A 57671-nucleotide genomic window follows, 5' to 3' on the forward strand; every position below is an offset into this window, starting at 1 on the left:
ATCCGGCCTCGATCAAGGACTGGGCCTCGCTCACGGCGGCGCTGAAGAAGGTCAAGTCGGCGGGCAAGAAGGGCATCACGTTCTCCGCGATCAACACGGAGGAGGGCAGCTTCCAGTTCCTGCCGTGGTTCTGGGGCGCGGGCGGCGACCTGACCAAGCTCAACTCGGCGAAGGGCGTGGCCGCGCTGTCGCTGTGGAAGCAGTGGGTCGACGGGGGATACGCGCCGAAGGACGTGCTCCAGAACACCCAGACCACCAGCTGGCAGGAGTTCGCCACCGGCGACTACGCGTTCAGCGAGAACGGCACCTGGCAGCTCGGCAACGCGGACAAGGCCGGCTTCGGCTACGGCGTGATCAGCATCCCGGGGCAGAACGGCGGTTCGGCGCCGGTGCCGACGGGCGGCGAGTTCGTGACCGTGCCGGTGCAGAAGGACACCGCGCGCTACGACGTCAGCAAGAAGATCGTCACGTGTCTGACCAGCGACGCGAACCTGCTGCCCACCGACACCACGCTGCAGTACGTCGCTCCCACGGCAGCCGTGCAGGCCGAGCAGGTCAAGCAGAACCCCGAACTCAAGCCGTGGGTGGCCGCGGTGGCGGCGGCGCGTGGCCGTACCAGTGGCGGTCTGGGCACCAAGTACCCGACGATCTCCCAGCCGATGTGGACCGCCGTGCAGGACGCCCTGTCGGGCGGCAAGAGCCCGCAGGCGGCCCTCGACACCGCGCAGACGGCCGCCGCCAAGGGCAACGGCTGACCTTCGGCCGACGACCACGCGGTTCGTCGTACCGCAGCAGCCCAGGGGATCGGCGAGGCGGCGGGCCGGGGCACGACCGTCAGGGATCATGCCCCGTCCGCCGCCGGATCCCCGGCCCCGCCGCCCGAGCCGCGCCCGCCCCGGGCATCTCGATCCGCATCCAGGAGTTCGCATGACCATCGCCCACCACGACCGCCGTTCGCGGTGGTCCCCGGCCAGCCCCGGGGGGCCCGGCCCCGAGGAGCGGAAGGGCATGTCGGCGCCCCGGCGTCGCCAGAGCCGCAGAAACCTGCTGACCGCGCTGGCCTTCGTCGGCCCGCTCGTCGGCTACCTCGCCGTGTTCTACGTCTATCCGCTCTACCGCAACCTGGACCTGAGCCTGCGGGACTACACCGTCCGGTCGTTCGTGCAGGGGGACGCGCCGTTCTCCGGCCTGGACAACTTCCGTACGGTGCTGGACGACCCGACCTTCGGGCCGGCGATGCGCCACACCATGGTCTTCACCTTCGTGTCGATCGCGTTCCAGTACGTGGCGGGACTCGCCCTCGCGGTCTTCTTCAACCGCCACTTCCGCCTGGCGCCCACGCTGCGGGCGCTCTTCCTGATCCCGTGGCTGCTGCCGCTGATCGTGTCGGCGTCGACCTGGTCGTGGATGCTCAACAGCGAGTCGGGGGTCGTCAACTACGGCCTTCACCTGGTCGGGGCCCCATCGGTCGACTGGCTCACCTCCCCCCAGTGGGCGCTCACCTCGGTGATCATCGCGAACGTCTGGATCGGCATCCCGTTCAACCTGGTCATCCTCTACAGCGGGCTCCAGAACATCCCCGCCGAGCTGTACGAGGCGGCCTCGCTGGACGGCGCGGGTGCCTGGCAGCAGTTCCGCCGGATCACCTTCCCGCTGCTGCGCCCGGTGTCGGCGATCACCCTGCTCCTCGGACTCGTCTACACGCTCAAGGTGTTCGACCTCATCTGGATCATGACCAAGGGCGGCCCCGGCGACGCCTCCTCCACCCTCGCCACCTGGTCGTACCAGCTCGGCTTCGGCACGCTGCTGCCGAAGTTCGGCCCCGGCGCGGCCGTCGGCAACATCCTCATCCTCATCGCGCTCGCCTTCGGCCTGCTCTACATCCGCGTCCAGAGGAGGCAGGAAGCATGAAGTCCCCTACTGGCTACCGCCGTTACACCGTCATCGGCATTCTGCTGACCGCCGTGATGCTGTTCCCGGTGTACTGGATGCTCAACGTGTCCCTCACCCCGCAGCAGGACATGCGCAAGACCCCACCCGACCTGCTGCCCCTGCACCCCACCTTCGAGGGCTACCGCGCCGTCCTCGACGACCAGATGCCCTACCTCGGCACCAGCCTGCTCATCGGCCTCGGCACGGTCGCCCTCACCCTGGTCCTCGCCGCCCCGGCCGGCTTCGCCCTGGCCAAACTGCGACCACGCGGCGGCGGCCTGCTGAGCCTGCTCCTCCTGGTCGCCCAGATGATCCCCGGGATCGTGATGGCGATGGGCTTCTACGGCATCTTCCTCGACGCCGGCCTGCTCAACTCCTGGTGGGGACTGATCATCGCGGACTCGACCATCGCCGTGCCGTTCGGCGTGATGATCTTCACCGCGTTCATGTCGGGCATCCCCGGCGAACTCATCTCCGCGGCCCGCATCGACGGCGCCGGCACCTTCCGCACCTTCTGGTCGATCGTCCTGCCGGTGAGCCGCAATGCCCTGGTCACCGTGTCGCTGTTCAGCTTCCTGTGGGCCTGGTCCGACTTCGTCTTCGCCAACACCCTTGACGGCGGCGGCGATCTGCGGCCGATCACCCTCGGCATCTACAAGTACATCGGCAACAACAACCAGGAGTGGAACGCGATCATGGCCACCGCCGTCGTCGCGTCGATCCCGGCAGCCGTACTTCTCGTCCTCGCCCAGCGCTACGTCGCCGCGGGCGTGACCGCCGGCGCGGTCAAGGACTGACCCGAGGTGCCCACTGTCCGGGGGGCGCCGAACGGACGGAGCCGGGCTCCTCCCGACGCGCCCCTCGACCCCGTCGCACGACACCACGCACGCAACCGACCGGAGGGCCGCCGGTCCGGTGCCGCGCGCCTCCCGCCTACCGCTCCGCCGCATCACCTCCCCACCCGTCCTTCAGGAGAGCCGCTGATGTCATACCTGAGCCACCGTCAGACATCCCTCGCCCGCAGAGGCAGGCCCCACGGCCGGGCCGTCGCCGCCGTTCTGGCCACGGCGCTGACCGCCACCACCGCCGTGTTCCTCGCGGGCGCACCCGCCCAGGCCACCCCCACCTCGTCCACGACCCTCGTCGTGAACGCCGACCAGACGCTGCGCTCCGTCACGCACGTCGCGACCGGCAGTCTCTACGGCCTCGCCTCGGACAGCACTCCCGCCGACAGCCTGGTCAACGCGCTGAAGCCCAACACCTTCGTGCAGATGGCCCCGGGCGGTTCCCAGCTCCCCAACGGCGAGCCCAGCCCGGCCGGTGACGCCCTGGTCGTCGCCGCGAAGGCGGCCCGCGCGGGCGCCAAGGTCGTCGTCCGCATGCCGGACTGGTACCCCGACTTCCCCTACAAGTGGGTGAGCTGGAGCGACTGGCTGTCAGCCGTGGACAAGCAGGTGGCGTCCGTGCAGTCCTCCGGCGCCGGCAACATCGCCGCCTACGAACTGTGGAACGAGCCAGACTGGACCTGGGACACCACCGACGCGGGCGCCTTCGACGCCGGTTGGGCGAGGACGTACAAGGAGGTCCGCGCCAAGGACGCCAACACCCCGATCCAGGGCCCGAGTTACTCGGCGTGGAACCTCAGCTGGATGACCACCTTCCTCACCGACGCCAAGGCCAGCGGCACCGTCCCCGACGTCATCGCCTGGCACGAGCTGCAGGGCTCGCAGAACATCGCCGCCGACGTCGCCGCATACCGGTCGCTGGAGTCGAGCCTCGGCATCAGCCCGCGGCCGATCTCCATCGAGGAGTACGGCACGCCCAGCGAGATGGGCAACTCGGGCGCTCTCATCGGCTACGCCGCCAAGTTCGAGCGCGCGGGCGTCCACGACGCCGAACTGGCCTTCTGGAACCACTACGGCACCCTCGGCGACACCCTGACCGACACCGGCGGCTCGCCCAACGGCTCGTACTGGACGTACAAGTGGTACGGCGAGATGTCCGGGAACATGCTGGTCACCACACCGCCCGCGCAGACCGGCATCGACGGGCTCGCCTCCCTCAACGGCTCGGGCAACCAGATCAGGGTCGTCGCGGGCGGCTGCACCGGCTCCTGCGCGGTGAAGGTCAACGGCCTGTCCTCGCTGTCCGCGTTCGGCAGCACGGTCCACGTCAAGCTGGAGTACAGCCCCGACACCGGCCGGACGACGGCCTCCTCCGGCCCGATCACCGTCTCCGACGCCGACTACACGGTCTCCGGCGGCTCCATCACCGTGCCGGTGACGATGAACGCCTCCGACGGCTACCACCTGGTGATCACCCCGAGCGGTACCTCCACGTCCCTGGCCGGGCGCTACCAGATCACCAACAAGAACAGTGGCCTGGCCCTGGACACCAGCGGCGCGGGCACGGCCGCGGGCACCTCGGTAGTCCAGTCCGCCTCCACCACGGGCACCGACCAGAACTGGACACTGGTGTCGGCGGGCTCGGGCCTGTACAAGATCGTCAATCAGAAGAGCGGGCTGCTCCTCGGCATCCAGAACATGAGTACCAGCGACGGCGGTACGGCCCTGATCTGGGGTGACAACGGAACCGCCGACCACCTCTGGCAGGTCTTCCCGGCCGCCGGCGGCTACTACAAGATCGCCAACTACAACAGCGGACTGCTGCTGGGCGTGAACGGCATGAGCACCTCCTCGGGTGCCCAGGTCCTTCAGTGGTCCGACAACGGCACCGCCGACCACCTGTGGACACTCACCGCGAGGTAGCCCGCGTCGCTCCGTCCCATGGCCCCGCGCCCGCCGCCCATGGCGGGCGCGGGGCCGCCTCGCCGGTCAACCCAGTCGGGGACTGTGATCTTCCTTCTCCACTCGGGCCCGCCCGGGATGCCTGCCGTGCCTGAGGTACCGGCGGCCGTCCGCGCGGGCCTTCGTCCGTGTTCGCGTGTCGGAGACCGCCCATGCGATGAGCACCACGATCAGGCAGAGCGTCCCGGACATGAACAACGCGCTGCGGGCGCCCGCCCTGGTGGCGAGCCAGCCGGTGAGCAGCGCGCCGAAGGGCGTGGTGCCCTGGAACAGGAGGGTGTAAAGGGCCATGACCCGGCCGCGGTAGGCCGGATCCGTGCCGAGCTGGACGCGGTGGTTGGCCGATTGAGCGAAGGCCACCATGGCGCAGCCCGTGAGGCTCAGACAGAGAAGCGCCGTGGTGAACGTGGGCGCCAGCCCGGACAGCGCGGTGAGAACGGCGAAGGCCGCCGCCGTGACGAGGACCGTCCGCTCGCCCGGTCGGCCGCGTCGCAAGGTGGTGGCCAGGGCGGCCAGCAGCGAGCCCGTCGCCATGCCGGCGGTCAGCAGCCCGAAGGACGAGGCGTCCGTGTGGAACACCGTGCGGGCCAGCAACGGCAGGGTTACCTGGAAGTTGAAGCCGACCAGGCTGACGGCCGCCGTCAGGGTGAGCGGCAGAAGCAGATCCCCGCGGGCGGCCACGTACCGCAGACCGTCCTTCACCCCGCCGCCTGCCCGCGGGGTGTCGGTCCGGCGCAGTTCCGCCGGGCGAATGCGGCACAGTCCGGTCACCGTGGTCAGATAGCTGGCGGCGTTGAGCAGCATGACGCCGCCGACGCCCACGGAAGTGATGAGCAGGCCAGCCGTAGCGGGTCCGAGCACGCGGGCGACGTTGAAGTAGGCGGCGCTCAGGGCCGAGGCGTTCGGCACCAGGTCCGTGTCCACGAGTTCGCTGATGAAGGACATCCGGGCCGGAATCTCGACGGCGTTCACGAGTCCGGCGGCGGACGCGCAGACGACGATGTGCCACAGCTCGGCACGGCCGGACAGGACGGCGGCCCCCAGAGCCAGCGCGAGCAGCCCGGAGACGGTGTTCGCCGCGATCAGCAGCCGTCGTTTGTCCAGCCGGTCGGCCAGGCGGCCGCCCGCGAGCGACAGCAGCAGGACCGGTGTGAACTGGGCCGCCGTGATCGCGCCGAGCGCGGTCGCGGAGTTGCCCGACATGCGGAGTACCAGCCAGTCCTGGGCGGTGAACATCATCCAGGTTCCGGTCACCGAGGCCAGCTGGCCCAGGGCGAAGATCCGGAAGTTGCGGACCCACAGGGAGGCCGCCATGTCGCGCAGAAACTTCCCGCTCCTCACGGCGCGCCAGTGTCTGCGAGGGTGATGCATTCCTCCAGGAAGGCGAGGACCCGGAGATGGTACGCGCGGGCCGTCCTGCCGAGGCTGATGTTGTGTCCCGCGCTCGCGAGGTGCTCGCTTCGCGCCAGTGGCGAGCCCAGCCGGCCCAACATGGCCCGCACCGTGTGGGGATCGCTGCACCACCACTGTTCGTGCTCGGCGAAGGTGAACCGCACCGGTACCCGGATGTCCCTGGCCACCTCGGGGTACGCCTTCGGCCAGTCCGGGATCTCGCGGGCCTCCTCCTCCGGTACGGGGGTGATCAGCGCGTCGGCCAGCCGGAAGGTGCCGGGCGGATAGAGGGCCAGCGGTCCCCAGTGCATCCGGTGCGACAGGCGGCCGGCCCGGCCGTTCACTCGTTGCGCGGTAGCCGACCACTTGTTCCCGACACCCGAGACATCCACGCCCAGCAGGCCACCGTCCGTCCAGCCGGACGCGACCCGCAACGCGGCCTTCCCGCCCATCGAATGCCCGACAAGGAAGACTCCCGCACCGCAGGAACGGCTCAGCCGGTAGGCGCGCGCGGCCGCGCGCAGTCGGTCCGCCTGATCCGACAGGCCCATGCCTGTGGGCAGTTGGGCGGCAGAGTGGCCGTAGCCGGGGCGGTCGAGGGCGAGGGCGGCGTACCCGCAGGACGCGGCGAGGGCGAGCAGTGAGGTGGCCGGATCGGCCCGGCCGTGGAAGTACCCGGCCCTCATGCCTCCGCCGTGCAGGGCGATCAGAAGGGCGCGAGGCGGGGTCGTCGGCTGTGCGAGCAGTCCGGAGAGGGCGATGCCGCCGGCGTCCACAGTGATCTCGCGGACCGGATCGTGATCACCGTCGTTCAGCGGGGCGGCAGCACAAGGGTGGGACAGGGACATGGCGACGAGTTCCTTCCGGGGTCAGTCGAGGCCCCGGACGATGTGTGGTTCGAAGGCGAAGTCGTCCTCGTCGTCCGGGGTGTTGGGGAGAGGAGCCTGAGGGATGGTGCCGCCGGGCAGATCGACGGCGGCCGCCACGGCTGTCGTGTCCCTCGTGTTCGTCCTGTCTTCCGTCTGGTTCGTCATTCGCCCGTTCACCAGTCCCTTCACCCGTCTCGTGTTGTGTACCTGTGGCAACTACGCAGGGCCCGGCCGCACAACGACCGCGACCGCCGACGCGTCGGACGCGTCAGCGGTCGCGGGACTCTGGTTGTACGGGGACGCCCTGCCCTACATGTGCACGGCGGTGCCCTCCCCGGGTGCGTTCTCACTCTGGTCCGGCTTGGGCAGATTGCTGGTGAACAGGATCACCAGGCCGGCCAGCACCAGGATGCCGACCGTCCACCACACGGCGGCGGCGTAGCCGTGCACGGCCGCACGGTTCTCCAGGTCGGCTCCGCCGCTGTGCGAGGCCAGCCAGGTGGCGGTGGTGCTCGCCGCGATGGTGTTGAGCAGGGCCGTACCGATCGAGCCCCCCAGCTGCTGGGAGGCGTTGATCATCGCCGAGGCGACGCCCGTCTCGTTGTCGTCGACGCCATGGGTGGCCAGGCTCATCGCCGGGGTGAAGGCGAGGCCGAGGCCGATGCCGAACAGCAGTTGGCCGGGGAGGACCAGCAGCGGGTAGGAGGAGTTCACGTCCAGCTGGGTCAGCAGGAGCATGCCGAGGGCGGCGACGAAGAAGCCGGGGCCCATGATCCAGCGCGGCGCCATCTTCGGCATCATGCGGCTGGCGAACTGCCCCGCACCGATCAGCATGCCGGCGACCATGGGCAGGAACGCCACACCTGTCATGAGAGGGCTGTAGCCGCGGACTTCCTGGAAGTAGTAGGTGAGGAAGAGCAACAGACCGAACATCGTGATCACGGCGAGAGCCTGAGAGGCGAACACGCCCGCCCGGTTGCGTTCGGTCACGATCCGCAGGGGCAGCAACGGCGCGGCGCTCCGCTTCTCGACGACGACGAAGAGCGCGAGCAGGACCACGCAGGCGGCGAAGAGGGCCAGTGTGGGCGTCGCGGTCCAGCCTTCGGTGTCGGCGAGCGTGAACCCATAGACGAGGGCCACGACGCCGGCGACGGACAGCAGTGTGCCGGTGATGTCGAGTTTCGTCCGCTCCGTCTCACCTTCCTCGCTCCGTACGAAGGCGAGGGCGCCGGCCACCACGACCAGCGCGAAGCCCACGTTGACGAAGAGGGACCAGCGCCAGTTGAGGTACTCGGTCAGGACGCCGCCGAGGATGAGGCCCACGGCAGAGCCGCTGCCGGCGATCGCGCTGAACACGCCGAATGCCTTGGCGCGTTCGCCCGGTTCGGTGAAGGTGACGGCCAGCAAGGAGAGGCCCGCCGGTGCGAGCAGGGCACCGAACGCGCCTTGCAGGGCGCGGGCCGTCAGCAGCATGCCGGTGTCCATCGCCACACCGCCGAGGGCCGAGGCCAGGCCGAAGCCGATCACACCGATGAGGAAGGCGCGCTTGCGGCCGATCATGTCGGAGATACGGCCCCCGAGCAGCAGTAGCCCGCCGAAGGCGAGCATGTAGGCGGTGACGACCCACTGCCGGTTGCTGTCGGAGATGTGGAGCGCCCGCTGGGCGGACGGCAGGGCGATGTTCACGATGGTGGAGTCCACCGAGACCATCAGCTGGGCGACGGCGATGTAGACCAGAGCCTGCCAGCGCCGCGCGTCCGGGGCGGCGGCACCGGCTGGGGGCGCGGCGGTTTGAGCTTCAGCCATGAGAGTTCTCGCTTCTGGGACGGCAGGATGCGGCGGCCCTGGCATCTCTGATGCATCGTCAAGTCACCGCAGGTGAGGGGAGATTGGCATTGCGGAGCTCGACCGACGGTGATCATTGTGCGGACCAATGTTGTCTCGCATAACGATAGGGGGCAATCGTTGGTCGGTGCAACACTGTCCCGTAGACTTGCTTCCATGACCGTGTACGGACGCCTGGGTGAACTGGATGTGTGGTTGCTGTCCGGCGCCGCCTTGCGTGCGCAGCGACTGCTCTGCGACTACCTCGATACGACCGGCCTGCGGATGCAGCACTACCGGGTCATGGCCGGACTGGCCGAACTCGGTGAGTGCACGCAGATCGAGCTGGGGCGGGCGCTCGGACTGGACGCCGGGAACCTTGTCGTGCTCCTGAGCGACCTGGAGGAGCGCAAAGCCGTCTCCCGGAAGCAGGATCCGGCCAACCGCCGCCGGAACCTCGTCAAGTGCACCGAGCGAGGGCGCCGACTGTTCAAGGAGATGGACAAGGTGGTCGAGCAGGCGAACGAGGCGATGTTCGGAGGGTTCACCGGGGCCGAGCGCGAGCAGTTCCACAAGGTTCTGGTCCGCCTCGCGCAGGGAACCCAGTGAGTCGGGTGACCATGGATCCGCAGCAGAACGAACTGACGGTCGGGGAGCTGGCGCGGCGCAGTGGAGTGCCTGCCTCGACGGTCCGGTTCTACGAGCGCCAGGGACTGATCCACAGTCGTCGTACGGGTGGCAACCAGCGCCGTTATGCCCGGGACACGCTCCGGAGGGTTGCCTTCGTCCGGGCCTCGCAGCGCCTGGGCATCCGGCTCGCGGAGATCCGTGAGGCATTGAGTCTGCTGCCGCTGGGGCGCACGCCCACGCAGGAGGACTGGGCCAGGGTCTCGGGCGGGTGGCACGGTGAACTGACCCTGCGCATCGAGCTGTTGCTGAAACTGAGGGACAAACTCACCGACTGCATCGGCTGTGGCTGTCTTTCCCTCGACGGCTGTGCCCTGATCAACCCGTGCGACGTCCTCGGTGATGCCGGACCTGGGGCCTGTGGACTGAGTGCCGCCCCGGGTGGGGTGTCCTACGAGGCGTCCACCGTCAGTAACGCCTCGTAGGACGGTCCAGGATCACGAGGAGTAGGGGCGCTTCTCCCGGGCCTCGCGAAGAGACAGACCCCACCAGACCAGCTGGTCGAGGAGGGTCTTGGCGGCGGTACTGGCGGCGGTGGGGTCGGTGAGGGTGCCCGTCTCGTCGAACTGGCCCCATACATTGTGGAAGCTCACGCAGTCCCGCACGGTCACCGCGTGCAACTCGGCGAAGACGGGGCGCAGTTGCTCCACCGAACGCAGACCGCCGGCCAGTCCGCCGTAGGAGACGAAGCCGACCGGCTTGGCCTGCCACTGTGTGTAGTGCCAGTCGATGAGGTTCTTGAGCGAGGCCGGGAAGCTGTGGTTGTACTCCGGTGTCACCACTACGAATGCCTCGGCCTCGGCCAGGCGCGGGGACACCCCGCCGAGCAGCGCGGTCACCTCCTTGCCGGGGGAGTGGGACAGCTGGTGCGGCAGCGCGTGGTCGGCGAGATCGATCAGGTCGACCTCCATGTCGGCGCGTTCCTCGGCCTGCGTGACGAACCAGCGGGCGACGGTCGGGCCGAACCGGCCCTCCCTGACACTGCTGTTGATCACGGCAAGGCGCAGGGGTGCGGCAGGCATACGTCGTCTCCTCGGGTTCGTGACGTGCTTGAGCGAGCGGAGGGCTCTGTCACCGAGTCTGAAAGTTGAACCAAGGTTGAAGTCAAGGCCGTGCCGAGGCGCCGGCCGTCGACGGCCGGCGTACCTGACCGTGTTCCCGGCCCCAGCCCCGGGCGCCGCTGTGGCGCAGCGCGCGTTCCAGCCGGTGCCAGTTGGGCGCGCGGTGGCGACGGGGCGGTTCCTCAGCACCGCCGCCGCCCCACCCGAGACGACCGTCTGGCCCGGTTCGTTGAGGTTGGCGATCTCGACAACCTGCCAGGCGGTCTGTGCGACCGCGTCCGCAAGCATCGGCGCGACCATGGTCGACCGCAGCTGGGCCGAGCATCCCGGCTGCTGGGTGATCATGCGCGATCCGTCCGGCCAGGATTTCTGCGTCGTCCACGCCCTCAACGAACTGCGCCCCCAGGCCGACCGCGACGACTTCGAACGTCGGGCGAAGCAGGTGGGATGAGCGGCGGCCCCGGCCCTCCGGTCCCGCTCCGGGCGGTGATCGTGCCGGCGGTCCGGGGTGGTCCGGCCCGGTCACCTTATGGTGGGACCGTGAAGAATCCAGAGGTGGGTGCCATACGTGATCGGGGGCCCGGAGCCCGGCGTGAACAGGTTCGGGCGCAGGTCCTGGCGCAGGGGTCTGCCCGGTTGGACGAGTTGGCGGCGCGGTTCGACGTCAGTCTGATGACCATGCACCGTGACGTGGACGCTCTGGAGGCGGAGGGCTGGCTGATCAAGACGCGTGGAGCCGCGACCGCCAATCCGTCCGCTCTCGCCGAGGCGGGGGTCCGTGACCGGATGTCGGCGATGTCGGCGGAGAAGGCGGCGATCACGGCAGAGGCGTCTCGGTTGATCACCCGTGGGCAGACGGTCTTTCTCGACGACAGCACCACGGCGCTCGGGCTCGTCCCCTCGCTGGTGTCCCATCCGCCCATGACCATAGCGACGAACTTCCTGCCGGTGATCGCCGAGATCGGCGAGGTCCCGGGCGTTCAGATCCAGCTCCTGGGGGGCGAGTACCACGCGCGGCAGGAGGCGTGTTTCGGGCGCCAGGCGATCGAGGCGATCGCGCTGCTGAGCGCGGACGTCTTCTTCATGTCGACCACCGCCGTTCGCGACGGCAAGTGCCTGCACCGTTCGGAGGCCACGGTGATGGTGCGTCAGGCGTTCATGGCGCACGCCTCACGTCGTGTCCTGCTCGTCGACCACGCCAAGTTCGGCCGGCGCGCGGCTCATGTGCTCTGTGATGTCTCGGAGTTCGACATCGTGGTCACGGACGACGGCATCGATGCGGAGACTCTGGCCGACCTGCGTGCCAGTTGCGCCGATGTCCGCGTCGCCTCGGTCGGGGACTGACGCCGACGGCCCAGCGGTTCCCGAGTGCCCCCTGCGCAGCCCGCGCCGCGCAGGGGGCACTCGCATGTGAGCCCGCGGGCTGACGATCACTTTCCGTAACACTTGGCAGGAGTTTCGATCTGGGGTCATGCTAAATTTCACACGCTTAGCGTTAAATCTCACTCGCCGCATCTCAGGTTACCGAGATGTGTCAGCGCGTCCTCGCAGCGTGTGGAGGTTTTCCCGGATGACATCACCGTGCAGCGTTCGTGAGATAACGGCGTACTGCGGTATCGACGTGGGCACACAGGGTGTGCGCGCCGTTCTCCTCGGACCGGACGGTGAGCACCTCGGGTCGGGCGCAGCCGGCGTCCCCGACGGCCGTCGCGAAGGCGGCCGTCACGAGCAGGACCCCGCCCAGTGGTGGACGGCCCTGGTCACCGCTGTCCGGTCGGCCGTCGACCAGGCCGGCCCGCACGTCGTGGTCGAGGCGCTCTCGCTGGACGCGACCTCAGGGACCGTGCTGGTTCAGGGCTCCGACGGACTGGCCCGCGGACCGGCGCTCATGTACGACGACGCCCGGGCGTCGTCGCAGGCCGAGCGGGCGCGGACGGCCGGTGCCGCCCTCTGGGACGTGCTCGGCTACCGGATGCAGGAGTCGTGGGCGCTGCCCAAGCTCATGTGGCTGTCCGAGCACGGAGCCGTGGGTACCGGAGACCGTCTCGTCCACCAGTCCGACCACTTGGTGGGCCGCCTGGTCGGCGCCGCTGTGGCGACCGACACCTCCCACGCCCTGAAGAGCGGGGTCGACCTGCGGTCCGGCGAGTGGCCGGTGGACATCCTCGCGGACCTGGGGCTCGACGCCGCCGCACTGCCTCAGGTCGTGCTGCCCGGCACGGTCATCGGCACCGTGGGAACGGAAGCCGCGCAGGCCACCGGACTGACCCCCGGTACCCCGGTGCGCGCCGGGATGACCGACGGCTGCGCGGCGCAGATCGCCTCCCGCGCGCTGCGCCCCGGCAGCTGGAGCAGTGCCCTGGGCACCACACTCACCATCAAGGGCTCGACCTCCTCCCTCGTCCACGACCGGCACGGTGCCGTCTACTGCCACCGCAACCCGGACGGCGGATGGCTGCCGGGCGGGGCCTCCAGCACCGGCGCCGGCGTGATCGCCAGGACGTTCCCCGGGGACGCCCGGGCGCTGGAGGCGCTGACCGAGCAGGCGAAACACCTCGTACCGGCACCCGGCGTGACCTACGCGCTGGACGGCACGGGGGAGCGCTTCCCCTTCGTCGCGCCGCAGGCACAGGGTTTCCTCGCCCCGGAGGCGACGGTCAGCGAGCCGGCCCGCTTCGCCGCGCTCTGCCAGTCGGTGGCCTACGTCGAGCGACTGGCCTACGACGTGCTCGGCGTGCTCGGCGCCGACGTGACCGGCCCGGTCTCCCTGTCCGGCGGCGCGACGCACAACACCTGGTGGAACCAACTGCGCACCGACGTGCTCGGCCGGACCACCGTCCTGCCGGAGTCCGTGCAGGCCGCGACCGGGATGGCGGTCCTCGCGGCGGCCGAACCGGGACGACTGGCCGAGACCTCGGAACGCATGGTTCGGGTGCGTGAGGAGTACGTGCCCGACCGGGAACGCGGGCGGGCCCTGCGCCCCGGATACGAACGATTCCTCGACGAACTGACCGACCGAGGCTGGCTCGACGGCGATCTCGCCGCGCGCGTGCTGGTCAACTCTGGAGCGACGCGATGACCCCCACCGGCGACACCCCCGACTCCTCCATCCGGGACACCCCCGACTCCTTCATCCGGGACACCCCCGGCGAACGCACCGTCACCCGGCTCGCCCTCGCCCGGCACGGTGAAACGGTCTGGCACGCCGAGAACCGCTACGCCGGTGGCCACAGTGACATCGACCTGACCGAACGGGGCCGGCTCCAGGCCGAGGTACTGGCCGCCTGGACCCGCGAGTACGAGGCCGAGGTCGTCGTCAGTTCCCCGGTCCGCCGGGCCGTGGAGACCGCGACGCCGTCCGCCGCGGCGGTCGGTGTGGCGCTGCGGGTGGTCGACGAGCTGCGCGAGGTCGACTTCGGAGTCGCCGAGGGCCACACCCTCGACGAACTGGCCGCAGCCGACCCGGACATGGTCCGCCGTTTCCGCACCGACCCGGTGGCCCACCCCTTTCCCGGCTCGGAGTCACCCGCGGACGCCGCACTGCGCTCCGCCCGGGCACTGCGGACGATCGCCGAACAGTTCCCCGGCCGCCGGGTGCTCGTCGTCGCGCACAACACCCTGCTGCGCCTCGGCCTGTGCGCGTTGCTCGGCGTGCCCGTCAAGAACTACCGGAGCACGTTCCCCCGGCTGGACAACGCCAAGATCAGCGAGATCGCCATCTCCGCCGACCGGCATCAGCCGGTGTCCCTGCTGTCGATGAACTCGCGCCTGTGCGTCTCCGACGGACCGTCCCAGCCGGTCCCGTAAGCCTTCCCGCTTGCTAGTCGCCACAGAAGACGGATCGGTTGCCGTCTGAATTGGCTCGGATCTGCCCGCAGCTGTGGCCGCGGGGCGCGGCTGAACAGGGAGCTCGGGCGTGGCGGTGCTCCGGCGCAGTGCCGCCGCGGCCGGGGCAACGGCGGGACACGGTGCGGCGACGGGGTTGCTCCTATGCCCGGTGGGTGCGTGGACCGGGCCCAGCGCCCGCCCGGCGTCGGTCAGGACGTACGGATCGACGTGGCGCGGTCCGGTGCGGGCGACCAGTCCGTCGAGCTGAAGCCGCATCAGCCGCTTCCGGGTGAAGCCGTTGCCCAGCCCGGTCTCCTCGGCGATGCGGACGAACCGCATGGGCCTGCCCGCGTCGAGGAGCTGGATCACGGCGGTCGAGCGGCGAAGGCACAGTCGGCGGACGGCGCCCTCGACGCGCTCGGCACCGGCCACCTCGCCAAGCCGCAGGTGCGCCTGAGAGTGCCTTCTTGAGACTTGATGTCGGGTTCGCCGTTGGGGTTGGGTGAGGCGTGCTGGTCGCCGGTCTCGGTGGCGAACTCTGGGCGCGTCCGGGTGAACAGGCCCGGCTCGGTCTCGGGGAGGATGCCGCGGCTGACGAGGCGCCTGAGCTTGGAGCGCATGCCCTCGATGCGGTTCGGTTCGAAGCCGAGGTCGAGGGTTTCGCACAGGTCGAGGGCGCGCGGGGGCTGTCGGCGGTCGGCGAAGACGACGAGGATGTGCTGGTGGGCGGGGTTGTCGGGCAGATCCGGCCGGGGATCCGGCCCTGGTACAGGATCGCGTTGACGATCTCCCGCATCTCGTACCGGCCCAGGTGACCGCTGACCGGCGGATGCGCGGCCTTCCATGCCGCGATCACCGGCTCGATCAACGCCCACCGCTCATCGGATCAGTGACTCTTGTAGGACTTGCGCTCGCTCGCCCGGACAGCCCGGCACGCCCAGGCCCGCCAACCAGCCCGGACACCCCAGACCCACACGATCAGGCGACGACAACCCATCAAAAGCCTCAAAAAGCCCTCTCGCGACGACGTCCGCATCCGTCTCCTGGACGATCTGTGCGACAAGTCCGACCGCTACCGCCGCCTCGGCCTCGACCTCCCGCCCGGCGACGGACCTCGCACCCGCGACCTGGAGGAACACCGTCGCCCTCGTCGCCCTCGTCGCCCTCGTCGTGGCAGGACGGGCGGCGGAGGCCGCGCAGCTCATGCGCGACCACATCACCAACAGCCTCACCGCGACCGCCATCAGCGCCCTCGAGGACCGCGAGAACCACCCCGGGAACTGACCGGGCCGTTCAGGACGTCGAGGTTAGCTCTGGGGGTAACCGGTTTCTGTGGCTCTGAACCTCCTGTCAGACTGTTCGCCTCTCGATACATCGGTACGGCGACGGGACGGGTGGGGCGCGTGGAACGGGTGCGCTCGCAGGGCGTGCAGGAGCGGCCGGACGCGGCCGTGGTCGTGGCGGCGCGGGCCGGGGACCAGGAGGCTGCGGAGCAACTGGTCCGGGAATGCCTGCCGTTGGTCTACAACATCGTCGGTCGGGCACTGGACGGCGGCTGCGACGTCGACGACGTGGTCCAGGAGACCATGCTGCGGGTCCTGGCCGGACTGCCCGGACTGGAGCAGCCGGACAGGTTCCGCTCCTGGCTGGTCGCCATCGCCGTACGGCAGGTACGTGACCGGTGGCGCGGCCGTCAGGCCCGGCCGGACACCGCGCTGCTGGAGGAGGGCGACCAGGAGGCGGACCCTCGGGCCGACTTCGCAGATCTGGCGATTCTCCGACTGGCGCTGTCGGGCCAGCGTCGTGAGGCGGTCGAGGCGACGCGCTGGCTGGAGGACGAGGAGCGCGAGGTGCTCGCGCTGTGGTGGCTGGAGTCCGCCGGCGAACTGACCCGCGGCGAACTGGCGGAGGCCTGCGACCTCACTCCGCAACACGCCGCGGTACGCGTCCAGCGGGTGAAGGAGCGGCTGGAGGCAGCACGCACGGTGGTACGGGCCCTGACGGCCGTACCGCGCTGCACGGAGCTGACCGCCGCCGTGACCTCCTGGGACGGGCGGCCGTGCGCGCGCTGGCGCAAGCGGCTTGCCCGTCATGTCCGTGACTGCCCGACCTGCATGTACAGCGCCTCCGACCTGATACCGGCCGAGGGGCTGCTGGGCGGTCTGGCGCTGGTGCCTCTGCCGGTCGGCCTGGCCGGGATGGTGCTGGCCAGGGCGCTGGCGCCCGGGGCGACGGCGGGCGCGGGTACGGGCGCGAGTGCGCATACGGCGAGTGGGGCGGGGCGGGTGGCCCGGGTCCTCGGCAGACTGGCCGTCAAGCCGTTGGCCGCGGTGGCCGCGGGCGCCGTCACGCTCTCCGCGGCCGGGGTGGCCTGGTACACCGTCGCGAGGCCGGACGAGTCGGCCTCGCACCCCGCCGCGGCGGCTCCGGACTCGCCCGCCGCCCGGCCGGTGCCGTCGGCCCCGAGCCCGACCACTTCACCGACCCCGACCCCGACTCCCACCCCGTCCCCGACACCGTCGCTGTCCCCCTCGCCGACTCCTGCGGCCACGGGGCCGTTCTCGGGTCCGCACGTGCTGCGGTCGGTGGACGTCGCCGGTGGCTACGTGAGCCAGTCCGCCGACCTCGGCGTCCTGGCCCGCATCGGCACCGGCAGTTCCACGGCCGCGCGGCAGGCCGCCACCTTCACGTTCGTTCCCGGGCTGGCCGACTCCGCCTGCTACTCGCTCCGGGACGCCACGGGCCGCTACGTACGGCACCAGAACTTCCGTATCCATCTGGACGTCAACGACGGATCGGCCCTCTTCCGCAAGGACGCCACCTTCTGCCCGCGATCCGGCTCCGTCGCCGGGTCGGTCGCCCTTGAGTCGTACAACTATCCCGGCCGCTACCTTCGCCATCGAGCCGACCTCCAGCTGTGGCTCGACCCTGCCGAGGAGACCGCGGCCTACCGGGCCAGCCGTTCCTTCGTCGTCGTCACGCCCTGGACCTGACGACCCGGCGGCGACGCGCGTGGCGCGGCCGATCAGTCGGAGGCGGGTTCGCCGTTGGATGATTCGGCCGTCGCCGCGGTCGCGCGCTGGTGGGCGACGATGCCGGGCAGTTGGTCGTAGATCGCGTCGATCAAGTCGCAGACGCGCTCGGCGATGGGGCGCCCGAGGGCGGTGAGTTCGTAGTCGACGCGCCGGGCGGCCGTCGGGTGCGGGGTGCGGGTCACCAGGCCGTGGTCCTCCAGGCGTTGGAGGGTCTGCCAGAGCATCCGGTCGGAAATCCCGTGGATCTGCCGCCGGACCTCCGCGAAACGCAGCGGGCCGTCGACCAGTGCGGCGAGGGTCAGCGCACCCCACCGGCCCGTGGCGTGCTCCAGCACTTCCCGTGAGACGCACTCCGGATCGAACACGCTCATTCCGGCCACGCGCTCGGTCCCTCGGCTCATGCGGACATCGTAAAGGGGCCCGCGAGTGCAGTGCTTATCGTGAGTAAGTACTATTCTTTCGTAAGCTTCAATCGACGAGAAAGGCACAGCCATGCCCGAGACCCTCGGACTGATCGGCAGCGGACACATAGGCGCCGCGGTGGCCCGGCTCGCCGTCGCCGCCGGCCTGGACGTCGTCCTGAGCAACTCCCGCGGCCCCGGGACGCTCGCCGACCTCGTCGCCGAGCTGGGCCCACGGGCCACGGCCGCCACCCCGGACGAGGCCGCGCGGGCCGGTGACCTGGTCGTGGCCGCGGTCCCGTTGCGGAACCACGAACAACTGCCCGCGCAGGCGCTGGCCGGCCGGACGGTCATCGACACGACCGTCTACTACCCCTACCGCGACGGCCGGATCGAGGAGTTGGAGAGCGGCAAACTGACCTCCAGCCAGCTGGTGCAGCGGCATCTGGCGGGTTCGCGTGTGGTGAAGACCTTCACCAACCTCGACTTCCGCCGGCTGTTCACCCTGGCCCGCCCCGCCGGCGCCGCCGACCGCAGCGCGCTGGCCGTCGCCGGCGACGACAGCGAGGCGAAGGCGCGGGTGACCGGCCTTCTGGACACGATCGGATACGACGCGGTCGATCTCGGGAACCTCGCCGACAGCTGGCGGATCGGCCCCAACACCCCGATCCACGTCCACCCCTATCTGGGCGACTGGCCCGAGGGGCTGAACACCGCCGAGGAGCGCGGGCGTTGGTTCTTCCAGGCTCCCGGAATCCCCGTGTCCGCCGCCCGCGTACGCGAACTGATCGCTTCGGCTGTACCGGTACCGGCGGGCGGACCCACACCTCCCTCGGCCCTCTGAGCGCTCCGCGACGGGGCTGCCTTCGGACTGCGGTGCCGTCATGACTGGTCGAGCAATTCCCGCGCCTCCTGGCGGCGTTGCCGAACCATGGCCGACTTCACCGGGAACGTCCGATCGGGCCTGTCGTGACGCGGCCCGGCGCCTATCCCGGAGGGTCTGCCGGACGACGGTGCGCCCGGCAGGCGCCATGGCGTCGGCCGGCCTCGACGGCACCGAGGAGGAGAGCCTTGCCGGTGGCGATGGGGCGGCTGCCGTGATCCTGGTGCGAGCCCTTGGTGACCGGATGTCCCATGAGCCCCTTTACGACCACGGGCATCAGCAGGAACAGCGGTCAAGTTTTGGTTCCGTTCTTGGTGAGTGAGCGGTGAGAGCGGAGTCAAGCGGACTGCAAAGTTGCACCATGAAATGACGTCCCCGTTGCTTCAACACCCCGTCTCCGTAGGCTGTTTGCACGGCCGTGAAAGTATTGGCCGAACAACCGGGATTGCGTGGAGGCAGAGAAATGACTCAGATCGTAGTTGCCGAGCAGCTTTTCGTCGGAAACATGGAAGCGCCCCGGATCACCGTGCTCGGCGCCCTGGACGACGTTCAGGGTGTAACCGGAATGGACTTGGAGACGCAGACGCCCAAGCCGCTCATGGCCATCATCTACAACGGCATCTGACGGCCGGGGCAGTGTGAAAACGGTCGGCACCGACTCCGTGCCGGTGCCGGCCCGCCGGGCAACGTGAATCCATGTGCGCGTGAACCGACAGTGGGGACCGGGAATATGCCGAGGCGAATCTGGGTGGCCGAGGGTGTGGCGAGCGACGGAGACATGTACGGGCGTGCGCTGCAGCTCCCCGACAGGCCGGGTGCCGGGGCCGGGGCGGCGGGCCCTGGGGGCGCAACGGCCGTACAGCGCAGGGCCGGGACGATCCTCAAGAACCATCTGGGTGACATTCCGTCGTGTCCCTGCCTCGCGGCGCTGGTGCCCGGCCGGGAGACCGCCGATGTCTGACAACGCGCTGCTGGACGGCATCGAAGCCAACCTGGGGTCCGTCTTCGGTGGCGCGGAGGGCACGCTGCTGACCGACGAACCCGAACTCGCCGCATGGCTGACGGAACTGGGGGCGACGGCCGTCACCTTCGACGGGATCCTCTCCGGACAGGTCGCGCCGCCCGCTCGCGCTGTCGCCGTACCGCTGGACTACGGGCGCCTGCCCGGCCGCCTCGAACTCCGGGACGTCTTTGCCCGGAGCAGTGTGCTCTGGATTTCCCTCGCCTCTTTCTCCGGTGAACTCGACGTGGCCAAATATGCGATCGAGAGATTCGCGGACATCGACTTGTCCGGCGCGGTGGCGGCCAACCGGCGGGTGATAACCCAACTTCTTCTCGCCAGGGACGAAGTCCGTATGTCCGGACCGGGAACGGATCTCGTCATTCGGCTACCGGAAGTCCTCCAGCTTTCCAGCCGCACGCGCACGGAACTCCTTCCCGACGAGCACTCCACCATCGGGAACTATTTCGAGGTGGCGATGTCTCCCACGGACCTGGCCGGACAGGTCGACTCGGAACTCGTCGTCTCCGGAACGCTGCGAGTGGATTCCGTACTGGTCGCGAAACATCGCGAACTCCGCGGTGAAAGAGCTGATCACTTCGCCGTGGCGAAACAGATCGCCGCCGACATGCGGAAGGCGTGTCCGCTGTACGTGACCATCGAGGACAACCGCTTCGTCGGCGGTTTCGGCCCCTGGGCCGACGGAATCCATGCGACGAGCGGCCGTGAGTACGGCGGTGCGGTCACCGAGCTTGCCATCGGCACCGGACTCCTCGACCCGGCCCGCGTCGACTGGAGTCTCAACTGCCTCCTCAACGAGGGCGCCGCCGGCATCCACCTCGGCGTCGGGAACGGCCTTACCGGCATGCACTTCGATTTCATCTCGACGGAGGCCGGCCTTGTCCGCAGCTGAAAGCACCGGTCGGCTACGCCTGGTGAGCGACCTCCAGCTCGAACCGGAGCCCGACGGTGGCGCCCATGTCGTCGACTCCCGCACCTTCGCCACCGCCCACGTCAACGCGTCCGCCCGTGTCGTCCTGGAGGCCCTGCGCCGGCCCCGCACCCGACAGGACCTCCAGATCATCCTCGGCGAGGCGGCCGGGTGCCCGGCGTCGGAGACGGCCGGTCCGGTTGCCCAACTGGTGGCGGAACTCCGGTCGTACGGATGGGTCGAGGACGCGTGACCGGCTGAAGATCCGCCAGAAACACCGCGCCGGCCTCGGGGCGACTGCCGTTTTCGTTCAGGCGTGCCCTCGGTCCGCGGCCCATCGCTCGATGAGCCGGACGGTGCGATCAGGATGTTCCTCGTGCAGGTAGTGGCCGGTGTCGGTCCAGTGGTCGACGCGGGATCCGGGAGCCCGCAGGGTGGAACGTTCCCACTCGGCGGCCGCGGCGGAGGTCCACACCGTCAGAGCGGGGCAGGTACGGCGACGCAGGTATGCCTCGCTGTACGGGCGGATGCCCACCGCGTCGGGGTCCGTGTACATGCCCGCGTATGCCTGGGCGATGACATGGCCGGGGGTGCCGAGCATGGTGCGGATGTGCGCGGTCCGCAGACCGGGCGGGGCGGTCGGGGAGAACGCTCCCGCCACCAGCGGTACGGCGGCGGCCGATCCGTGCTCGCGGTACGCGGCCAGGCGGCGCGGGATCTCGTCGAGTTCGGCGCCGTGCGCGCCGTGGGCGGGGTCGAGGATGACGACGGACCGTACGAGGTCGGGGTGGTGGACGGCGAGCAGGTTCACCACCTGGCCGCCCATGGAGTGGCCGACGGCGACGACAGGGCCGGTGCCCAGCCGGGTGATCAGTGCCGTCAGGTCCTGGGCCATCGCCGCCGGGGTGTTGTCCTCGTCCGGCACGGGCGAGCGGCCGTGGCCGCGCAGGTCCGGAACGATCACACGGTGTCCGGCGGCGGCCAGTACCTCGGCGTGCGGTGACCACTCGCGGCCGTCGCCGCCCCAACCGTGCACCAGGAGAAGGGTGTTGGCGCCCGGAACGCCGACGGGGTCCGGGTCGAGGACGGTGTGGAAGAGGTCCACGGTCGTGGTCATCCGGCCACCGCCTGGTACGTGGCGCAGTCGAAGTCCGCGTGCACGCCCGCGCCGTCGAGATCCTGGACCCACAGGCCGAGCATCGCGCCGGTGAAGCCGAGGACGCGCAGCTGGCCGTCGTGGAACTCGTCGGCGGCCTCGTCGGACAGGACCGTGGCGTCGAGTTCGAGCGGGAGAGGCACGGCTCCGTCGCCGGTGTCGTAGGCGAAGTGCAGTGCGGGACCGTCGAGTTCGGCGCGCAGGACGACGGACGTGCCGAGGGGCAGGGGGACTTGGACGGGGTGTGCGGTGCGGGTGCCCTGTTCGCAGCTGAGGGCGTTCAGGACGGGGCTGCCGTCGTCGGCCGAAGTGACGTACAGGAAATGCCAGTTGCGGGTGTTGTAGTACGCGGTGACACCTGCGGTGTGGTCCGGTGTACGCGGGCTGAAGGAGACCCGGGTCTCGAACGAGCAGCGTCGGGCCGTGACCCGGCGGGCGACCAGGCTCGGGGACCGGCGGCCGACGGGTGACTGTCCGCCGCGGATCCGCAGGTGGCCGGGGCGTTCGGTGAGGCTGAGCCAGTCCTCGTCGGCCGGGCGGCGCAGGGTGGACCAGTCGGGGCCGAGGACGGGCGCGTCGAAGTGGTCGGTGGCGGGCGGCGCGGGGAACGGTGCGGGCGGAAGGTCGGGCGCCGGGACGGTGACCGCGGGGACGGCGCCCGCGATGCGCGGCCAGGCTTCCTCCGTCCAGGTCACCGGCTGGAGCGCGGTCTCGCGGCCGAGCACGCAGCGGCCCCGCTCGGTGTAGGGGCGGGCGGTGATGTGGGCGGCGTACCACTCGCCGGCCGGGGTCTCGACGAGCGAGCAGTGGCCGGCCTTCTGCAGTTCGAGGGTCGGATCGTGCCGGGAGGTGAGCAGTGGTCCGGCGGGGTCGGGCTCGTACGGGCCGAACAGGTCGCGGGAGCGGGCGACCGCCGCTCCGTGTTCGTAGCCGGTGCCGCCCTCGGCGTGCACGAGGTAGTACCAGCCGTCCCGGTGATAGAGGTGCGGGCCCTCGGCGACCCCGGCGGCGGTGCCCACGGTGATGGTCCTGGGCTGTCCGAGGAGTTTGTGCGAGGCGCGGTCGTACTCCTGCAGTTCGATCCCGGCGAACAGGTCGTGCTCCGGGCGCCAGTCGAAGCGCATGTTGAGCAGCCAGCTGCGGCCGTCCCGGTCGTGGAAGAGCGAGACGTCGAAACCCCGGCTGTGCAGCGGCACCGGGTCGGACCACGGGCCCTCGATCGAGGGTGCCGTGGTCACGTAGTTCGGCAGGTCCTTCCAGCCTTCCGCGTAGGTGTCCACCACCGTGAAGACCAGGTGGAACAGCCCGTCCGCGTAGGACAGCCCCGGTGCCCAGATCCCGCCGGAGTCGGGGACCCCGGCCAGGTCCAGGAGCCGGCGGCTGTCCAACGCGCCGCCCAGCGCACGCCAGTTCACCAGGTCCCGGGAGTGGTGGAGCCGCACTCCCGGATACCACTCGAAGGTCGAGGTGGCGATGTAGTAGTCCTCGTCGCCCACCCGCAGGATCACCGGGTCGGGTTCGAAGCCGCGCAGGACGGGGTTGTGGATCACACTGAGTCCGATCAGAAGGTCAGAGAGTGAACAGCAGGGTGCCGAAGCCGGGCTGGTCGCACTGGGTCGGCGCACCCTCCGGCCGGAGGCTGGCGGCCACCCGTGTCGTGTAGTAGGCGTTCCTCCCGGCCCGCTTCACGTAGTGGTTGTACGCCATCTCGTAGATGGGCTTGAACTCGCCGCGCCCGTCCGACCCGACGGTCGACCAGTGCCAGTTGCACCGCCCGAAGGTGGCGTCGTACGGGACGGTGGCGCCGAGGTTGTACTTCGCCGTGTACTCGAAGCCGGACAGCAGCAGTGAGTTGGAGGCGCCGAACATGTTGAGGCCCTGGATCCAGCCGGTCTGGCAGATCTCCGCGAGGGAACCCAGGATCAGCTGGGTGTGCCCCTGGTCGCGGCCGGACTCGCAGCACTGGCCGGTGCCGGACTGGACGAGTTTCGTCAGCCCGCAGCAGCTGTTGGTGTAGAAGGCGTTGTACGCGTCGTTGAACAGGGTGAGGTTGTCGCAGGCCACGGCGATCTGGAGCATGCCCTTGAGGCCCATCAGGCCGTAGCCGCCGTCGCCGTAGATGTTGATGAGCGGTACGAAGATGTTCTGGAACATCGCGACGGTGGCCGCGAGTTCGGAGAGCGACCAGCTGCCCGCCGGGCCGGTGTAGTGCATGATCTCGACGGCGGCGGCCAGCTTGGCGCCGTAGATTCCGGCGGCGAGTTCGGCGTCCGCGCCGTTGATGGTCCGCAGCGCGTTGGTCCAGGACTTGATGATCTCCAGCGCCTTGTAGGCGTGGGCGGTGTCCTGGGTGATGTACCACATGACGGCGTTCTGGTACGCGGCGTTGCAGTCGTACCAGAGGTCGATGTTGCCGTCCTCCGGGCTGGTGCCCCGGGTGACGGTGGCCCGGCCGCCCGCGACCACGTAGGACGACGAGGAGAAGAAGTCGGCGGCGAAGACGTTGTAGCCGTCGATCCAGGGGGAGGCGCCCGCGGCGACCTTGGCGCGCATCCGGTTGAGGTCGGCGAGGCTGTGCAGCACGCCCGGGTGGGTGAGGGAGGACAGTCCGGAGGTGACGGCCGCGGCACTGGTCGCGCCCGCCAGTCCGGCGGCCCCGGCCATCCCCGTGGCGCCCGCGCCGATCGCGGTGAGCTTGAGGAAGCGGCGGCGGTTGGGCGGGGCGGAGGGACCGTACGGGTCGGCGGGGGAGCGGGGTTCGGAGCCGGGAGCGGCCGGCTGGGAGTTCGGCATGGGGTTCCTTGTCGACTCGACGCTGAGTACGGGGGAAGGAGGGGGTCAGACGCGGCGCAGGACGAGGGTGCTGCGCGGGCCGACCTTGGGGCGGGTGCCGGCGCCGACGGTCTTTCCGGTGGCCAGGTCGCGGGCGGGGCCGAAGTCCTGGCGGGCGGGGAGGGTGAAGACCTTGTCGGTGCTGGTGTTCATGGCGATCAGGTAGTCGCCGTACTCGCAGTAGTAGAAGGGCGCGCGGCCGACGAGCATGGTCTCCACGCCGTCGAAGTGGACGCCGAGCGTGGGGTCGGGGACATCGGCCGGGACGGGGGCGAGGTGGTAGACGTCGCCCTTCTGGGACTGGTGGAGGGTGTCGCCGGGCGGGGGGAATCCGCCGGGCGGGAGGCCCGCGGCGCCGGGGTCGTTGATGGCGTAGTCCCACAGGATCCAGTCGCGGGCGGTGAAGGTGTCCGCGGTGGTGCCCGCCGAGTGCTGGCGGACCGTCGCCGAGCGCTGGTCGACGGGGGTGACGTGGTGGACGCGGGCGTAGTCGTTGACGCCCTGGCGGGCCCGCCAGTAGAGCGAGGCGAAGAGGAGTTCCCTGCCGTGCTTGACCGCCACGGCGCCGTTCTCCTCGTCGGTGAAGACGAAGTCGGGACTGTCCCAGCCGGTGGGCAGCCGGCCCGGGCGGGAGGCGAGCGCCTGGTAGTCGTCCCAGTCGCGCGAGACCAGGCGCAGCGCGTTGAGGCCGACGCGGGTCCAGTCGTACGTCGCGATGAGCTGGAGCTGCGGCCAGAGCTGGCCGTCGTTCACCATCTCCTGGGTCCAGCCGACGAGTTCGGGATCCTTGAACACGGCCGCGGACATCAGCGGGTTGGAGTCCCAGGCGGTGCGGGAGGCGTACGCGATCGCGCCGGGGTAGACCTCGTTGCGCCAGCCGATGACGGTCTCGGTGCGGGCGACCCGGGCGTTGTCCTCGTCCACGTCGACGACGCGGAACCGGCCGCGCGCCTTGACCATCTTGACCATCTGCTCGCGCAGTTCGGGGGCGTCCTGGCCGCCGTGGCCCCGGGTCACCGACTCGTACATCATGACCAGCCAGTCGGTGACCTCGCCGTAGCTGCCGACATAGCCCAGTTCGCGGGTCAGCCCCGCCTTGGTGACCTGGTAGTAGTCCGCGCCGAGCGGCTTGGTCGGGTTGCCGTCCGCGTCCTCCGGGCCGAGGTAGGGCACCGAACCGATGGACTGGTACAGGTAGTCGCGCGCCTTGGCCTCGGAAAGGGCGAGGTCCGGGTCCAGCAGCCCCAGGCCGCGGTTGGCCTGGTAGATGCCGATGGCGCAGATCTGGGACTGGTTGGAGTAGTGCGGGAAGTGCTGGCGCCAGTAGTCGCGGCTGGACTGGAGCATCGTCTTGTACGCCGCCCTGCGCACCGGCTGTTCCACGGTGCCGGCGGCCGGCGCGATGAGGTCGACGTCGTCGAACCAGGCCGAACCGGGGCCGGTCAGGCGGAGGTGGAACTCGACCTGGGTGGCGCCGTCCGGGGTCGCGAGGTCGAGGGAGACGTACTCCCAGTCGTGCGTCCCGGTGGTGGCGTACTTCTTGTGGTCGCCGCCGACGATCGTGCCGCTCGCGTCGTAGAACAGCGGGTCGATGTGGGCGCCGAGGCCGGTCACGCCGTCGGTCCTGATCCAGGCGCCGTAGGTGTAAGTGCCCGTGTCCACCTGGACCTTGGGGGTGGCGTAGACGTAGCTGTAGCCGTCGTCGCCGGTGGCGGTGAGCTTGAGGGACGCTGAGCCGGTGCGCGCGACGGTCGTGTCCCGGGACCAGGTGCCGGCGGAGGCCCAGCCGGGGCGGACCCAGGCGGTGGGAGTGTCGCCGCCGTCCTCGAAGCTCGGGTTGCGCAGTTCGGTCGGCTTGACGAGGTCGACGGAGTCGAACCAGGCGGTGCCGGGGCCGGTGAGGCGCAGATGGAGTTCGAACTGGGTTGCCCCGGCTGGGGTCTCAAGGTCGAGGGAGACGTACTCCCAGTCGTGGGTGCCGGTGGTGGAGTACACCTTGTGGTCGCTGCCCACGAGAGTGCCGCTCGCGTCGAAGAAGAGCGGGTCGATGTGGGCGCCGAGTCCGGTGACGCCGTCCGTCTTGATCCAGGCGCCGTAGGTGTAGGTGCCCGCGCCGACCTTGGTCCTGGGCGCGGAGTTGACGTAGCTGTAGCCGCCGGCGGTCGTGGCGGTGAGCTTGAGGGAGGCGGAGCCGGTGCGCGCGACGGTCGTGTCGCGGGACCAGGTGCCGCCGCCACCGGTGGCCCAGCCGGGCTGGACCCAGGACGTGGGCGTCGAACCGCCGTCCTCGAAGCCGGCGTTGGCTATCTCGTAGGGGGAGCCGGTGACCTTGGCGTCCAGTCTGTCGCCGAGGTGGTCCCAGAGCAGGGCCAGGCACAGGCCGACCCGGCCGAAGCCCTGCCACTGCTGGTCGGAGCCGGTGAGTACGGTGTCGTCGGACTGCCAGGCCATGTACCGGCCGTCGATGGCCTGGAGGACCCGTTCCACGGCGGCGTCCTGCTGGTAGGCGGGGCTGCCGGACCACAGATAGCCCTCGGCGAGCGACTGCATCGCCCAGCCGTCCATGGCGGCGGGAGTGGCGGTCGTGAGCAGGGCGGTCTGTTCCTTCTGGACCCGCGCCTTGACTGCGTCCAGCACCTCCGCGCCCGTGGTGCGCGGCACGGGTGTCGGGGCCGGGCCCTGGACCTCGCCCCTGGGCGGTACGAAGTAGGGGTCGGTGTGGGTGTAGAGGCGGTAGATGCCGCGGGAGGGGGTGGTCTGGTTGTAGTAGAGCTGGGCCTGGTTCTGGCCGTAGGACCAGATGCGGCCCATTGAGCGGATCTCCAGGCTCACCTTCTTCTTGCCCTTGGTCAGCTTCTCCGGGAGCGGGAGGGTGTGGAAGAAGAACCGGCCCGGGACACGGGGTGCGGTGTCGAGGATGTCCAGGCTGTCGACCGCGCCCTCGTCCTGGTAGCCGATCTGGAGGCCCTCGCAGAACAACTGGAGCCGCCAGTTGTTCGAGCCGAAGCCGGCCTCGGTGGCCGAGGAGTCGTGGTCGTCGCCCCAGAGCCGGACCGTCACGTACGTGGTGCCGGTGGGGCTGACCTTGGCGTCGAAGGTGAGGGTGCCGCCCCAGTACGAGGCCGTGTCGGCGGGTCTGAGGACGCGGGCCTTCTGGCCGAGGCCGCCGGTGACCGTGTCGGACAGGGTGGCTTCGAGGTGGTGAGCGGCCTCGGAGGTCGTGTCGCCGAAGACGATGACGTCAAGTGGCTTGCAGGCGCTCGCTGTTGCGGTCCCCGGGCCCGCGGTGGTGGTGGGCGCTGCTGCGGCGGGCGGTGCAGCGAGCCAGCCGATGCCGGCCGCGGCGATCCCGGTGGTGCCCGCGTACTTCAGTACCTCACGTCGTCGTGGGGCTGTGGACATGGCTGTGCCTTTCGTCAGGCAGTCTGGGTGAAGTCCGGCCGGGCGAGGGCTACTTGACGCTGCCGACCAGCACGCCGCTGCGCCAGTACTTCTGGAGGGCGAACATGAAGACGGCGAGCGGGACGATCGACAGCAGCGAGCCGGTCAGGACAAGGGTGTTCATGTTGATGCCGGACTGGGACTGCTTCTCCCACGCGAACAGGCCGAGGGTGACGGGGAAGGAACGTTCGCCGTTGAGCATGAACAGGGGGAGGAAGAAGTTGTTCCAGATGCCGACGAAGTCGAGCATGAAGATGGTGATGGCCCCCGTGGTCATCAGCTTCAGCGAGATCGACCGGAAGATCCGCAGCTCGCCCGCGCCGTCGATGCGGGCCGCCTCCAGTAGTTCGGCCGGGACGGAGCTGTCGGCGTAGACCTTGCCGAGGTAGACGCCGAAGGGGTTGACGAAGTACGGGATCAGTACCGACCAGACGGTGTTGGTCAGTCCGATCTGGGCGAAGAGCAGGTACAGCGGGAGGGCCAGCAGGGTGCCGGGCAGCAGAGATGCGCCCACGATCGTGCCGAAGATCGCGCCCCGGCCCTTGAAGTCGAACTTCGCCAGGCCGTAGCCGGCCGCCACGGAGATCAGCGTGGAGCCGAGCGCGCCGACGCCGGAGTAGAAGATCGAGTTGCCGATCCAGCGGACGAACAGGTGGTCGTGGTAGACCCAGATGTCGTGCAGGTTGTCCGTGAAGTGGTTGGCGGAGAACCACAGGCCGAAGGTGGAGTAGAGGTCGGTCTGGTTCTTGGTGCTGGAGACCAGGAGGAACCAGGTCGGCGCCAGGGAGTACAGCACGAACAGGATCAGCAGACCGGTCGTGACGACCTTCGCCCGGCGGCTCGGGGCCATCGGCGACTTGACTGCGGTGGCGGTGCTCACTTGGCCCCCCGGTTCGTGAAGCGGAAGTAGGCGAAGGCGAGCACACCGGTGACCAGCGCCAGGATCAGCGACTGGGCGGCGGCGTACTGGTACTCGCCGGTCTGGAAGGCCTTGTAGTAGATGGTCAGCATCGGGGTGAAGTCGGTGTTGATCGACTCCGGTGCCACCTGCCGCAGGATTAGCGGCTCGCCGAACAGCTGGAGCCGGGCGATGACCGAGAACATGCCGGTCAGAACCAGGATCCCGGTGATGTTGGGAACCTTCACCGACCAGGCGATCCGCCACTCGCCGGCCCCGTCCAGGTGCGCGGCCTCGTACATCTCGCGGGGCAGCGACTGGAGTGCGGCGGAGATCAGGATCATGTTGAACCCGATGCCCTGCCAGGTGAGTACGTTGCCGAGGGCCAGGTAGGTGGTGAAGCCGCCGAAGAAGTCGAAGTCGGCGCCGACGTCGCCCAGTACGTCGTGGATCGGGCTGCCGGTCGGGCTGTACAGGAACAGCCAGATCAGGGTGGAGACCACGGTCGGGATGACGTAGGGGATCAGCAGCGCGGAACGGAAGAACCGCACCGCACGGGCGGCCACGCTGTCGAGAAGCAGGGCCATCAGCAGCGAGATGCCGAGCATGACCGGAATCTGCACGGCCCCCAGCAGGACCACCCGGACGATGCTCGACCAGAACGAGGTGTCCGAGAACGTGTCGGCGAAGTTGGCGAACCCGGTGAAGACCGTCCGGGTCGGGCCGAAGCCCAGGCCCGAACTCCTCTTCTGGTAAAGGCTCTGGTAGATGGCGTAGCCGATGGGGATGACGTACGTCGCCAGGAAACCGGCCAGGAAGGGCAGCGTGAACAGCAGCCCTTTGTACGCTCCCCGCGCTCGCGCGGATCGCGGGACGGCGGTCCGTCCGGACACGGGGGCGGGAGGTGCGGCGCTGCTGCGCCGCAGGGCGGTGGACACGGATCTCTCCTACGGTCGGGTGCGCTGTACGTCGAGCCGGCACCGGCGCCGCCGGGCCTGGGCCCTGGCTCGGGGCGGTGGCGTCAGTTCGCGGCGGAGGCGTTGATGCCCTTGCTCTTCAGGTCGGAGAGGGTCCACGACTGGAGGTGGGTGAGCATGTCCTTGACGGTCATCTGCTTCTTGATGACCTTGCCCCAGTCCTTCTGCATCTCCGCGAACATGTCGGCGTAGTCGGGGCCGTACTGCCACTGGTCGCCCACCCGGGACGCGGCCGTGGTGATGATCTGGGCGCTGTCGGACTTCCCGTTGAACATCTCGGTCGGGATGATCTTGTCGACGTACGGGGTGACGTCCTTGAGCGCGGGGAACAGGCCGGACTTGGACGCGGGGTCGGTCAGCGTGGTCACCGACTCCTTGCTGCTGCTCAGCCAGGCCGCGAACTGGGCGGCGCGGTCGGGGTACTTGCAGCCCTTCAGCACGGCGGTGGTGTCGAAGAAGCTGGAGGTGCGGGGCGTCGCGGTGTCGAACAGCGGGGCGTCGGCGAGCTGCCACTTGCCCTTGGACTTGGGGAAGTTGGTGTTGTAGATCGGCAACTGCCAGGTGGAGGTGGTCATCAGGATGGTCTTGCCGAGGTCCCAGGTCTTGAAGACGCCCGGGTCGGCGTAGGAGGCGTTGGACGCCAGGTTGTGGTCGATGAGCTGCTGGACCACGTCACCGGCCTTGAGGGCCTCGGGGGTCGTGAAGCCGATCTTCCACTGGTCGCCGTCCACCTTGTACCAGGAGGCGCCCGCCTGCCAGGACAGGTCCACCAGGGTGCTGGGGTCCTCGCCGGCCATGTTGAAGATCTTGATGTTCTTGTTCTTCTTCTGGATCGCGATGCCGTCCGCGATCAACTCGTCCCAGGTGGCCGGGGCCTTGGCGATCCCGTACTTCTGGAACAGGTCGGCGCGGTACGCGGTGAACAGCGGGGACGAGCCCATCGGGATGCCGTACGTGGTGCCGCCCGGGCTGACCGCGTTCCACGCGGCGGTCGTGTACGCGCTCTTGTACTGGGCGGCGGTCTTGCTGATGTCGGTGAGCAGGCCGTCGGCGGCGAACGTCGCCAGGTCCTGCCCGTCCATCTTGGACAGACACGGCGCGGTGCCCGCCTTCACCGCGGCCCGCAGCTTCTGGTAGACGGTGTCACCGGCCTCCTGCGAGAACTCCACCTGCGTGTCGGGGTGGGTCTTGTTCCAGGTCTTGACCTGCGCCTCGATGCCTTCGGTCCAACTCCAGAACTGGAGCTTGACCTTGCCCTTGGTGCTCGGCTGCGCCCCGGTGCTCGTGTCGCCGCCGCCGGAACAGGCGGCGAGAACAAGACAGAGGGAAGCGGCCGCGGCCGACGAGGCGAGGGTTCTGGCACGGAACGTGGTCATCGGTCCTCCACAGGGGACAGAACGGCGCGTGCGGTGTGGGGGCCGGCCGGCGCGGTGGTCAGCGAGACAGGGGACAGGACGCCCTGCCTGTGAACGGGAAGTAACCGTTTGCTTGGTGGACCGTAAGGTGCGAGTGGCCGGAACCACAAGAGGCGAGGCCGGATTGTTTCGTCGAACTTTCAAACGAGTTACCTCTTGCCTGCCCTGATCTGCGCAGACGTGGTGTCTGGCCACTTCGGGGAACGCTTCCGATGCATGGCCGTGACCTCCGTCGCGCCCATTGACCTGTGGCCGAAACCGTCTCTAGCGTGGAATACGTTTACTGAACCCGATCACTCACCGCCTCGAAGCAGGAGCCCCATGCCCAGCCCACACCTGCCCTCAGCCGTGTTCGCGATGAACCCGGTGCACCTGCCCGAGCTTCTTCCGCCCCACCTGATGGCACGGCTGGTGGAACTGGTCCACATCGACCCCGCGCTCGTCGTCCAGGACTTCGCCGACCCGGCCGCGCACGCCGCGCTGGCCGAGGCCGAGGTACTGATCACCGGATGGGGCTGCCCGCACATCGGCGCCGAGGCGCTCGCCGTCGCGCCCCGGCTGCGCACCGTGCTGCACGCGGCGGGGAGCGTGCGCAGCCTCGTCGGGGACGAGGTGTGGCAGCGCGGAGTCACTGTCTCCAGCGCCGTGGAGGCCAACGCGCTGCCGGTGGCCGAGTACACCCTCGCCGCGATCCTGTTTGCCGGCAAGGACGCCTTCGGCCTGCGCGAACGCTTCCGGGACGAGCGCGTCTACCCGGCTCCCACCGACTACGCGGCCGTCGGCAACCTCGGTCGGCGCATCGGCGTCATCGGCGCTTCGCGGGTCGGCCGTCGGGTGCTCGAACTCCTGCGCCCCTTCGACCTCTCGGTCGCGCTCCACGACCCGTACGTGGACGACAGCGAGGCGGCAGCAATGGGCGCCGTACCCATGTCCCTGGAGGAGTTGCTGCGCACCAGCGACATCGTCAGCCTGCACGCCCCCGACATCCCGCAGACATACCGGATGCTCGACCGTGACCGGCTGGCACTGATCAGGGACGGCGGCGTACTGATCAACACCTCGCGCGGCGCCCTGATCGACCCCGAGGCGCTCACCGACGAACTGGTCGGCGGAAGGATCAGCGCCGTCCTCGACGTCACCGACCCCGAGCCGCTGCCCGCCGAATCCCCGCTCTACCGGCTGCCCAACGTCTTCCTCACCCCGCACATCGCCGGCTCGCTCGGCAACGAACTGGAACGGCTCGGCCGCACGGTCGTCGACGAGCTCGCACGCCTGGCCTCCGGCCTCGAACTCGCCCACGAGGTCCGCCGGGCGGATCTGGTGATCAGCGCCTGAGGCGCAACGGGACCGGCACCAACTCCCTTCCCTGTCAAGCGAATCGGCCCCTCGGTGAACTCGCGTTCGCCGAGGGGCCGCAGGCGCTTTACCGAGGCACGCTACTCAGACCGGCACGTCCGGATCGGGTCCGAAGGACAGCAGGACCGCCGACTGCTCGGCGGGGAGGCGGACGTGCAGTCTCCGCTCTCGGCCGTCCCAGTCGTACGTCGACGGGGGCCCCGCCTCGAACATCACGCGAGGCCGGCTGTCGGCGTCGGCCCACGGCAGTCGCACGGTCACGGTCTCGGGTGCGCCTTCCCGACGCCACAGAGCGAGGAGTGTCCTGCCGTTCTCGCTGTCGTCGTCCTCCGTGGTCAGCGCCAGCGCGAGCCAGCCGTCACGCCAGCCGGGGAGCCCGAGCGGCCAGCGCGGGCGGGTGTCGGGCAGGAGGTGGCGGTAGCTCTTGTATGTGGTCAACGCCTTCTTTACCAGGGCCAGTTGATTCGACGTCAGCAGGTCGGGACGGCCGCTGAGGTGGACGCGGCCGAGCATCGCCGAGACCATCACCATGCCGAGTTCCGCATCACTGTGCCGAGGCAGCGGGTACGCCCAGATCGCCCCCTGCTCCGGGGTGACCGCCGTGGGTGCCGCGGCGGCGATGGCCGGCAGCAGGCGGAAGTCCTGCTGGTCGGTGACGGAGTGGATCGGCAGCCGGGACAGTACGGCGTGATCGGTACGGCTGCCCCCGGCCGCGCAGCTCTCCAGCACCAGGCCGGGATGCCGGTCGAGGACGCCGTCGAGCCAGTCCAGGTAGGCGCGGTTGTGACCGAGCAGGCCGTCGCCGGGACTGTCGGTATTTGAGGGGCCGTCGGTGCCCGCGCCGATGTCGATGTTGTAGTCGAGCTTGAGGTAGCCGACGCCGTAGTCGTGCACCAGCCGGTCCACGACCGCGTCGAGATGCGCCCGCGCCGCCGGATGCCGCAGGTCGAGCTGGTGGCGGCCCCACTCCACCAGGCGGACACCGTCCCGCCGGAAGAACGCCTCGTCGGGCAGGACCGAGGCGATCGGGCTGCGTACGCCCACCACCTCGGGTTCGAGCCACAGCCCGGGCACCATGCCCGCGTCTCGGATGTGGTCCAGGACCTCGTTCAGCCCGCCGGGGAAGCGTGGGGCGGATTCCGTCCATTCGCCGACCGAGTCCCACCAGCCGGGTACACCGCCGGGTCCTACGGTGCCGGGCGGCTCGGCGTCGTACCAGCCGGCGTCGACGCAGAAGTACTCGGCGCCCGCTGCCGCCGCCGCGTCCACGAGAGGGAGCAGGGCCTTGGTGCTCGGCTCGCCCATCAGGCTGTTCATGAAGTCGTTGAAGACGACCGGCAGGCCCTGGTGGTCGGGGTGCCGCCTGCGAGTGGCGCGGCGGTACCGGGTCATCGCGGCGAGCGCGGCCTCCAGGCCCCCCGCGGGGACGAGAGCGACCGACGCGGGCACGGTAGGGAAGGACTCGCCGGGGCCGAGGACGCGCCGCCACTGGTGCTCGCGGTCGGTCGGCCCGGACAGTGCCAGGTACACGTCGTCGAAGCGATCGGCGACCTCGGCGTGCCAGGACCCGTTGTGCTCGATCTGCCACAGCAGGGCGCGACCGGTCCGCGTGTCCTCCAGGCAGCCCATGGGCAGCTGCTCGGAGGAGGACCAGGACCCGGTGCTGGTCACGGAGATCCGGTTCTTGGAGCCGGTCTGGCCGAAGGGCATCATGCCCACGTCGTGGAGACCGCGTTCGGCCAGAGTGGCTTTCGACCAGCGGAATTCGCCGCTCCAGGGATTGGCCGCCAGCCACAGGGCGACACCGTCCTCCCAGCGCTCGCCGTCCCCGAGGTGCCGGGCGAGGTTGGAGTACGCGAAGGAGGAGACGTACTCCAAGGTGACCGGGCCCCCGCCGGTGTTCTCCAGGCGGGCCTCGGTGCGGAGGACCGGGATGCCCTCCCACAGCGTGCAGACGGCGGTGACCCGCAGACCGCTGATCTCGTCGGCCATCCGCACGCGCAGAGTCTGTACGTCCCCGCCCCCGTGCTGCTCGTGAACCTCCTCGTGGCCGGTGTACCGCAGGGCAAGTGACGCGGCGCCGTCCACATGGCGCTTGCCCGAGGTGCCCAGACGCCCGCTGCCCGCGGTCTGGATCTCGACCAGCGGAAGGGCGCGGTGCATGAGCAGAGTGCACAGGTCGGGCTCACGGGCCGGATCGGGCAGTGCGGCCGCGTCGCCCGCTGCCAGGACTCTGACCGGACCGGCCGTGTCGAGGGACAGGAGCAGGGACAGCTCGTCGGTTCCCCAGCGCAGGTGGGTGACGGACACGGTGGCGACTCCGAAGGTGGAGGTAAACGATTACTGCTCGAAGACGCTAGTTTGTGCACCGGCCGATCACAAGAGGCGTCACATGCAGTAACGTCGAGCCGTGACGGACAACGGAAGCAGTGCTCCAACGGGCTCTGGACCCAGGCAGCCCCGCAGGCGCCGACGTGGAAATGGCCCGAATGACGGACCCAGCACGATTCGTGATGTCGCCGTGAAGGCAGGCGTGTCGGTAGCAACCGTTTCCCGAGCGCTCGCCGGAAACTATCCGGTGTCCGAGGCCACCCGCGCCCGGGTCATGGCGGCGGTCGAGTCACTGCACTACGTGGTGAACGTCCATGCGAAAGCCCTCTCCGGCGGAGTCGCGGGTCCCATCGCGATGGTCCTTCAGGACATCACCGGCCCCTCTCTCGCCCATGCCGCCGCGGGGGTGGAGCAGGAGGCGGCCGCGCGCGGGAGGCTGAGTCTGGTCTGCGTCACCCACAACGACCGGGCCCGCGAGGACGACCTGGTGCAGCTCATGCGCGAGCAGCACGCCGCCGCGGTGGTCCTCGTCGGAGGAGCCGTGGTGGACGACAAGTATCAGGAGCGCATGGCGGAGTACGCCAGAGTGTTGGACGCAGCCGGTTCCCGCCTGGTGCTGTGCGGCCGTCCGCCGCTCGCGTCCAGTCTGCCGGTGACGGTGGTGGACTACGACAACCGCGGTGGCGCTTTCCAGGCCGTCGACCACCTCCTCGGCATGGGACACCGGCGCGTCCTGTTCCTGGGCGGCGATCCCCTCATGAGCAGCGCCGAGCAGCGCCGAACCGGATACCTCCAGGCACTGCGGGCGCACGGCGTGCCTTACGCCGAGGAACTGGACGTCTCCGGGTCGTACACCAGAGTCTCCGGCTACCAGCGGACCCGGGCCGCGCTGGAGGAAGGGCGGGACTTCACGGCGATCTTCGCCGGCACCGACATGGTGGCCGTGGGCGCTCTGGCCGCGCTGCGTGAGGCTGGTCTGGACGTGCCCCGCGACGTGTCCCTGGTCGGGTTCGACGATGTCCCTTTCGCCACCGACCTGACGCCCGCGCTCACCACGATTCGCGTGCCTTATGAGGAACTTGGACGCACCGCGGTGCGCCTGGCGTTGGAGCGGGACCCGTCTCTCGCCGACGACCACGTGGTGCTGAGCACACAGTTGGTGATCCGGCAGTCGGTACGGCCGCCGGGGGGCGCGTCCTGACGACCGGGCACATTGGTACCCAGGAGCTCCAGCGGCCGTCCGGAGTCCGCACCACGGGACGGGTGGTCAATTCTCCGTCCGTGAGAACTGGCCTCGCGCTTTCACGAGGTGGGCTGTCCAGGGGTTGATCAGAAACGCGGAAGGTGCCCTGGAACTGCGACGACAGGACTCGCTGCACTCACCGGCAGGCTCATCGAGTCACCGGCCTGCTCACCACCCGCCCGGGAAAAACGGAAAGGCCCGCCAACTCCGTCGACGGACCCTCACGCAAGATCGAGGCCGGCGCCGCGATATCCGCGGCAATGGCGCCGTGGCGCAAGCCGCGGGCTGTGCGCGATCCGGGCAAGATCCTGCTGTATGTGGCTTTGCCCGTCGCACTCGGCGGCGACTGTCCGGCCGACGTGGGCGTACTGCGGGCCGAGCCGGCCGTGTTCGGCCCGTGGCCTCCGATCCGTCCATCTCCCGCCTCGTCGACGCGCTCGCCGCGTCTGGCCCGAACGCCCTGGCGGCGATCCGGGGCGCACGTTCCGAAGTGCGCCTGAGGGGCTGGGAGTTGGCCGGGGCAAGCAGTCCGGCCGCCGGCGGCCAGGGGACGGGACCGTGGACATCGACGGGGTGCTGGTGCTCGCGCACTCCGAGAAGCAGGACGCCACCGAGACCTGGAAGAGGCCCTTCGGCCATCACCCGTTCGTCGCGTTCGTCGCGTTCGTCGCGTTCGTCGCGTTCGTCGGGTCGGCCAGGGCCCAGCCGGGTCCGGAGAGCCGGTGGCGGCCCTGCTGCGGCCTGGCAACGCGGGCTCCGACACCGCAGCCGACCACATCGAAACCGCCCAACTTGCCCTGGCCCAGCTGCCCCAACGCCTGCGGCGGGGACGGCGGACGCTGACCCGCACCGACTCCGGCGGCGGTACCCACGCCTGCCTCGATTGGCTCTCCCGGCGCGGGCGATGGCTGTCGTATTCCGTCGGGATGACCATCACCGACGCCATCCACCAGGCCGTCCTGAAGATCCCGAAGAAGCCGTGGACACCGGCCTACGACGCGGGCGGTACCGAACGGCCCGGAGCCTGGGTCGCGGAGATCACCGACATGCCCGACCTGAGCACCTGGCCCACGGGCATGCGACTGATCGTCCGCAAGGAACGCCCGCACCCCGGCACCCAGTTGCGCTTCACCGATCTCGACGGACTGCGGCTCACCTGCTTCGCGACCAACACCAAGGACGGCCAGCTCGCCGACCTCGAACTGCGTCACCGCAGCCAGGCACGCTGCGAAGACCGCATCCGAGGGGCCCGCGCCACCGGCCGCTGCACGACACGGCATAAAACAGGATCTGGCTGGAGATCGTCTCCCTCGCACTCGACATCCTCGCCGGAATGCCCATGCTCGCGCTGACCGGCGAGGTCCGCCGCTCGGAGGTCAAGAAACTGCGGCTGCGGCTGTGCTCCACCGCCGCGCAGCTCGTGAACACCGGCCGCCGCCGCTGGCTCCGCCTGCCCGCCCGATGGCCCCCGACTCCTCCGCCTGACTCCCCGAAGCAGACCGATAACGAACCCTGTAAAGATGAGGACACTTCGACCACCGCGACCGCGGATGCTCACACTCTTTGAAAAAGGAACCCGTCCCACGAACCAATGAAACCGAACCCATGATGCTGACCCCGCACGACCGATGCCGACAGTTCGCTGACCGCCGTAGCTCCGAGTCGCCGCCGCCGGCGCTGAAGCCGTGGGGGAGGGGGTGCTGACCGAAAGAGTGCGAGCTTCGCTCCTTTCGCTGACGCCGCGGTGACGCCTCCGTAACGGCCCCCCTGCCAACGTAGCCATCGCCGGACGGGCCTGGACGGCCCGCCGGGACCGGACTATCAGCGGGGGAATGATGTCGGCATTCGGAGACCGGGCGCTGCTCGCGCTGAGTGACCCTGTGGCTCTGGGGGCGTTGCTGTCGCCCACCGACGCTTCGGGTGACCAGCGGATCCGCACGATGCTGGCCTCGGTCTACGACCTGTCGGCCGTCCGGCTCGACACCATCACCGACGCACGGGTGCGGGAGATCGCCCTGCAACGGCCGCTGTTCCCGACCGGCCGCCAGGACGGGGTCTGGTCGCAACTCGTACCGTCCTACACCCGCACTGAACTGACCCTGACCGTGCGCGAGCCCACCCGGCCGGTCTGGATCGACCTGCGCGCCACCATCGACGTCACCCTGGTCGCCGAGATCGACCCGGCCGGCGCGGAATCGGTGGTGGCCCGGGCGTTTGACGACTTCGCCACCTTCGACGAGTTCCGGGCGAGGTTCACCTTCTTCGATCTCGACGCCTTCCTCGCCGAGCACGGAATCGGCACGGTGGAGGAACTGAAGGACGCCTTCCACTACGTGGTCGCCGAGATACAGCTGCGCACACCGCCCCCCTTCGACCCCGACGACCCGGCGAACACGCACACCCTGCCGGTCACCCTGGCGGCCGTGGTCGTCGACCCGTTCGACCTCGCCGGCGGGCTGCGCGCCACCCGGCTCGTACGGGAGGCGGCCCGGCCCCTGACCGGCCCGGTTCCCGCCGGGCTCCCGGCCGAGGCCGCCGAGGCCTACGCGACGGCCCTCGTCATCGCCGCCGACGGCCTGCCCGACGGGCTCGCCGCGGCGGACGTCGAACGGCTCTGTGCCGCCGAAGGCGTCGTCAGCCTCTTCCTGCCGGCCCCGTGAGGAAGCCGGCATGACAGCAACCGAGGAGCGGGCCGACCGGCCCGGGACCCGGCTCACCGTACCTGCCACCGATCCGGCCTGACCGGCCCCGCCATGGAGGAGAACCCTGATGCCCGTTCGGTATATCCGGGTTGACCCGACCGTCAACCTGTTCGCACCGGCCGTCCGCGCGTTCGGCACGATCGCGATCGTGGGCCGCGTGACCACCCCGGCCCCCGCCCCGCCCGCGTCCGCGTCGGCCTCGGCCAAGAAGTCGGCCGCAGCGGAGGCGGCAGCGGTCGTACCGCCCACGCCGGTGGCGTTCACCAGCCCGGACAAGGCGGAGGAGACCTTCCCGGGAGAACTCGGCAAGGCACTCACGCTGGTGTTCAGACAGAGCCCCGGCCCGACGCTCGTCTACGGCGTCCCCGTCGACGCCACCGCGCCGGACTGGAAGGGCGCGCTCTCGGCCGTCGCCGGCCTGAACGTCCAGCTCGTCGTGCTCGCCAACACCCCGATCGACGCCACCTCGAAGACCCCCGACGGACCGATAGGCCTGCTCTCCGCCCACGTCACCTCCGTGTCCAACACGGGTGCCGACGGGATGGAACGGATGGGTGTCGCGATGCTGCCCAAGGGCAGCACCGACCCGAAGGTGATCCTGCCCAACGAGCGGATGGTCTACATCGCGCACAACAGCGAAGAGGACGCGGCGGTGGCCGTGACCGGCACCATCGCGGGCTACGAACCCTTCGTGTCGCTGCTGCTCAAGCCGGTGAACATCGACAGCCCGCCGTTCAACCCCACCGACATCGACACCTTGAACGGACCGGCGGAGGTCTCCGGATCGGGCCCGACGGGAGCCGGTGTCAACTGGCTGACCAGTCCGGCGCTCATCCCCGGCAACGGCGTCTACATGGGCGAGGGCTACACCGGCGACCCCGGCAGCCCCAAAAAGTACATCGACGTCTGCCGCTTCGTCGACCACGTGTCCTTCCTGCTCAAGGCACAGCTCATCGGCTCGATCGGGAACGTGCGGATCAGCAGGTCCGGGCTGCGTGCCCTGATCGCGCAGATGGAGGCGGTGCTCAGTCCCTTCGTCGACGCCGGCGTCCTCAACAGCTTCGAGATCGTCGTCCCCGTCCTCGTGCTCCTGGACAAGGACCCCGCCACGCTCACCCCCGACGAGGCCAACAGGATCCACACCGCCGAGGTGCAACGCCTCGTGCAGGTGCTGGCTGCCGTCGAGTACGCGGGCGCCGTGCACCGGATCTCCATCGACCTGAAGTTCGACTAGCGAAGCCCGAGCAACGAAGTCCGAGCAGCCAAGCCCGAGTAGCCAAGCCCGAATAGGAAGGCACACCTGATGGCCGACTGGAACACCCGTCTCGAAGTGAAACTCGGGGACTCCACGATCACCCCCATCTCGACGTTCACCCCGACCTTCAACGCGCCGCACACGGTGCTGCACAGCATCGAGGCGGACAACGTCGGGTTCGTCCGCCAGCCCGCGACGTTCACGTTCACGATGGGCGTGCCCGCGGTCGCCACGGCGGTCGCCGACCTGACCCAACTGGCCACGGAGGGAACGGAGTTCCAGATCATCGTGGCCGAGAAGAAGGGCACGGACTGGGCGTTCGACTCGATGAAGTTCGCCCGCTGCGTCGTCACGTCGGCGAACCCCAGCAACGTGGTGATCGACGGCGTCCCGCAGGCGAGCTTCACCTGCCTCGCCCTGTCCGTCGGGGTCGAGGCGTAACCCGTGGACGGCGACCCGGACGACAGCGCGGGCGGTCAGGACACGTTCTCCGTACCGGGGTTCGCGGCCGGCGGCCGGGTGGAACGCACCGGGATCGCGCTGGTGCACGAGGGCGAGTACATCGTCCCGCAGGCCGGCAGCGAGGCGCTGATCTCGCCGGAGGGCGAGTCCGGGGTGATCCATTACTACTTCCCGGTCCAGGTGGAGGTCGTGGGGACCCTGCCGGACACCGAGATCCAGCGGGTGGCCGGCTACGTCTTCGACCAGCTCGACCGCGAACTGGCCACCCGGATCTGACAGTTGTGACCACCCGGACCCGACGCAAGTGAAGGGGGAGGAACGAGATGGCTGGTGCGGTGAACCTGCCGGTGCTGGTGGGCCCTGTGCAGCTGCTGTACGTGCAGAGCATGACCGTCAACGAGGGCTACCGCATCGAGCGGATCATGGGCAGCCGGTTCTCCCAGGCCACCCAGCCCACGAACAGGACGATCGCGATCGAGGCCGTCCTGCTCGGTCCGCAGCGGCAGGAGCAGAAGAAGGCCCTGGAGGCACTCGCGCTCACCTCACGTCTGCTGGTCGCCGCGATGGCCCGGGGGGAGTCCGCGGCCGGCATCCCGGTGGTGTCGGGCCTGACCATCAGCCTGAACATGCAGGTCACCGATCTGCGCTTCACCCAGGGGGTGGCCAAACGGGACGCGCTGGACGTGTCGATCACGCTCCAGCAGATCCCGCCCGCCCTCACCGCCGCGGTACTCGGCGAGATCGGCGACCTCGTCCTCGCCGTCGGCACCGCGGCCGTACCCACCGGGCCGCCGGCGAGTCCCATCGCCCGTTTCCCGGGTGGCCTGTTGTGAGTCCACGACGCCGTGAGTCCGCGACGAACCCCGTCATGACCAAGGAGGCAGGATATGGCGGCCCTGAACTATCTCGCCCTGCCGATCGACCCTGCCGAGGGGTTCCCGCAGGCGTTCCGGCTGTCCCTGGCCGGCCGCTCGTACCAGTTCCGGCTCTACGCCAATGTGGCGGAGGACCTTCTCGACGGCGGGTCGGGCGAGTTGCTCGAGCTGCCGGCCAAGGGCGCGTTCCTCGTGCTGTCGGTCGACCGCGAGGAACCGGCCGGCCCGACCACCGTCCTGCGGCGCAAGCTGGCGCCCGGGGTGGAGTACCACGCGGCCGAACTGGCCCTGACGTTCCCCACGATGCTGCTGGACCCGCGCAACCTCAACGGAGCCGGCTCGTTCGGCTCCCGGGTCGTCGGAGGGGTGGCCCTGCGATGAACCGACGGGCGAACTCCCGCCGGGAGGTGACGACATGAGCTTCGTCATCCGCTACCAGGTGGAGATTTCGGCGCCGTTGGCACCCAGCGGGCCCGGACTGCCGGTGGTCGTGTCCAACGACGTGCTGACCGGTTCCTTCGTGCTCGACGCGGACATCACCGTCGCGATGACGGAGGGTGCCGCCGCCGACACGTTCGAAGTCACGCTGATCAACCTGCCGACCGACGTGGTCGGCCTGATCCGAGCGGTCCAGGCGCGGACGCCGGTCGACGTCGCGATCCGGCTCGGCTACTTCGACGACCTGTCCACCAGGACGGGCGACGGCGGCCTCGTGCTGAAGGGACGGGTCACCCGGGTCTCCGGCAACGTCGGCCAGGACGGTTACGCGCGTACGGTGCTGCACGGCCAGGAGAAGGCCGGCTACCTGTTGCGCAACACGTCGGCCGCCGTCGGCAGCCCCGCCGCGACGACCGCGGAACTGCTCGCCCGTGAACTGGCCGGGAAGCTGGACATACCGGTGGCGGCGGGATCGACGCTGCCAGGAGACCTGAGCGGCTTCACGGTACGCAGCCGGTCCACGCTGGACGCGCTGCGTGCCCTGGCCGAGCGGGGCGACGCGCCGCTGGTGATCCGCGACGGCACGGTCTACTTCGGTGCCTCGGTCGGCGCGGCGAACGACAGGGCACCGGTGGCGCTCGACCCCGACACCAACATCGTGTGGCTGGACAGTTCCTACGGGGAGGACACCGCGGGAGAGTTGTCGCCGCCGGTGCGGGCCACCGTGAACCTGGCCGTGCTCGGACATCCGGGGTTGCGCGTCGGCCAGGTCGCGGAGATCAGCGGACTGTCCGGGGTGCCCGACGGCACGCTGCGGCTGTCGCGGGTGGTGCACCGGTTCACCACCGCCGGCGGATACACCACCGAACTCGGCCTGATCGCGGCCGGCGCCGGCGAGCGGGCCCAGATCACCACCGGCGTACAGGTGGTGGCGGACCGCTGGCAGGGCATGGTGGACCGGGCCCACGACAACCGTCCGGCGATCGACGTCGGCGAGGTCACCGAGTACGCCGCCGGCGCCGGCAAGCACCTGGCGTCCCTGCACTACGCCCAGGTCCCCGACCCCGGAGTGGTCGCGCCCAGTGTGGCCAGCCCGGTCGACACCGGCGCGAGCATGCACGAGAAGCCGATCGCCTCGGTGTTCGCGTTCGACCGCACGGGCCTGGTCGTGCCGGTGTACCCCGGCATGCGCGCCCTGCTCGCCCACAACCGGGGAGCCGTCAACGACGCCGTACTGGCCGGGTTCCTCTGGCCGGACAACCCGGCGACCCGGCGCCCGGCCAACGAACCCGGCGACTACTGGCTCGCGCTGCCCACCGCACTCGGCGACGACGGCCGGCCCACCGGCCCCGGCGCCAACGACCTCACCGACGCGGGCGGCCGGCGGGTCATCCAGACGACCGGCCTGCACATCGCGGTCGGCAAGGACGTCCTGCCCGAGGTGGGCACCCGCCCGAAACCGCCGGCCGACGACACCATCACCATCCAGCACCACAGCGGTACGACCATCACCGTCGACGCCGACGGCGCGGTCACCATCAGCACCGAAAACCAGCCGATCAAGCTCACCAACGGCACGGTCAGCCTGGACCTCGACGGTTCCGCCGTGGCGGTGTCGTGATGGCCGCCGTCCTCACCGCCGCGTCCACGCTGCAATGCCCGCACGGCGCACCGCTGTTGATCGTGCCCGGCGGACACCTGCTCACCGTGGACGGCCAACCCGTCCTCACCCGCGCCGACCTGCTCACCGCGACCGTACCCGCCTGCCCGAACAAACCCCCCTGCGGCAAGGTCGTCTCCGTCGACGCCGGCCTCGCCACGACGCTCCTCGTCGGCACCGATCCGGTGGCGCTGGAGACCGCACAGGGATCGACCCTGACGGCGTCGCCCTGGCAGGTCGTCTCGGCCGGCCAGACGAAATTGGAGGCAACATGACATCGCCGACCTCCCCGGACCCGTTCGGGCACGGCCTGCGCGTGGACGACGGGGACCTCGTACTCGACGCCGGGGACCTGGCCGAGGTGAGCGGCATCGCCAACCTCACCCAGGCACTGACCCTGCGGGTCCTGACGCCCTTCGGCTCCGACCGCTTCAACACGGGTTACGGCCTCGACGTCACCCAGGCGTTCACCGAGCCGAACGGCACCCGCGTCGTCAAGCAACTCCTGAAGCTGAACCTCGTCGGCACGCTGGGCACGGACCCGCGCGTCAGCGAGGTCAGGCAGGTGACCTTCGACGACGATCCCGAACGACTGGCCGCAGGGCCCGGCGCCGCGGCCCAGGCGCGCGCCGCGCAGATCCGCCGCGCCTGGACGGTCGAGGCCGACCTGGACACGGTGGCCGAGGTTCCCCTCACGCTGCGCGTGAACGTGGAGGTATGACGACCGTGACCGACTACGGGGTGACTGCCGACGGGTTCGTGCTCAAGCCCGTCGACGTGATACTCAGCGAGTCCTTCGACCGGGCCAGGGCGGCGTTCCCCGGAGCGGACCTGACCAGTACCAGCGCGCTGCGCAAGATCCTGGAGACGGCCGCCGCCGAGGACGGCGAACTGTGGAAACGCCTGGAGGACCTGTACTACGGCAACTTCGTGTCCACGGCGACCGGCGCGACCCTCGACCTGCTCGGCGAGGACACCGGCCTGGAACGCGCGCCCCTGGCCAGCACCGGCACGGTCACCGTCACCCTCGACGACGGGGTGGAGGGCCGGAGTTACGTCCTGCCCCAGGGCGCCGTCCTGGTGACCACCGACCCGGTCCGGGCGTTCGGCACCGTGGCACCGGTCGTGCTCGACAGCAGGAACGCCACCGCCGACGTCGGCGTGGTGGCGTTCGAGCCGGGACCGGACGGCGACGTGGACGCCGACACCATCACCGGCATCGACCCGACGTACCGGTCGATCTACCTCGCCGACTTCGGGCCCGCGGACTTCACGGTGACCAACCCGGCCGCGACCACCGGCGGCACCAAGGACGAGTCCGACGGGACCTACCGCGGCCGGCTCCTCGGCATCGCCCGCAACCTCTGGACCGTCGAGGCCGTGGCACAGGCCGCCCTGGGCGTCGGCGGCGTCCTCGACGTCGTGCTGTCCGACCCGCTCGGCGGAGTCGACGTGTCGCAGAGCTACTTCGACCTGTTCAACTTCGACCAACGGGCCTTCAGCAGCGAACGCCGCGTCGGACAGCCGTACTTCTTCACCGTCGTGGTCGCGCACGACTTCCGCTGGCCCTGGCACACCACCGGGCCCGTGCCCGGCGTCTTCGAGCGGGTGAGCGCGGCGGTCGACGCGGTACGGCCGATCGGCATCCACGCGAACATCGTCGAGGCCGACCACATCGAGGTCGGGGTCCGGGCGACCCTCGTGATCGCGCCCGGCTCGGACGGCGTCGCCCTGCTCTCCTCGGTGCGCCGCCGTCTGGCCACCGACATCGCGGCGCTGCGCCTGGGCGGCGACGTCCTGTACGCGCAGGTGGTCAGCGCCTTCGTCGAACAGCCGGGCGTGCTCGACGTCCAGGGGCTGCACCTGCGCAGGGCACCGGCCGCGTTCGGCCGGATCACCTTCGGCGACGTGCCGTTCCAACGCGTGCTCGCGGAGGGCGCGGTGGGCGAGAACCTGGTCATGGGCCCGACCGAACTGGCGACCTTCGTCGTCGACGGCGACGCCTTCGACGTGACGGTGGTGACCGGATGACCACCGAAGCCGTCACACCGGCACCCGTGCTCGCCGTCACCACGATGGCCCGCCGGCTGACCACACCGTTCGCCCGGGGCGCGGACACGCTCGACCTGCGTCTGCTGCCCTTCGGCAGTTCCCAGGCCGCGATAGCGGATTACGACTTCGCCGACCACGAGGCCCGCTTCGGCGTACCGCCCGAGCCGCGCTATGTGCTGACCACCACCCGGGACATCGACGTCGACACCACGGTGACGATCACGTACGAGGAGCCGGGCGCACCGAGCGCGGACCGTCAACTGACCGTGCCGGCCGGGACGGTGACGGGAACCTCGTTCCTGCTGGAACAACCGGTGACCGCGACCGCCCGGCTGATCCTGCTCACCACGGTGCCGACACCGTTCGACAACCGCCCCCAGGACTGCTGGACGTTGACCGCACTGCTCGGCACCACGGCCAAACTGCTCTGGGTGACCGGCGCCGAACGCGACCAGCTGCGTCGCCACGCGGCCACCACACTCGCCCAACGGCACCTGCCGTCCGCCCTGGGCCTGAGCCTCGACCTGATCGGCGCCGACCTCGGCGTACCGCGCTTCCCCGCGCTGCCCTACGGCTTCGACACCGACACCGTGGCGCTCTACCACCTCGACGACGACGCCGGGGCCACCCCGCAGGTGGCGGACACGACCGCCGCGTACCCGGGCCGGACCGCGCATCACGGTGCGCTCCAGGGCCAGGTGCAGCTCGGCCTTCCCGGGCGGTACGGCCGGGCGACGGGCTTCCGGTCGGCCGACGCGGCGATCGTGGTCGCCACAGACGTCGCGTTCGACATCGGCGAGCGGGACGACGCGACCTTCGAGTGCTTCGTCCGCCCCGACCCGGCCCCCGCCTCCGACGGTCCGGTGCTCAGCCGTCGTGCGGACCCCGAACAGCCCGGCCCTGGCTGGGAGTTCGCCGTCGGTGACTTCGGGCGCGGACTCGCGCGCAACGTACGGTTCACGATCGGCGACGGCGACCCGGACCACGACGTGACCCTGTTCGCGGACACCACCCTGCCGACCGACGCCTTCACCCATGTGGCGGCGGTCCTCGACCGCACCAGCGGCAAGGTGGGGCTGTACCTCGACGGGCGGCTGCGCGACTGGCGCTTCCTGTACCCGCTCGGCGCGGTGACCGGCCCGGCCCCGCTGCGCATCGGCGCGGCCGGCGGCGGCTTCCGCGGAGTCGTCGACGAGGTACGGATCAGTTCCACGGCGAGGACCGGCTTCGCCCCCGCTCTCGGCGAGGACGACGACCACTACCGCAGCCGGCTCGAACTGTTCCGCCGCTGGACCCTGCCGACCCCGGCGAACCTCACCGCCCTCCTCAACCGGCTCGCCGGACCGATCGGCGGACACCGCGACGCCCTGGTGGTCGACGACACGAACGCCACCCTGGTCCGCGGCACCCGGCTCGTGCACATCCGCCCCCACACCCTGCTGCCCGGCGAGAGCATCGACGCGACCGGACGCCGCCGCACGACCGAGGCGAGCGCCGTCGGCACCGCCGCCCAGGAGGACACGTTCGACCCGGCCTACCTGCTCCGCTACGACCACGCCGGGGTCGACTTCACCCCGGCGCAGGCCCCGGCCGACCCGCACCTGGTGCAGGTCGGGGTGGCCGAGTGTCTCGACCGGCTGGTCACCCTGGCCGGCGCCGAGACCGCACCGCCCGGCCGTCTGCTGGTCGCCGCCGCCTACGACCCCCAGGCGGGCGACCTCCGGGCAACGGGCCGGGCGGTGCTCCTCGGCCACAGCTCGGTGCCACCGGCTCGACTCGCGGCACTGGCCCACCGGGCGGGCTTCGACTACGTCGCCCACCGTGCCGCCACCGGGCAGACCTACGCGGCGATCGCCCTCGGCGACTACTTCAGGATCGACGTCACGCCGATCACCGTCACCTCAACTGCCCGGCCGTCTAACGCCGTTGACCCGAGGGACGCGGCATCGATCACCGGCGCCCCGACAGACGCCGCCCTGACAGACGCCGCCCCGGCTGTCGCCGCTTCGGGTGATGTCACTCCGACCGCCGTTGCCCCGAACGCAGTCGGCCAGGCGGACGCTGCCCCGATCGCCGGTGCTCCAGCCGCTGCCACCCCAGGTGCCGTCACTCCAACCGGCCCTGCCCCGGCCCTCGTTGCCCCGGTAGCCCTCGCCCCGGCCACCCCGAACCCGATCGACCTGGACCCGAGCACCCCCGTAACCCTGTCCCTCCGCCCCGCGCCTCCGGCGGACGCCTTCCTCAACTGGCTTGTCGTGCCCGGTGGTTCCGGCCGGGGCACGCTCGTGCCGGAGAGCGGGGCCGGGTCCCGGCATCGGACCGCGGCCCTGACGGCCACCGCTCCAGGGCAGTTGATCGTCAAGGCCGACGTGGCCAGGGGCCGGCACACCGTCTCGGCGTCGGCGACCCGCACCCTGCGGATCGGGGTGGCCGGACTGGACGACGGCGCCACCGTCGCCGCGGACGGAACACGCGGCGTGCGCGCGTCGAGCGTGGAGCGCCCGGGAACCTACTTCGACCGGGCGTTCCTGGTCCGCCACGACGACCCCCGGGTCGACTACGGCAGCGACGCCGCCCATCTCATGCAACTCGCCGTCGCCGAACTCCTGGACGCCCTGCTCGCCGAGCTGGCCCGCAGGGCGGTCGCGGGGCGGCTCACGGTGACGGCCGCCTCCGACGCCACCGGTGACCCTCCCGACCCGGCCGCCGCCGAAGGACGTCGGCTCGTCCTGCGGCACAGCTCCCTGGACGCGGGCGCGCTGGCCGGGGCCGCGTTCGCGGTCGGATTCGGGTATCTCCTGCGCCGCGGCGCGGAGTTGGAGGTGCGCCAGGCCCCGGGGCAACTCGTCGCCGTGCGCGGGCCGGCCGGCGTCGAACAGGGCGCCGTCATCGAACTCGACGAGGGCACCACCATGGACCTCACCGCGACCCCGTCACCGGCTGCCCTCGCCGCCGCCGGTCTCATCGGCCAGTTTCCCGGCGAGGGACCGCGCCTGGGCTGGGCGTCGGGGACCTACGACGACGACGCAGCGATCACCGTGGCGTCCAGCACCCAGCAGACCGTCACCCTGCGCGCCGACGCGGCCGGTACCGCCTGGGTGCAGGCGAGCTACCCGATAGGCGGGCAGCCGGTCCCGTACACCTTCCAGGTCCGGCTGCGGCCGGAGGCGGACACCCCGACGACGGTCGTCACCAAGGACCAGCACGACCTGATCATGAACATCCTCAACGTGCTGCATCCCGTCGGCGTGGAGGTCAACACCGCCGCGGTCCGCGCCCACGTCGTCGAACTCCAGGGTGACCTCTCGCAGGCCAACCCGGACTACACGTACCCGAGGTTCCGTGCCCGCGGCCCGCTGCCGCCCCGAGCGAGGAGGCCCGCCGATGGCTGACATCGTGTTCCAACCCACCTTCGTCCACCAGGAGTTCGTCGACGGCCCCGACGGCGACCGGGTCAGGGCCGCCGAACCGAACGGTTTCAACGCCCGGTTCGGCGCCATCGAGAGCGATCTGCGTCAACTGTCCACCGTCGTCGGCCAGATCGACGCCGCCGTGGACCGGCGCGGCACCGGGCCGGCCGACCATGTGCTCACCCTGGCGCCGATGCTGCAAGGTGCCGCCGGGGGCACCCTCCCCTGGCGGATCACCCCCAGCGGCGCGGCCCAGTTCGGGCAGGACGAGGACGCGTACGGCCTGATGGAGGTGGCTCTCCCCGACAACGTCCGCCTGACCTCGTTCCGGGTCATGGGCCAGGTCGGCGTCAACGTGGTGGGTCTGGCCGTCCTCCTGTCCCGGGTCAAGATCCCCGGCGGCACTCCGGAGGTGCTGGCGGGGATCAGCGGCGCCACGGACCCGTTCGACAGTTCCGCGGACGTCGATCCGTCGCTGGCCGTGACCCAGACCGCGACGTACCGGTACATCGTCCAGGCCTCCGTCATCAATTCCGGCACATCGGTGACTCTCGCCGCCTTCCAGATCGCCTACACGAGCAGCTAGGAGTCATCGTGGCCGACATCAGCTACACCCCGACGTTCCACCATGTCGCCTGGGAGGACCGCAAGGACCGGGTGGAGGCGGCCGGCCCGAACGGGTTCAACGTCCGCTTCAACGCGATCGCGAGCGACCTGGGCCAACTGTCCACCACTGTCACCGACATCGGTGCGGCGATCGACGCGTCGAACGCCGCACCGCCCCCGCAACCACAGCGACTCAGCTTCACGCCGACCCTGCGCCCCACCGGACTGCTGTCGGGGGGCGCGTGGAGCTACGACGCGAACGGCGTGGCCCACGCCAACTCCCTCGCCATGACCGGGGTGGCCAACCTCACCCTGCCCCACGGGCTCCGGCTGACGTCGGTGCGGGTGGTGGGCGACATGCAGAGAGGCTCCTCCCACGGCGTCGGCGGAGCCATCTCGCTGGCGCGCACGCCGCTCCGGCTCGTCGTCCCGCCCCCGGCCCCCGAACCGCTCGCGGTCAACGACAACTTCTCGTCGGTGGGGCCCTTCGACCTCCAGATACCGGTCTCGGCGCCACGCGCCCTGATCGACACCAGCGTCTTCCGCTACGTCCTCACGGCGACCTTCGAGACCGTCCTCTTCGGCAGCATGTCGATCGAGGCCGTCCACCTCACCTTCGCCCCGCCGTCCTGACCGGGAAGGGACACCTGTGTCCGACCTCAGCTACACACCCACGTTCAAGCCCACCGACTGGATCGACAACGTCAGCCGCATCACCGCCGACGGCCCGAACGGCTTCAACGTACGGTTCGACGCGATCACGAACGACCTCCACCAGGCCGCCGCCGTGGTCACCGAGATCGACACCGCGCTCGCCCAGCCCGTCGGCGTGCCGACCGGCCAGCAGCTCCTCACCCCGGGCCTCGACCTCGTGTCGCTGCCGGGGTCGGGCGACGGATGGCTCTACGACGAGACCGGAGCGGCGTACCCGTCCGTCACCGGCCCCGACAGCGTCGCGGTGATGGGCCTCAGCCTGCCGGCGGACATCAGACTGGTCTCGTTCCGCGCCGTCGGCCTCTGGTACGGCGTTCCGGCCACCTTCAGCATCGCCCTGATCAGGACCCCGCTGGCCAATGCGAGCGCCGCTCCCGACACGTTGGCCGAGATCGGCACCGCGACGTCCGCCATCACCAACCCGTACGACGTCACCGTGCCCGTCGATGCCGCGTTCGCCGCCGTGGACCCCCAGACGTACCGCTACTGCGTCGTGGCCACGGCATCGGCCATCCAGGTCGTCGTCGCGACGAGCCTCGCGACCGTCCAGCTCGCCTACGTCGCGAGCTGAGCCGGCGCCATGCGGATCGAGTGCCACGTCCCCATCACCCTCCGGATCGTCGGGGTGCCCACCGACGACCAACTGGAGGCAGCGGGCCGGGCCTTGACCCGCGCGGTCACGGCCCGCCTGAGGGAGGCCGAACGCCTGCTGGCCGACCGCCACGGCCGGGACTGCGGCACGTCGGCCGAGGTGAAGGAGCCGTACGACACGGACCGGCAGGGCACCGAGGGGTACGCCGTCCCGTCCTTCGGTGACGACGGCAAACCGGTCGCGATCCCCGTCGGACCCGGCGCGCCGGCACCGGCGGGGGCGGAACCGACCGAGCCCGCGGCTGTCGAGCCCGTGGCCACGCCCGCCGCCGAGACCACGGCGGTTCGTCCTTCCCCGTCGAGCGGCGTCTCGGCATGGACCCGGGCATGGGCGGTCCGCCTCGGCCTGGACCGGGCGATGTCCGGGGTGGACGAGGCGGTGCCCGCGCCGAGGGTGGCGGCATCCTCCACCGCGTCCACCGAGGCGGCCGCACCGTCGGCCCCGCACAGTCCGTCGACGACAACGCCGGCGCCGGTCGAGCATGCCCACGCGGTGCCGAGCGGCCCGACTCCGGTGGACACCGGCACACTGCATCCGGAGGCCCTGGCCTTCCTGGAGAACAAACTGCGCCAGTTCTACGAGTTGATCGGCACTCAGGAGCGAATCAAGCTGAAGCGGAACTCCACCATCGCCATCGGCATGGTGACCCACGACGGCGGTCCGTGGCTGGTCTACACGATCGCCGGCAACCGCGGGAGCAGGAAAGTGTCCGAGGCCGCGGCGAAACTGGACCTCCACCGGTGGAGGTACGACACCGATGTGGAAGGCCGGGGAGCGGTCGGCGCACCCAACGACGCCGAGCAGCTGATGATCGAGTTCGCGCGGGACTACAACGCGACCCTGCACGGCATGGCCGTCTCCCGGCGCCTCTGCGCCGACTGCGCGAGCGTGGTCACCGTCACCGCGAGGGACGGCACCACGAAGCCCCGGTTCAGCGTCAGTGTGGTCCCCGACCCGATCCGGATACCGCGCGAGTCCGCCCCCAAGAGCAAGCCGGTTGCGACGGCCGGGCCGAAATCCCGGGCAGTGAACGAAGCACGGCCCGAGGCGAGCCCCGCCGAGGCCAGGCCCGAAGTGAGACCGGAGGTCAAGCCCGAAGTCAGGCCGGAGGTGAGACCCGAGGCCAGGTCCGAGGCGAGACCCGAAGTGACGGCCGGGGCAAGGCCCGAGGCGCGGTCCGACGTGACGACCGAGACGGGGGGAGCCCCGATCGAACCCGTTCACAGCCCCGCGAACCTGGAGCTGAAGAGCGCTGCCGAAGGCGCGGCCACCCTGCTCCTCTCGCTCCAGCTCGGCAGCCTCAGGGGCGCCGAGGTACAGAAGGCACGGGACAGGTACGAGGAACTGTTCGCCCATGAGATCGCCCCCGCCCTGGCCCGGGGGAACAGCGTCGGCGTGACCGTGGTCTACGAGATACCCGACCAGTTCGACATCGCGGCCCACGCGACAGGGATCGGCGACACCGGCCAGGTGGTCCTCTTCAGGGAGATGTACGTGAACGGCGAGGCTCCCTACGACCCGGAGAAACCGCCGCCCACGGCCACCACCCAGGCCTCGATGTCCCCGAACCTGGCGCCCTCGCGCTCGAACGAACCGTGGTACGTGAGGGAGGGCCGGAAAGAGAACCAGCCCACGAAGGGCTTCCACTTCAAGGAGTACTACTTCTCCGTCCAGCCACCCGGCCGGAGGGGAAGGCCGGACCAGGGCCCGCACCGCGGCGGAACGTACCGCCCGCAGATCTACGCCCTGTCGAGCGGACGCGCCGAGGACGTGGAGCTCCACGGCATGGGCCGGCTGCTCTACGTCCCTCCCGCCGGGCACGAGCCCGTCGAGATGTGGGACATCAACGGCACACCGTACGACTCGCTGCTCGCGGTGCCGGGCCTGGAGGTCCAGCGCCGCTGGATCAGCGGATTCGGGACGGACACGCCGTACGCCCTTGACAGCCGTATGGAATACGGCGGACCGGACAAAGGGATGATCTTCGAGGACGTCACCGGCCAGGACCTCGGTCCGCACCGGCGTGCGGGGAGCACCTGGCGGGCGCGGATCTTCTGGACGAGGAGCTGAACCAGCGTGGCGAACCACCACACCGAGGCGGGGACGCGCCGGCGCTACCACCTGCCCACCGACGTCGGGGTGCCGGACGGCCTCTCGGCCCAGGACGGACAGCGGCTGCGCGAGACGGTCCTGGCCGCGATCCGCGGCGCGGTGGGCGACGCCGCGCCGGGGAAGACGGCGGCACCGCCGGCGAGCCCCCGTCCGCAGGCGCGTGAACGAGTCTCCGGACCCAGCCGCGACAGTTACGCAATACCGAGCTACGACAGCAACGGCGCCAAGTTCGGCATACCGGTCGCCTCGCCGTCTCCGGCGCCTGTCCCCGGCCCCCGTCCGGCGCCGCGCGACCCGACGAACCCGCACAACACCCTGACGGCCCGCGAGATGTACGACATCTGGATCGCGTACTGGACGGACCGTCACAACCGTGCCCACGAGCTCGCGGAGAAGATCAAGGAAGACATCTGGCGCAGGAATCCCCCCGCTTTCGTCCGCAACCTGGACCGGTTCGAGAACGGACGACGGGACGCGCTCGGGCCCGCGTACGAAGCCGCCGCCAACGACCGGGACTCCTGCACCTTCATGGTGTCCGCGATGCCGGAGGTCCTTCGCTGGCTCAACGCCGAGCAGTTGCACGGCAGGCCGGTCACGTTCGCGCGGGTGAACGAGACGGCCATCGAGTACGCGCGGGCCCAGAGGACCGTAGGGACCTGGCTGGGGCCGCTCACCTTCGCCGCGCTGGCGGCATCCTTCCCGACGGCCGGCGGCCGAGCACCCGCACCCGCATCCGCATCCGCGGAGATTCCCACCTCGCCCCGGCTCCCCGCCGCAGCCGAAGCACCCCCGCCCCCGCCGGGGGCACCGTCCGCCCCGGGCGGCTTCTCCGCGTGGGCGCGGGCATGGGCGGTGCGGGTCGGCATGGACCGGGCGATGGTCGGCACGGACACGGCGCTGCCCGCGACCAGAGTGGCGGCGTCCGCACCCGCGCCCGCCGAAACGACAAGCCCGTCGCCGACCGCGCCGTCCCGCCCCCAGGGGCCGCGCCCGGCGTCACCGGAACCCGCACCCACCGCCCAGGGGCCGACCGCACCCGCCGCCCAGGCGCCGTCGCCGACCGCACCCGCCGCCCAGGCGCCGTCGCCGACCGCACCCGCCGCCCAGGCGCCGTCGCCGACCGCGCCCGCCGCCGCACGCCGGTTCGACCTGTCGGAGCCCACCCTCACCACCGAGGACGTGTTCGCGCGGATCAGCGACGAACTGGCCGGCCTGCCGGCGGCGGCTCCGAGCGGCACCGGCCCGGCAGCGGCCGTAGCCGACGCCCGGGCGGCGGGACTGACCGGGGCACAGGGCGCGCCCGGCACGGCGGATCTCGCGGTACAGCGGCACGCGGACGCTTCGGCGGTCCGGGGCGCCTACGGCGTGTCGGGCGCGCAGGTCCAGTCGGCGCACGCCGGCCCGACCTCCTTCCTGCGTGACGTACCCGGCTACAGCCGCGGGAACGCCCTCACCGTGCTGCTCCCCACGTGGGTCCACACGGCGTTCGACCAGCACTGGAAGAACTGGGCGATCGCGCGGCGCCGGGCCGGCGACACCCGGGTGAGCGCCGGGCAGCTGTATGCCGAGATGCTCACGGCGGTCGACCGGATCCCGCTCCTCGACCAGGCCACACGGAACACCATCGCCTGGGTCATCCACCGTGAACTCTTCTACGACCTGGGACTCCTGCCCGGCGACCTCCTCACCCTGCCGTACCCCAATGTGCCGCCGAGCCCCTGACCGCGAGGGTGGGCGAGTACCTCCGGTCCGATGAGCGGAACGGCATATGACAGACCCCGTCCGGCCTCCTCAGTCTGGTCACCTCGGGCCCGCGCGAACGGCGGCCCGAGTACACGGGGGCGGCTCAACCGGCGGTCGCCACACGGGGAAACGGGGACGGCGATGGCTGGGAACGAACTGACCGCGGAACCACGAAGACACGACTCGACAGAACAGGTGCCGACAGAACAGAGACCTGCTGTGCACGCACCGGCACAGCAGGCCCCGGCGCTCGCCAGACTGCGTCTGTTCGGCGCGTTCAGGCTGGAGGGCGCGGAGGGCGGCATCGCCGTCCCGGCGAACGAGCAGCGGCTGCTGGCCTATCTCGGGCTGCACCAACGCGCGCCCCGATCAGTGGTCGCCGGAACCCTGTGGCCCGACGTCTCCGAGGAACACGCGCAGGGCAGCCTGCGGACGACGCTCTGGCGGCTGCGCCGGGTGCGGTACCCGGCGGTCGGCAGCGACGGCGACACCCTGTACCTCGCGGACGGCGTGTCCGTCGACGTCGACGACTTCACCCGGGCCGCCCTGCGCCTCACCGGCTCCGCACACGATCAGGGCGACGCGCTGCCTCCGCTCGGCCTGTTGGCGCGAGGCGAACTGCTCCCCGGCTGGGACGAGGAGTGGATCTGGTCCGAGCGGGAGCGACTGCGGCAACTCCGCCTGCACGCACTCGAGTCGCTGAGCGCCCGGCACACCCGGCGCGGTTGCCACGCACTCGCGCTGGAGGCCGCCCTCACCTGCGTCGCGATCGAACCCCTCCGCGAGAGCGCCCACTGCGCGGTGGTGTCCGTGCATCTGGCCGAGAGCAATGTCGTGGAGGCGATCCGGCACTACGAGGCGTTCCGGCGGCTGCTCCGAGCGGAGCTGGGCATCGAACCCTCGGCACGCCTCGCCGGCATGATCCCGTACCGCGCCCAAGGCTCCGCCCGGACCTCGTCGCCCTCGGCCGCGACACCCGAGCGGCACGACCGCCCGGAATGACCGGGCCCGGCCCGGCGGCGTCGTGTTGATACGGCGGTGACGTCCCGGTCACGGGGTGCCTGCCATCGTTCCCACGACGAGCGAAAGCGCACGAACCGCAGAAGTCCGTGATGCACCGACGGGCGCCGGGCGCGACGGCGGACTGCCGCCGAACCCCTCCACCACCACTCACGCCGTACGACGACCCGAAGGGGGAATGCCGACATGGCCACATGCCGTGGCGTCGACGTCTCCGTCTACCAGACGGCCCAGAACTGGACCGCCCGCAAGGCCGAGGGCGTCGTCTTCGCCTTCGCCAAGGCCAGCGAGGGCGAGCACACCCACGACACCCGCTTCGCCCAGCACATCACCGGCGTCATCGGCGCCGGACTCGTCCCCGGCGCCTACCACTTCGGCTGGCCGAACCAGAGCGCCACCGCCGAGGCGGCCAACTACGTGGCCGCCGTGAAACCCCACGCCCGGCCCGGCTTCGTGCACTGGCTCGACCTGGAACGCCGGTCCGACGGAGCCAACTACGCGGGCGTCTCCGCGGCCGGGATCCTGTCCTACGCCAAGGCGTGGATCAAAGCGGTCCAGGCCGCGTTCCCCGGCCAGCGCGTCGGCGTCTACACCTCGGGCAGCGATCTGACCGCCGGCCACGCTCCTGCCGACGCTCCGCTGTGGTACCCGGCCTACCCCTGGTCCGGTGCCGCGACCTACGCACAGGCGGAGGCACACGCGCGGCCCGCCCCGGCCGGCCGTACGCCGCTGTTCTGGCAGTTCACCTCGACCCCGCTCGACCGATCCATCTGCTACCTGAGCGAGTCCGCGTTGCGCACATGGGCCGCCGGAACGGAGACCGACATGCCGCTCACCACCCAGGAAATCGACAAGATCGCCGCCGCCTCCGCGAAGGCGGTCCTGACCATGGACGGGTTGATAAGCGCCCCCGCCGACCTCCCCGACGCGAAGACGAACAAGTTCTGGGCCCTCCAGTCCTACGTCAGGGACACCAACTCGCGCCTGCGGGCCGTCCAGGCGACCGAGGCGGCGCAGAGCGCGGCCATCACCCAACTCGCCGCCGCCATCGCGAAGTTCGACAAGACCATCGACCCTGGCGCCCTGGTCTCGTCCATCACCGCGGCCATCGAGACGGCCGTGGGCAAGGTCGTCGTCCACCTCGACACCGCGCCTTGACGGCACCGGGGACCTCGAGCCACAGAAAGGCAGAACTCCCAGTGAACCTCTTCGTCAGCTTCATGCGCACGGTCGTACCGATAGTCGCCGGACTCCTGCTGACCCTCCTGGTCCACATCGGCGTCACCTTCGACTCGTCCTCCGTGGCCGGCGTCGTCACCGCCGTCCTGACCGGCGCCTACTACACCGTGTTCCGCCTCCTGGAGGCCCTCGCGGCGAAAATCCACAACCGCCCGCTCGCGACCGTCGCCGGCATCCTGCTGGGCTGGGCGACTCCGCCGGACTACCCGGGCCCGGCCACCGCGGGCACCGCGTAACGCGCCGGCGTCCCCGCCCTGCCGGACACGGCGCGGGTGCGTGAGGTCATCGTGGCGGGTGCTGCGCACGACATCGCCGGTCCTGGACCGGGCTCGCGGTTCGGCGAGGTGAGGCGGGGTACGACCGGGCGTCGCTGTCCGCACCCGAACCGCCCCCGTCGGCGTTGAAGCCGCGGGGGAGAGTGCGCCGACGGGG

General features: G+C 70.4%; 52 protein-coding genes and 2 pseudogenes (1 of these 54 running past the window's edge). 39 read left to right on the forward strand and 15 right to left on the reverse strand.

Features of this window, described 5'->3' with window-relative positions; translation table 11 throughout:
- The 4 genes from ACQHII_RS43085 to ACQHII_RS43100 form a co-directional block, all read left to right on the forward strand.
- On the forward strand, positions 1 to 755 hold the 3' portion of the coding sequence (locus tag ACQHII_RS43085; RefSeq protein WP_427924365.1) for a sugar ABC transporter substrate-binding protein. 499 nt of this gene lie to the left of the window's left edge; 755 of the gene's 1254 nt are visible here — the last part of the coding sequence; the start codon falls outside the window, past its left edge; it ends in the stop codon at positions 753 to 755.
- A 172-nt stretch (positions 756 to 927) separates the two neighbouring features.
- Complete coding sequence (locus ACQHII_RS43090) at positions 928 to 1911, forward strand: carbohydrate ABC transporter permease (protein ID WP_427924366.1); 984 nt, start codon at positions 928 to 930, stop codon at positions 1909 to 1911.
- Positions 1908 to 2729, forward strand: coding sequence for a carbohydrate ABC transporter permease (locus tag ACQHII_RS43095; protein WP_427924367.1), 822 nt, complete (start codon positions 1908 to 1910; stop codon positions 2727 to 2729). The genes ACQHII_RS43090 and ACQHII_RS43095 overlap by 4 nt, the downstream gene beginning before the upstream one ends.
- Before the next feature lie 186 nt (positions 2730 to 2915).
- On the forward strand, positions 2916 to 4700 hold the full coding sequence (locus tag ACQHII_RS43100) for an RICIN domain-containing protein (RefSeq protein ID WP_427924368.1): 1785 nt from the start codon (positions 2916 to 2918) through the stop codon (positions 4698 to 4700).
- 66 nt (positions 4701 to 4766) lie between these two features.
- Here the strand turns inward: ACQHII_RS43100 and ACQHII_RS43105 are convergent, their stop codons facing one another.
- The 4 genes from ACQHII_RS43105 to ACQHII_RS43120 form a co-directional block, all read right to left on the reverse strand.
- Positions 4767 to 6080: an MFS transporter gene (locus ACQHII_RS43105; RefSeq protein WP_427924369.1), complete on the reverse strand. Its 1314-nt coding sequence runs from the start codon at positions 6078 to 6080 to the stop codon at positions 4767 to 4769.
- A complete protein-coding gene (locus ACQHII_RS43110) occupies positions 6077 to 6979 on the reverse strand; it encodes an alpha/beta hydrolase (protein WP_427924370.1) in 903 nt (300 codons plus the stop codon). The genes ACQHII_RS43105 and ACQHII_RS43110 overlap by 4 nt, the downstream gene beginning before the upstream one ends.
- A gap of 21 nt (positions 6980 to 7000) precedes the next feature.
- Positions 7001 to 7165 (reverse strand): hypothetical protein, encoded by a 165-nt coding sequence (locus ACQHII_RS43115; protein ID WP_427924371.1) that lies wholly within the window; start codon positions 7163 to 7165, stop codon positions 7001 to 7003.
- A 144-nt stretch (positions 7166 to 7309) separates the two neighbouring features.
- Positions 7310 to 8806 (reverse strand): MFS transporter, encoded by a 1497-nt coding sequence (locus ACQHII_RS43120; RefSeq protein WP_427924372.1) that lies wholly within the window; start codon positions 8804 to 8806, stop codon positions 7310 to 7312.
- 195 nt (positions 8807 to 9001) lie between these two features.
- Between ACQHII_RS43120 and ACQHII_RS43125 the strand changes: the two genes are divergently transcribed.
- The gene (locus ACQHII_RS43125; RefSeq protein WP_427924373.1) at positions 9002 to 9433 is read left to right on the forward strand and encodes a MarR family winged helix-turn-helix transcriptional regulator; all 432 of its coding nucleotides are present in this window, start codon (positions 9002 to 9004) and stop codon (positions 9431 to 9433) included.
- A gap of 11 nt (positions 9434 to 9444) precedes the next feature.
- Positions 9445 to 9936 (forward strand): redox-sensitive transcriptional activator SoxR, encoded by a 492-nt coding sequence (soxR, locus tag ACQHII_RS43130; protein WP_427924374.1) that lies wholly within the window; start codon positions 9445 to 9447, stop codon positions 9934 to 9936.
- A 12-nt stretch (positions 9937 to 9948) separates the two neighbouring features.
- Here the strand turns inward: soxR and ACQHII_RS43135 are convergent, their stop codons facing one another.
- Positions 9949 to 10533: an NADPH-dependent FMN reductase gene (locus ACQHII_RS43135; RefSeq protein ID WP_427924375.1), complete on the reverse strand. Its 585-nt coding sequence runs from the start codon at positions 10531 to 10533 to the stop codon at positions 9949 to 9951.
- Here ACQHII_RS43135 and ACQHII_RS43140 point away from each other — a divergent pair.
- The 5 genes from ACQHII_RS43140 (at position 10421) to ACQHII_RS43160 (ending at position 14871) form a co-directional block, all read left to right on the forward strand.
- Entirely contained in the window at positions 10421 to 11023 is a 603-nt protein-coding gene (locus tag ACQHII_RS43140) for a VOC family protein (RefSeq protein WP_427924376.1), read from the forward strand. The genes ACQHII_RS43135 and ACQHII_RS43140 overlap by 113 nt on opposite strands.
- Before the next feature lie 89 nt (positions 11024 to 11112).
- Positions 11113 to 11916 (forward strand): DeoR/GlpR family DNA-binding transcription regulator, encoded by an 804-nt coding sequence (locus tag ACQHII_RS43145; RefSeq protein WP_427924377.1) that lies wholly within the window; start codon positions 11113 to 11115, stop codon positions 11914 to 11916.
- Between the two features lie 226 nt (positions 11917 to 12142).
- Positions 12143 to 13651 (forward strand): FGGY-family carbohydrate kinase, encoded by a 1509-nt coding sequence (locus ACQHII_RS43150; RefSeq protein ID WP_427924378.1) that lies wholly within the window; start codon positions 12143 to 12145, stop codon positions 13649 to 13651.
- Positions 13648 to 14379, forward strand: a complete 732-nt coding sequence (locus ACQHII_RS43155) for a histidine phosphatase family protein (RefSeq protein WP_427924379.1) — start codon at positions 13648 to 13650, stop codon at positions 14377 to 14379. Before ACQHII_RS43150 ends, ACQHII_RS43155 begins: the two co-directional genes overlap by 4 nt.
- Before the next feature lie 198 nt (positions 14380 to 14577).
- Positions 14578 to 14871 (forward strand): hypothetical protein, encoded by a 294-nt coding sequence (locus tag ACQHII_RS43160; protein WP_427925569.1) that lies wholly within the window; start codon positions 14578 to 14580, stop codon positions 14869 to 14871.
- 286 nt (positions 14872 to 15157) lie between these two features.
- Here ACQHII_RS43160 and ACQHII_RS43165 read toward each other — a convergent pair.
- Positions 15158 to 15268, reverse strand: a pseudogene (locus ACQHII_RS43165) (IS5/IS1182 family transposase); the annotation flags it as partial.
- Positions 15269 to 15803: 535 nt separating this feature from the next.
- On the opposite strand from ACQHII_RS43165, the gene ACQHII_RS43170 reads away from it, so the two are divergent.
- On the forward strand, positions 15804 to 17393 hold the full coding sequence (locus ACQHII_RS43170; protein ID WP_427924380.1) for a sigma-70 family RNA polymerase sigma factor: 1590 nt from the start codon (positions 15804 to 15806) through the stop codon (positions 17391 to 17393).
- Positions 17394 to 17425: 32 nt separating this feature from the next.
- On the opposite strand, the gene ACQHII_RS43175 is transcribed toward ACQHII_RS43170, so the two are convergent.
- Entirely contained in the window at positions 17426 to 17836 is a 411-nt protein-coding gene (locus ACQHII_RS43175) for a winged helix-turn-helix transcriptional regulator (protein ID WP_427924381.1), read from the reverse strand.
- A 91-nt stretch (positions 17837 to 17927) separates the two neighbouring features.
- On the opposite strand from ACQHII_RS43175, the gene ACQHII_RS43180 reads away from it, so the two are divergent.
- The 5 genes from ACQHII_RS43180 (at position 17928) to ACQHII_RS43200 (ending at position 20903) form a co-directional block, all read left to right on the forward strand.
- Positions 17928 to 18680, forward strand: coding sequence for an NADPH-dependent F420 reductase (locus tag ACQHII_RS43180; protein WP_427924382.1), 753 nt, complete (start codon positions 17928 to 17930; stop codon positions 18678 to 18680).
- 502 nt (positions 18681 to 19182) lie between these two features.
- Positions 19183 to 19344 (forward strand): hypothetical protein, encoded by a 162-nt coding sequence (locus ACQHII_RS43185; protein ID WP_427924383.1) that lies wholly within the window; start codon positions 19183 to 19185, stop codon positions 19342 to 19344.
- 105 nt (positions 19345 to 19449) lie between these two features.
- Complete coding sequence (locus tag ACQHII_RS43190) at positions 19450 to 19680, forward strand: hypothetical protein (RefSeq protein ID WP_427924384.1); 231 nt, start codon at positions 19450 to 19452, stop codon at positions 19678 to 19680.
- Positions 19673 to 20632, forward strand: coding sequence for a hypothetical protein (locus ACQHII_RS43195; protein ID WP_427924385.1), 960 nt, complete (start codon positions 19673 to 19675; stop codon positions 20630 to 20632). The genes ACQHII_RS43190 and ACQHII_RS43195 overlap by 8 nt, the downstream gene beginning before the upstream one ends.
- Positions 20619 to 20903, forward strand: a complete 285-nt coding sequence (locus ACQHII_RS43200; RefSeq protein WP_427924386.1) for a hypothetical protein — start codon at positions 20619 to 20621, stop codon at positions 20901 to 20903. The genes ACQHII_RS43195 and ACQHII_RS43200 overlap by 14 nt, the downstream gene beginning before the upstream one ends.
- A 57-nt stretch (positions 20904 to 20960) precedes the next feature.
- Here ACQHII_RS43200 and ACQHII_RS43205 read toward each other — a convergent pair whose 3' ends face one another.
- From ACQHII_RS43205 to ACQHII_RS43235, 7 genes are all read right to left on the reverse strand, one after another.
- The gene (locus tag ACQHII_RS43205; RefSeq protein ID WP_427924387.1) at positions 20961 to 21767 is read right to left on the reverse strand and encodes an alpha/beta fold hydrolase; all 807 of its coding nucleotides are present in this window, start codon (positions 21765 to 21767) and stop codon (positions 20961 to 20963) included.
- Positions 21764 to 23356, reverse strand: a complete 1593-nt coding sequence (locus tag ACQHII_RS43210; protein WP_427924388.1) for a glycoside hydrolase family 43 protein — start codon at positions 23354 to 23356, stop codon at positions 21764 to 21766. Before ACQHII_RS43210 ends, ACQHII_RS43205 begins: the two co-directional genes overlap by 4 nt.
- A gap of 19 nt (positions 23357 to 23375) precedes the next feature.
- On the reverse strand, positions 23376 to 24599 hold the full coding sequence (locus tag ACQHII_RS43215) for an alginate lyase family protein (RefSeq protein ID WP_427924389.1): 1224 nt from the start codon (positions 24597 to 24599) through the stop codon (positions 23376 to 23378).
- A 45-nt stretch (positions 24600 to 24644) separates the two neighbouring features.
- On the reverse strand, positions 24645 to 28040 hold the full coding sequence (locus ACQHII_RS43220; protein ID WP_427924390.1) for a Tat pathway signal sequence domain protein: 3396 nt from the start codon (positions 28038 to 28040) through the stop codon (positions 24645 to 24647).
- 49 nt (positions 28041 to 28089) lie between these two features.
- Positions 28090 to 28929: a carbohydrate ABC transporter permease gene (locus ACQHII_RS43225; RefSeq protein WP_427925533.1), complete on the reverse strand. Its 840-nt coding sequence runs from the start codon at positions 28927 to 28929 to the stop codon at positions 28090 to 28092.
- 26 nt (positions 28930 to 28955) lie between these two features.
- On the reverse strand, positions 28956 to 29915 hold the full coding sequence (locus ACQHII_RS43230) for a carbohydrate ABC transporter permease (RefSeq protein ID WP_427924391.1): 960 nt from the start codon (positions 29913 to 29915) through the stop codon (positions 28956 to 28958).
- A gap of 83 nt (positions 29916 to 29998) precedes the next feature.
- On the reverse strand, positions 29999 to 31330 hold the full coding sequence (locus ACQHII_RS43235; RefSeq protein ID WP_427924392.1) for an ABC transporter substrate-binding protein: 1332 nt from the start codon (positions 31328 to 31330) through the stop codon (positions 29999 to 30001).
- 360 nt (positions 31331 to 31690) lie between these two features.
- Here ACQHII_RS43235 and ACQHII_RS43240 point away from each other — a divergent pair, with 360 nt between their 5' ends.
- Positions 31691 to 32704 (forward strand): hydroxyacid dehydrogenase, encoded by a 1014-nt coding sequence (locus ACQHII_RS43240; RefSeq protein ID WP_427924393.1) that lies wholly within the window; start codon positions 31691 to 31693, stop codon positions 32702 to 32704.
- A 105-nt stretch (positions 32705 to 32809) separates the two neighbouring features.
- Here the strand turns inward: ACQHII_RS43240 and ACQHII_RS43245 are convergent, their stop codons facing one another.
- Complete coding sequence (locus ACQHII_RS43245; protein ID WP_427924394.1) at positions 32810 to 35035, reverse strand: alpha-galactosidase; 2226 nt, start codon at positions 35033 to 35035, stop codon at positions 32810 to 32812.
- Between the two features lie 100 nt (positions 35036 to 35135).
- On the opposite strand from ACQHII_RS43245, the gene ACQHII_RS43250 reads away from it, so the two are divergent.
- From ACQHII_RS43250 to ACQHII_RS43350, 21 genes and pseudogenes are all read left to right on the forward strand, one after another.
- The gene (locus tag ACQHII_RS43250; protein WP_427924395.1) at positions 35136 to 36257 is read left to right on the forward strand and encodes a LacI family DNA-binding transcriptional regulator; all 1122 of its coding nucleotides are present in this window, start codon (positions 35136 to 35138) and stop codon (positions 36255 to 36257) included.
- Positions 36258 to 36520: 263 nt separating this feature from the next.
- A pseudogene (locus ACQHII_RS43255) lies at positions 36521 to 37866 on the forward strand (IS1380 family transposase); the annotation flags it as partial.
- A 265-nt stretch (positions 37867 to 38131) separates the two neighbouring features.
- Positions 38132 to 38959: a hypothetical protein gene (locus ACQHII_RS43260; protein WP_427924396.1), complete on the forward strand. Its 828-nt coding sequence runs from the start codon at positions 38132 to 38134 to the stop codon at positions 38957 to 38959.
- A gap of 109 nt (positions 38960 to 39068) precedes the next feature.
- A complete protein-coding gene (locus ACQHII_RS43265; RefSeq protein ID WP_427924397.1) occupies positions 39069 to 40235 on the forward strand; it encodes a hypothetical protein in 1167 nt (388 codons plus the stop codon).
- Positions 40236 to 40304: 69 nt separating this feature from the next.
- Positions 40305 to 40697, forward strand: coding sequence for a hypothetical protein (locus ACQHII_RS43270; protein ID WP_427924398.1), 393 nt, complete (start codon positions 40305 to 40307; stop codon positions 40695 to 40697).
- 3 nt (positions 40698 to 40700) lie between these two features.
- Entirely contained in the window at positions 40701 to 40994 is a 294-nt protein-coding gene (locus ACQHII_RS43275) for a hypothetical protein (RefSeq protein ID WP_427924399.1), read from the forward strand.
- A gap of 47 nt (positions 40995 to 41041) precedes the next feature.
- Positions 41042 to 41551 (forward strand): phage baseplate protein, encoded by a 510-nt coding sequence (locus ACQHII_RS43280; RefSeq protein ID WP_427924400.1) that lies wholly within the window; start codon positions 41042 to 41044, stop codon positions 41549 to 41551.
- Positions 41552 to 41605: 54 nt separating this feature from the next.
- On the forward strand, positions 41606 to 41974 hold the full coding sequence (locus tag ACQHII_RS43285; RefSeq protein ID WP_427924401.1) for a hypothetical protein: 369 nt from the start codon (positions 41606 to 41608) through the stop codon (positions 41972 to 41974).
- A 34-nt stretch (positions 41975 to 42008) separates the two neighbouring features.
- On the forward strand, positions 42009 to 43652 hold the full coding sequence (locus tag ACQHII_RS43290; RefSeq protein ID WP_427924402.1) for a hypothetical protein: 1644 nt from the start codon (positions 42009 to 42011) through the stop codon (positions 43650 to 43652).
- Positions 43652 to 43966 carry a hypothetical protein gene (locus ACQHII_RS43295; RefSeq protein WP_427924403.1) on the forward strand — a complete coding sequence of 105 codons (315 nt, stop codon included), beginning with the start codon at positions 43652 to 43654 and terminating at the stop codon, positions 43964 to 43966. Before ACQHII_RS43290 ends, ACQHII_RS43295 begins: the two co-directional genes overlap by 1 nt.
- Entirely contained in the window at positions 43963 to 44412 is a 450-nt protein-coding gene (locus ACQHII_RS43300; protein ID WP_427924404.1) for a hypothetical protein, read from the forward strand. The genes ACQHII_RS43295 and ACQHII_RS43300 overlap by 4 nt, the downstream gene beginning before the upstream one ends.
- Positions 44409 to 45722: a baseplate J/gp47 family protein gene (locus ACQHII_RS43305; RefSeq protein WP_427924405.1), complete on the forward strand. Its 1314-nt coding sequence runs from the start codon at positions 44409 to 44411 to the stop codon at positions 45720 to 45722. Before ACQHII_RS43300 ends, ACQHII_RS43305 begins: the two co-directional genes overlap by 4 nt.
- Positions 45719 to 49135 (forward strand): LamG-like jellyroll fold domain-containing protein, encoded by a 3417-nt coding sequence (locus ACQHII_RS43310; protein WP_427924406.1) that lies wholly within the window; start codon positions 45719 to 45721, stop codon positions 49133 to 49135. Before ACQHII_RS43305 ends, ACQHII_RS43310 begins: the two co-directional genes overlap by 4 nt.
- Positions 49128 to 49739 carry a hypothetical protein gene (locus ACQHII_RS43315; RefSeq protein ID WP_427924407.1) on the forward strand — a complete coding sequence of 204 codons (612 nt, stop codon included), beginning with the start codon at positions 49128 to 49130 and terminating at the stop codon, positions 49737 to 49739. Before ACQHII_RS43310 ends, ACQHII_RS43315 begins: the two co-directional genes overlap by 8 nt.
- Positions 49740 to 49747: 8 nt before the next feature.
- Positions 49748 to 50392: a hypothetical protein gene (locus ACQHII_RS43320; RefSeq protein WP_427924408.1), complete on the forward strand. Its 645-nt coding sequence runs from the start codon at positions 49748 to 49750 to the stop codon at positions 50390 to 50392.
- Between the two features lie 16 nt (positions 50393 to 50408).
- Positions 50409 to 51044, forward strand: coding sequence for a hypothetical protein (locus ACQHII_RS43325; RefSeq protein WP_427924409.1), 636 nt, complete (start codon positions 50409 to 50411; stop codon positions 51042 to 51044).
- Positions 51045 to 51053: 9 nt separating this feature from the next.
- Positions 51054 to 53195, forward strand: a complete 2142-nt coding sequence (locus ACQHII_RS43330; protein WP_427924410.1) for a hypothetical protein — start codon at positions 51054 to 51056, stop codon at positions 53193 to 53195.
- A 6-nt stretch (positions 53196 to 53201) separates the two neighbouring features.
- The gene (locus ACQHII_RS43335; RefSeq protein WP_427924411.1) at positions 53202 to 54959 is read left to right on the forward strand and encodes a hypothetical protein; all 1758 of its coding nucleotides are present in this window, start codon (positions 53202 to 53204) and stop codon (positions 54957 to 54959) included.
- A gap of 240 nt (positions 54960 to 55199) precedes the next feature.
- Positions 55200 to 55982 (forward strand): AfsR/SARP family transcriptional regulator, encoded by a 783-nt coding sequence (locus ACQHII_RS43340; protein WP_427924412.1) that lies wholly within the window; start codon positions 55200 to 55202, stop codon positions 55980 to 55982.
- 204 nt (positions 55983 to 56186) lie between these two features.
- Positions 56187 to 57158: a glycoside hydrolase family 25 protein gene (locus tag ACQHII_RS43345; protein WP_427924413.1), complete on the forward strand. Its 972-nt coding sequence runs from the start codon at positions 56187 to 56189 to the stop codon at positions 57156 to 57158.
- A 41-nt stretch (positions 57159 to 57199) separates the two neighbouring features.
- The gene (locus ACQHII_RS43350) at positions 57200 to 57475 is read left to right on the forward strand and encodes a hypothetical protein (RefSeq protein ID WP_427924414.1); all 276 of its coding nucleotides are present in this window, start codon (positions 57200 to 57202) and stop codon (positions 57473 to 57475) included.
- The last annotated feature ends 196 nt before the right edge of the window (positions 57476 to 57671 follow it).

This window comes from Streptomyces sp. cg40 (assembly GCF_050320165.1).
Classification (GTDB): domain Bacteria; phylum Actinomycetota; class Actinomycetes; order Streptomycetales; family Streptomycetaceae; genus Streptomyces; species Streptomyces hokutonensis.

Coding starts and splice junctions, on each gene's coding strand:
- ACQHII_RS43090 (WP_427924366.1), top strand. CDS start 928: ATGACCATCGCCCACCACGACCGCCGTTCGCGGTGGTCCCCGGCCAGC.
- ACQHII_RS43095 (WP_427924367.1), top strand. CDS start 1,908: ATGAAGTCCCCTACTGGCTACCGCCGTTACACCGTCATCGGCATTCTG.
- ACQHII_RS43100 (WP_427924368.1), top strand. CDS start 2,916: ATGTCATACCTGAGCCACCGTCAGACATCCCTCGCCCGCAGAGGCAGG.
- ACQHII_RS43110 (WP_427924370.1), bottom strand. CDS start 6,979: ATGTCCCTGTCCCACCCTTGTGCTGCCGCCCCGCTGAACGACGGTGAT.
- ACQHII_RS43115 (WP_427924371.1), bottom strand. CDS start 7,165: ATGACGAACCAGACGGAAGACAGGACGAACACGAGGGACACGACAGCC.
- ACQHII_RS43120 (WP_427924372.1), bottom strand. CDS start 8,806: ATGGCTGAAGCTCAAACCGCCGCGCCCCCAGCCGGTGCCGCCGCCCCG.
- ACQHII_RS43125 (WP_427924373.1), top strand. CDS start 9,002: ATGACCGTGTACGGACGCCTGGGTGAACTGGATGTGTGGTTGCTGTCC.
- soxR (WP_427924374.1), top strand. CDS start 9,445: ATGGATCCGCAGCAGAACGAACTGACGGTCGGGGAGCTGGCGCGGCGC.
- ACQHII_RS43140 (WP_427924376.1), top strand. CDS start 10,421: ATGTCGGCGCGTTCCTCGGCCTGCGTGACGAACCAGCGGGCGACGGTC.
- ACQHII_RS43135 (WP_427924375.1), bottom strand. CDS start 10,533: ATGCCTGCCGCACCCCTGCGCCTTGCCGTGATCAACAGCAGTGTCAGG.
- ACQHII_RS43150 (WP_427924378.1), top strand. CDS start 12,143: ATGACATCACCGTGCAGCGTTCGTGAGATAACGGCGTACTGCGGTATC.
- ACQHII_RS43155 (WP_427924379.1), top strand. CDS start 13,648: ATGACCCCCACCGGCGACACCCCCGACTCCTCCATCCGGGACACCCCC.
- ACQHII_RS43175 (WP_427924381.1), bottom strand. CDS start 17,836: ATGAGCCGAGGGACCGAGCGCGTGGCCGGAATGAGCGTGTTCGATCCG.
- ACQHII_RS43180 (WP_427924382.1), top strand. CDS start 17,928: ATGCCCGAGACCCTCGGACTGATCGGCAGCGGACACATAGGCGCCGCG.
- ACQHII_RS43185 (WP_427924383.1), top strand. CDS start 19,183: ATGACTCAGATCGTAGTTGCCGAGCAGCTTTTCGTCGGAAACATGGAA.
- ACQHII_RS43190 (WP_427924384.1), top strand. CDS start 19,450: ATGCCGAGGCGAATCTGGGTGGCCGAGGGTGTGGCGAGCGACGGAGAC.
- ACQHII_RS43195 (WP_427924385.1), top strand. CDS start 19,673: ATGTCTGACAACGCGCTGCTGGACGGCATCGAAGCCAACCTGGGGTCC.
- ACQHII_RS43205 (WP_427924387.1), bottom strand. CDS start 21,767: ATGACCACGACCGTGGACCTCTTCCACACCGTCCTCGACCCGGACCCC.
- ACQHII_RS43215 (WP_427924389.1), bottom strand. CDS start 24,599: ATGCCGAACTCCCAGCCGGCCGCTCCCGGCTCCGAACCCCGCTCCCCC.
- ACQHII_RS43220 (WP_427924390.1), bottom strand. CDS start 28,040: ATGTCCACAGCCCCACGACGACGTGAGGTACTGAAGTACGCGGGCACC.
- ACQHII_RS43225 (WP_427925533.1), bottom strand. CDS start 28,929: ATGGCCCCGAGCCGCCGGGCGAAGGTCGTCACGACCGGTCTGCTGATC.
- ACQHII_RS43235 (WP_427924392.1), bottom strand. CDS start 31,330: ATGACCACGTTCCGTGCCAGAACCCTCGCCTCGTCGGCCGCGGCCGCT.
- ACQHII_RS43240 (WP_427924393.1), top strand. CDS start 31,691: ATGCCCAGCCCACACCTGCCCTCAGCCGTGTTCGCGATGAACCCGGTG.
- ACQHII_RS43260 (WP_427924396.1), top strand. CDS start 38,132: ATGATGTCGGCATTCGGAGACCGGGCGCTGCTCGCGCTGAGTGACCCT.
- ACQHII_RS43265 (WP_427924397.1), top strand. CDS start 39,069: ATGCCCGTTCGGTATATCCGGGTTGACCCGACCGTCAACCTGTTCGCA.
- ACQHII_RS43270 (WP_427924398.1), top strand. CDS start 40,305: ATGGCCGACTGGAACACCCGTCTCGAAGTGAAACTCGGGGACTCCACG.
- ACQHII_RS43280 (WP_427924400.1), top strand. CDS start 41,042: ATGGCTGGTGCGGTGAACCTGCCGGTGCTGGTGGGCCCTGTGCAGCTG.
- ACQHII_RS43285 (WP_427924401.1), top strand. CDS start 41,606: ATGGCGGCCCTGAACTATCTCGCCCTGCCGATCGACCCTGCCGAGGGG.
- ACQHII_RS43290 (WP_427924402.1), top strand. CDS start 42,009: ATGAGCTTCGTCATCCGCTACCAGGTGGAGATTTCGGCGCCGTTGGCA.
- ACQHII_RS43295 (WP_427924403.1), top strand. CDS start 43,652: ATGGCCGCCGTCCTCACCGCCGCGTCCACGCTGCAATGCCCGCACGGC.
- ACQHII_RS43300 (WP_427924404.1), top strand. CDS start 43,963: ATGACATCGCCGACCTCCCCGGACCCGTTCGGGCACGGCCTGCGCGTG.
- ACQHII_RS43305 (WP_427924405.1), top strand. CDS start 44,409: ATGACGACCGTGACCGACTACGGGGTGACTGCCGACGGGTTCGTGCTC.
- ACQHII_RS43310 (WP_427924406.1), top strand. CDS start 45,719: ATGACCACCGAAGCCGTCACACCGGCACCCGTGCTCGCCGTCACCACG.
- ACQHII_RS43315 (WP_427924407.1), top strand. CDS start 49,128: ATGGCTGACATCGTGTTCCAACCCACCTTCGTCCACCAGGAGTTCGTC.
- ACQHII_RS43330 (WP_427924410.1), top strand. CDS start 51,054: ATGCGGATCGAGTGCCACGTCCCCATCACCCTCCGGATCGTCGGGGTG.
- ACQHII_RS43345 (WP_427924413.1), top strand. CDS start 56,187: ATGGCCACATGCCGTGGCGTCGACGTCTCCGTCTACCAGACGGCCCAG.